Genomic DNA, 57,671 nt, shown 5'->3' with positions numbered 1-57,671 from the left:
CCTCGCAGCCAATGAGGATCGGCGCGAGTAGCGTGTTGGTGGCGCTGCCAAAGACGGCGGCGTATCCCAGCGCGGCGCAGAGCTCGACGGGCATGCCGAGAATCCCGGCGAGCACGACACCCAGGCTGGCGCCGATGGAGAACAGCGGCGTTACCTCGCCACCCTGATATCCTGCGGCAAGCGTGGCAATGGTGAGTGTGAATTTGAGCGCCCAGTCCCAAGGCATGATGGCGACCTTGCCGTCACCGTTGAGTGCCGCCGATATCAGGTTGGTGCCAAGTCCGCAGTATCGCCCTTGCCACAGCGCGAACAAAATCGCCGACAGCACAAGGCCCATAACGGCAATGCGCGTATAAGGGTTGGGGAACAGCCGCGCCGCAAGGGTCTTGGCGTGGGCAAGGCACCAGGCAAAAGCGCCACTTACCATACCAAACGCGATACCCAACAACGCCAGCCGTCCAAGACCGGGGAGGTCGAGCGCATACGAGGCGGTAATGGCGACCTCGAACTTCTCGAGTCCCAGAGCGCCGGAGGTCATGCTTGCGGCAAGTGAAGCCGTAAGCGCGGGAAACAGCGCGCGGTATTCCATGCGTCCGGCGACCAGCACCTCGACAGCAAAGACCGTAGCGGCGAGCGGCGTTCGAAAGAGTCCGGCAAAGCCAGCGGCCATGCCGATAAGCAAAAACGTGTTGCCGGGGTCTCGGAAAGGTAGACGCTGGCCAATCCAATGCGAGACGGTTGCACCGATCTGCACGGCCACGCCCTCGCGTCCCGCACTGCCGCCAAAGAGGTGCGTCCCCCACGTGCTCAGCATAATGAGCGGCACCAAACGTGGGGAGATGGCGTCCTCGCGTCCGTGGCCTACGTCGAACACCAGACTCATGCCGCGGTCGGTGCCCTTGCCCCAGGTGCGGTAGGCAAACACGATGGCAAGGCCCGCAAGAGCGAGAAAGGGGAGCAGCAACGCGACGTGCGCGTCCCGGAAGGCGCCGATTGCCAGGAGCACACGACCAAAAAGGGCACAGATGGCGCCAACGATGATGCCGATAGGGATTCCGACGGCACCCATAAGCACGAGGCCGCTATAGGTGTTGACCAGGCGTTTAATCCTGCTCGATACGTTGCTTTCTGACATTTTGCTTTCTGACACTTGCTCTCTTGATAGAAAAAGAGCTGGAGTTGCGCATCGTTGAGAGGCTTTCCAGCTTTAGCAAAACAAACTAATAAGATGCGATGGGCCGCGTCAAGATAATTACCGGACGGCCTAGGAGGCGGCTGGTTGGCTGGCTTAAAACCCAGCGCGTGAAATGACGCCCCACGCTATTCAGCGCGCTTGATAGGATGACGAACCACGGTCTTAAGTTTCTCCGGTGCGCATTTGCGTGGATCGGAGAGATAGATTTCGTGATGTAAACGGGTGTCTGAGAAGTCGGGGACATAGCCCTGCTCGGTCGTGTATTCATGCATGGCGTCTACGGTCGCCGGCTCGCTGTCATAGGGTCCGGTATGCATGCATTGAACGCAGAGACCCTCGTCAACTTTAAGCAGCTCGACGGTGGAAAAGTCCAGTTTCTTTTTGGTCGTGGCTTCCGCGACTGCCCAGTCAAAGTCATCTCGGGTGACGAAATCGGGCAGGCGGATGCACGAGATGAAGTTGAAATCGTCTTTGCGTACATAATCGATGTCGTCGCTCGGGGAGTTTTGCCACCAGAAACCCTCGAGCGGCGGTACCACAAAGTCGAAATAGCCCTCGATACTCCTTGAGCCTTTCTTCGACATCTTGACGGTATAGGCGATGCCGTAAAGCAGCGGCAGGGCGTTTTGATACTCGCCACCTTCGGTATTTGGGTCGCCCTTTCCGCGAACGGCTACGTAGCTCATAGGCGGGACAGTTACGATGCTCGGCTTGCTTGCAGGTTTGTAGAGCTCCTTGCATTCCTTCTTAAAGTCGAACGCCATGTTGGCCCCCTTTCTGCGTATTGGCCTGCTCAGATAGCGGAATCATATCATAGAAACGAACAGCTGTTCGAATGATTTGGCTGACAGATTGAGATGCGTGCGTTGTGTTTGGCGGTCGGTCTGACCCCGTCGATGATGTCTCTGCCTCCCCGGCGCCTCATCTATAGCTACCGTTTCCCCATATAAAACCTGCCAAAATTAACCTGTCCCTTTTTGGTAGGTGCGAAATGGGTAATACTAAAGAGTTATCCGACCAGATGGGAATTAATCGATGGCCTATATTGAATTCAAAGACGTCATCAAAGCATACGGCGAGGGCGATGCCCGCATTCATGCGCTCGACGGCGCGAGCTTTACGGTCGAGCGCGGCGAGCTCGCCATCATTCTGGGCGCCTCGGGTGCCGGCAAGACCACGGCGCTCAACATTCTGGGCGGTATGGATACGGCGACCTCCGGCACCGTGACGGTGGACGGGCGCGACGTGAGCTCCGCCAACGAGGCGCAGCTCGTGGAATATCGCCGCGCCGACGTCGGCTTTGTCTTCCAGTTCTACAATCTGGTCCCCAACTTGACGGCGCTCGAAAACGTCGAGCTCGCAGCTCAGATTTGCCCCGATTCGCTCGATGCCGAACAGACGCTTCGCCAGGTTGGCCTGGGCGAGCGCCTCGCCAACTTCCCCGCGCAGCTATCGGGCGGCGAGCAGCAGCGCGTGTCCATCGCCCGCGCACTGGCCAAGAACCCCAAGCTGCTTTTGTGCGACGAGCCCACGGGTGCACTCGACTACAAAACCGGCAAGCAGATTTTGCAGCTGCTGCAGGACACCTGTCGCAAGCAAGGCATCACGGTCATTATCATCACCCACAACTCCGCGCTGGCGCCCATGGCCGATCGCCTGATTCGCTTTAAGAGCGGCCGCGTGGAGAGCGAGACGGTCCAGCAAAATCCCGTGCCTATCGAGACGATCGAGTGGTAGCGCCCATGGACCAGGACCGCCAAAACAGCCAAAACCACGATACGGAGCACGCGGGTCGCGACCGGGAGTTCGCGACCTACCGCACCGCTCAAAGCTCAAACGATATGGTGCCGACGGTTTTTCGCCGTGGCATCTACCGCACAATCCGAGGCAGTCTTAAGCGCTTCTTGTCCATCGTGGTCATCACTGCGCTTGGCGTGAGCGTGATGTGCGGCCTTAAGGCGGGCTGCGAGGACCTGTGCGATTCGGTTGACGCCTATTTTGACCAGCAGAATGTCTATGACATTAACGTGCAGTCGACCTATGGCCTTACGCGCGACGATCTTGCGGCCATTCAAGAGGTTGACGGCGTCGAGACGGTCGAGGGCATCTACACCGAGACCGCCTACACCGCCGTGGGCACAACGCGCGAGCGCGTGGTCGTGCAGAGTCTTTCCAAGGAGAATATCGATCAACCGGTGCTCGTGAGCGGCGATTTGCCCGAGAGCGCCGATGAGGTCGCGGTGACATCTAAGTTCCTGAAGGCTTCGGGCAAAAAACTCGGCGATACGGTGAGTTTTGCCGCCAATGACGCGAGCTCGTCCAACCAAAGTGCCAAGGATCAGTTTGCCGCGGGCGATTACACCATTACGGCCGAGGTCCTCGATCCTACTGATGTGAGCTCCGACTCGACAGTCAACGCCTTTCGCGCTGCTTCGGCGGCGGACTATAAGTTCTATGTGAGCGAGGATGCCGCGACATCTTCTTCCTACTCCGCGGTCCACGTGATCGTCGAGGGAGCCAAGAGCCTCAACTCCTATTCAGATGCCTACGCGGCAAAGATCAATGAGGTCAAGGGCAATATCGAGAAGATCCGCGAGGAGCGTGAGAAGGCGCGCGCTCAGGAGCTGACGGTCGACACGCCGGCAAGCTTGGATACGGCCGAGCGCGAGGCGAATATGCTCTTTGGGATTGAACAGGGCAACATCAATCGCATGGCCGAGGGCAGCGAGGAGCGCGTCCAGGCTCAGGCCGAGTTGGACCAGCGCCGCGCCGCCGCTGACCAGCATTTTGCCGATGCCCGCGCCGAGCTTTCCGATCTGGGAGAATGCACTTGGTACATCCAGGACCGCGGTAACATCGCAAGCTACTCGAGCGTCGAGAGCGACAGTTCTTCGATCGAGGCCATCGCCACGGTTTTCCCATTTATCTTCTTTGTCGTCGCCGTGCTCATCAGCCTTACCACCGCCACGCGCATGGTGGAGGAGGAGCGCACGCTCATTGGCCTGTACAAGGCGCTTGGCTATTCACGCGAGCGCATCCTGTCCAAATATGTGGACTATGCGCTGTGGGCATGTCTGATCGGCGGCGTGCTCGGCAACATCATCGGATTTGTGGGCCTGCCGCTGTTCCTGTTTACGGTGTTCGACGACATGTACTCGCTGCCCCAGATGTTGCTTTCGTACGACATCGTGTCCTCGATCGTCTCGGTGGCGCTGTTTGCCGTGGGCGTGGTGGGCGCTACGATTATCGCCTGCCGCCACGAGATGGCCGAGACCCCAGCCTCACTCATGCGCCCCAAGGCCCCGCGCGCCGGCTCGCGCATCTTGCTTGAGCGCATCGGCTTTATCTGGCGCCGCATGGGCTTCTTAAACAAGGTGGCGGCGCGTAACCTGTTCCGCTACAAAAAGCGTGCCTTTATGACCATCTTCGGTATCGCCGGCTGCACGGCGCTCGTGATCTGCGGTATGGGCATCCGCGACACGTCGGTGGCGCTTTCGCCCAAACAGTACGGGCATATCACGCGCTACGACCTGCTGGCGGTCGCCAATCCCGACGATTTTTCGCAAACGTGCGCGGCATTGGATGAGCGCAGCGCGGCCAATGATTCCAACGTGACCGTGACCTCGACCCTGCCGATTATGACCGACAACGTTACCTTTACGTTTGGCGGCAAGAGCGAGACCGTGCAGCTGATCGTGGTGCCCGATGACCGCACGAGTGACTTGGACGACTACGTGCGCCTGGAGGATGAGTCCAAAGAGCCGCTGTCTTTGCGTGACGGAGACGTGTATCTGAGCAAAAGTTCACAGCTGGTGCTTGGGATTCAGCCGGGCGATACGGCACACGTCCAGGATTCGTCGCTCAATGCTGCCAAGGTCAAAGTCAGCGACATTTCGCTCAACTATCTGGGCAACACGCTTTATATGACGCAGGGCACCTATGAGCGTGTGTTCGGTCGAAGCGCGCGCCTTAACGGCATCTTTGTGCTGCTTAAGGGCTCGTCGGCCGACCAGATTGCGTTTAGCAAGAATCTTAAGAGTGACGGTTGGCTTACGATTTCGAGTACGGCCGAGCATTGGGAAAACTATGAGGCGAACTTTACGATTATCAATTCGGTCGTGGTGCTCGTGACCTTTATGGCAGCGTGCCTATCGTTTGTGGTGGTGTTTACGCTATCCAACACCAACATCTCCGAGCGCGAACGCGAGCTGGCGACCATCAAGGTGCTGGGCTTCCGTCGCGGTGAGGTGCACCATTACGTCAACAAGGAGACGTTGATCCTCACGGCGATCGGCGCTGCGCTGGGCGTGCCGCTGGGCGGCTTGCTGGCCGAGAGTTTTACGTACATTTTGCAGATGCCGTCGCTGTATTTTGATGTTGAGGTCGAGCCGCTGAGCTACGTGCTCGCCGTGGTGCTTTCCTTTGGCTTTACGTTTATCGTCAACCTCGCCACCAATCGTACCCTCAACAAGATCGACATGGTCGGCGCCCTCAAGAGCGCCGAGTAGCCTGACTTGGGATTCAGGTTCTAGCAAGCCGCCAGCGTGTTCACACCGGCGTTTTTGTATAAACCGCCCCGCCGAATGCATACTTTGGCGGGGCGGTCGCCTTTTGCCCTCGGGTACCCCAGTCGGCGCCGTGCAAATTCCGGAATATTCAGCATCCCGGAGTCCACGGGAGCGGGTATCGGCGCGCAAAACCGCGCCGAAGACTCCGATCCTGAGCCCCCGGTGCCTCGAGAACCGCTCGTTTTCTACGGAATGCGCCCCTTGGCGCCCGCCTTTCGCCCAAAATCCAGCATGCAAGCGCCCCCGAATGCTGAATATTCCCAAAAATGCACGCCGCACCCCACCCCAGGCACCCGCAGCAAGAAGACGAATAGCCTCGACCTCCCCAGTTACCGCAGGAGGCCCCAGGGCCTATCTCCCAAATCTTTCCGCAGGACGGAAGGACCCCGCCGCGCGAAGCGCGCAGCGGGGTCCCGACATGTCCGAGGACGATTTGGGAGATAGGCCCTGGGGCCTCCGATGGGGGCAGTCCTAGCCGAGGCTATTCGTCTTCTTGCTGCGGGTGCTTGGGGTGGAGGACTTGAAATGATGGAGTTCTTGGCTGTAACTTGCACTGACATTTGTCATGAAATTGCTGGTCGTGAGGGCTGCTACCGGTAGTTGCGGTAGGGTTGGGGCAGATTCAAGCTAGAAATGGTGGTCGCTACCGGCTGTTCTCGACATACTCGGGTCATTCTTCAACGGTCACCACACGAAAGGAACCACCATGGATCTTGCGATGGCACAGCGCCTCGTCGATCGCCGCAAAGCTGCTGGGCTTTCTCAGGAGGCACTTGCCGCCCAGCTGGGCGTAAGCCGCCAGGCTGTCAGTAAATGGGAGCGCAGCGAATCCTCGCCCGATACCGATAACCTTATTGCACTCGCCGCGCTGTATGGTGTGTCACTGGATGAGCTGCTATATGGGGAAGCGGTTTGTGATATCGATGACTCGGCAGACAGTGACTCTAGCGCAGACAATTTGGACGAGACCGAAGAAACCGAGACTTCTACTGAGCATACGAATTGCGGGGATAAGCCACTTGTCGATATTTCTCTCGCGCATGGTATCCACGTTATTGATCCCAACAAAGGTGAAGAGGTCCATGTTGGCTGGAATGGTATCCATGTGGCTAACGAGCGCAAGGGCGAAGAGGTCCATGTTGGGCCGGGTGGCATACATGTCGATACGCTTGAGGACGATGGGCACAGCGTGCATACCAATGCCGACGGCACCGTCACCATCGACGGCGAGACGTTTGCGAGCTGGAAGGAGGCGCACGACAAACTCGACCATCATGGCAAGCATTTCCACACCAAGTTCGGTCGCGCGTGGAACAAGTTCCCCTTTCCTGCACTTGTCGCCCTTGCATATCTGGCGTTCGGCATTATCTACGGCACGTGGGCTATGGGGCTCTTCCTCGTCTTTTTGATTCCCGTCTACTACGCGCTTGGTGACTTTATCGACCGACGTCATCTATCCAAGCTTATCGACGCCATCTACCCGGCAGCCGCCATTGCTTGGTTCCTCTATATGTGGCTCTGCTTGGGACAGCCTCATCCTGCATGGGTCATTCTCATCACCATCCCAGTTGTAAAAGCACTCATGCGCTGGTGCCGAAAGCAATGGAAACACCGCAAGCAAGCTTAAGCCGTTCTGGCCGTCAGCATCACCCAGCCAACGCCGCTCACCCCTTCAAAGTTGCGGTGAAATACGGACCGTTTGAGAACCTCGGAGCGTCCAGCAGCCCCATTTCACCGCAGCTTACGAATGGACCGGGCAATTCCGGCACAGGAATTGGCATTTAACTCACCGCGCGCACGAAAAGGGCCAATCTACTACGATGAACTCGACGGGGTCGACCATACCCGCTTATTTTGAAAATCAGCAAGCCTTCTACCTGCTGTTTTTATTTTACGATCTTCGCCACGGTCGAGTGTGTGGCAGTAAACGTAGTAGATAGACCCATTTTGTGGCACACGGCTCATCCAAGCTCAAGCTCGAATACCGAGGACCCCCTCATTCACGGCTGCGAGCGAAAAACCGAATAGAATAAATATCAAATTGCTAAGCCTGTTTGGCGAACGGAGGAAATATGGGCGAGGTAGCCGAAAAAGACTGGAGGCTGTTCAAGGAGCTGCTCCCAAAATGGCAAGAAAGCTATATGGAAATGCTCATCGGCCAGTACATCGAGATGCTAAACGGCGACAGCGAAGCGTCCAGTAGATTTTGGGCGTTAGAGGAGCGCATCAATAGGGACAAGCTGTCCTCAGGAGTGCTGGTAAACGATATTCGCCGCAGCACTATGCGTTATGAGATAGCCAACTTGCTTTCCGATAACGTGATTACGCTCGATGACCTTGAGGGTTTTACCGAAGATATTAAGAGCTACGCGCGGCGCTGCATCTGCCGGTAAGAACGCTGAGCGACATGCGCAACCACAACCGCCTTTTTGCATAAATCGCCCCGCCGATTGCATATTTCGGCGGGTCGGTTGCTTTTTGCCCACAGGTACCCCAGGGGGCGGCGTGCAAATTCCGGAGTTTTCAGCGTCCCGGAGTCCGCGGGTGCGGGAGCGGGCGCATAATACAGCGCTTAAAGTCCTGATTCTGAACTCCAACGCCTCAAGAGCCGCTCGTTTTTCTACAGGATGCGGCCCATTGCGCCTGCCTTTCGCCCAAAATCCAGTATGCAAGCGCCCCCGAATGCTGAATATTCCCAAAAATGCACGCCGCACTCTACCCCAGGCACCCGCAGCAAGAAGACGAATAGCCTCGGCCTCCCCAGTTACCGCAGGAGACCCCAGGGCTTACCTCCCAAATCTTTCCGCAGGACGGAAGGGCCCCGCCGCGCGAAGCGCACGGCGGGGTCCTGACATGTCCGAGGACGATTTGGGAGGTAAGCCCTGGGGTCTCCGATGGGGGCGGTTCCAGCCGAGGCTATTCGTCGCCGAAGCTGATGCCCAACGCTTTGGCCTCGCGCACCAGATCGCTCTGGGGGTCGACATACTTGAGCTTGCCGGCGACCTCCTCGAGCGGCATGTGGCACATCTTGCCGTCGCGTAGGGCAATCATGTAGCCAAACTCGCCGCGCAGGCAGCCGAGTGCCGCCTCGACGCCGCACTGGGTCGCAAAGATGCGGTCCTGGGCGTCGGGCTGACCGCCGCGCTGCGTGTGACCGGGGATCGCGACGCGGGTCTCGCGACCGGTCTTGGCCTCGATCTCCTTGGCGATGTCGTAGACAATCGACGGGCTCGTACGCTCGGCAAGCTTCTTCTTGTACTCCTTCTTGGACAGCGCCGCGTCCTCCTTGGAGATGGCACCCTCGGCGACGGCTACGATCGTAAAGCGGCTGCCGGTCTCCATGCGATGCTCGATGGTCTTGATGACCTGGTCCATGTCGTAGGGGATCTCGGGGATCAGGATGACGTCCGCGCCGCCCGCAACGCCGGCGTACAGCGGGATCCAGCCAACCTTGTGGCCCATGATTTCGATGACGAACACGCGCCCGTGGCTCGAAGCGGTGGTGTGGATGTCGTCGATGCACTTGGTGGCGACGTCGATGGCGCTCGTAAAGCCAAAGGTCATCTCGGTGCCCCAGGTGTCGTTATCGATGGTCTTGGGCAGGGCGATAACGTTGAGACCCTCTTCGCGCAGGCGGTTGGCGGTCTTGGTGGAGCCGTTGCCGCCCAGCATAAACAGGCAGTCGAGCTGCAGCTTGTGATAGGTGCGGACCATCGCGGGTACCTTCTCGACGCCGTCGGCCTCGGGAATGTCCAGACGCTTGAACGGTGTGCGGCTCGTGCCCAGGATGGTGCCGCCGCGGGTGAGGATGCCGCTAAAATCGGCGGGCGACATGACGCGGAACCTGCTGTAGATAAGGCCCTGGTAGCCGTCCTCAAAACCATAGATCTCGATAGGCTCTTCGCTATTGGTCATGAGCGTTTTGACGATGCCGCGCATGGTGGCGTTGAGCGCTTGGCAGTCGCCGCCACTGGTAAGAAGACCGATCCTAAGCATGATGAATCCTTCCGGGCAAGTTATAACATGCGCATAAGTTTACCCCCGCACACTGTTGATGCGGGGGTAAAAGGTGTTAGCTCAAGCGTATAGAAATGTAAGCAACGTCAGGCAAGCGTAAGGGCGACGGTGCCAGCTCCTTACAGCGCGAAGGCGTCGACGTCGCCCCAGTGGCGGCGCAGCGTGATGGCGGCAGCGGGCTCGGTGTTGTCAAAGACGACCGACCACTGCGTGTTGCTGGTGATGTCTTCCGGATTGGGCTTTTGCGCCGCAGCGCGCAGGGCCTTCCAAGCGACTGCCTCATCTTGGGCGCCGGTATGGGCGTCGAGGACATCGGCGATGGCGATGGCGCGTTCCTTGCCATGGCCCAGCTCGCCGTTCTTTTGGTTGGGCAGCACTTCGTTGCCATAGCAGGCGTAGAAGTTCGTAACCTGGCGTACGGGCGTTGCCTTGCATGCACGGTTGGGATCGCGCGGATCCCACTCCACCACCCGCGCGTCACCGGCGGCGTCGTTGATAAAGAAGTGGTAGTCGCGTCCGGCCATGGCGTGCATGTCGTAGGCGGAAAGCAGGTCTACGGCCTCCTGCGTGGTAGCCGCGCGGTCGAGCACCAGGCGGATGGCGAGCGAGGTGTTGATGACGGGGCGTTGCGTGTCCTGGTCACAGGGCTTGGAATCCAGGGTGAGTACGGCAATGGACACGCCGTATTCGTTAACACCGTCGAGCTGGGCAAACGGGCCCATGAGTGCGGCGGCGCGTCCGGCGACGGAGTCAAGCGGAGTGTTGGCGCCCAGGTTATTGAGGGCCGCAAAGCCGATGGAGGCATAGCCATTGCGCGGGTGATTGCGCACCAGCAGCGCCGAGGTGTCGTCCTTAAAGTCGTAATTGCGACCGGTGCGCACGCGGCCTTCGGCATCTACGGCGACAAAAGCGCTGCAGGCAAACTGGGGCGCCTGGACATGTGCCGGCACGCCGGGCAACACCTGCGCCACCACGGCATCGATGTAGGCCTGGTCGTCGCGCACGCCAGCGGCGATGACGCGATCAAGATCGTAGTCGTAGGCAATGTCGATTGCGTACAGGTCATAGCCATCCGCATAGTCGGTCAAGCGTTTGAGCGACGCGACGGACTTGATTTGCTTGTGATAAACGATGCCGGTGGCAGCGGCAAGGCCGACGGCGGCTCCCGCGACACCGCAGGCGATGGCAATGTTACGTGGCTTCATGACGGCTCCTCTCGTCCTGTTAGCGCAATTGTCGCAAAAGGAGCGCGGGCATGATGGCTCAACTTGGTGAGTGGCGCGGAATTAAGCGCGGAATGAAGAGTGCGGCGCTGGCGTGGCGGGGTATGCTGGAAGGGACCATCAACCCAGCGAAAGGGGAGAGCATGACGGATCAGGAAACGCCCGAGCGCGCGCACGTGACGGCCGACGATATCGAGGCCGCCAACGACCTTATCGACTTTATCGAGGCATGCCCCAGCATGTTCCATACGGCGGCGACCATTATGGCCGAGCTCGACGAGGCGGGCTTTACCTACCTGCCCGAGAACGCGGCGTGGGATATCGAGCCGGGCGGGCGTTATTACACGCAGCGCAACACCTCGAGCGTTATCGCCTTTAAGGTGGGCGAGGACCTGGCCGCGACGTGGGGCGAGGACGGCGTTGCCGGTGACTATCATTTTCAGCTCACGGCGTCGCACAGCGATTCGCCGACGTTTAAGGTCAAGGCCGTGCCTGAGCTTGACGGCGCGGGCGAGACGCTGCGCCTGAACACCGAGGCCTACGGCGGCATGATCGACTACACCTGGTTCGATCGCCCGCTGGCGCTCGCGGGCCGCGTGTTGGTGCGCGAGGGTGACCGCATTGAGAGTCGCTTGCTTGCCACCGAGCGCGAGGTCGCCATCATCCCGAGCCTCGCCATCCACATGAACCGTGGCGTCAACGAGGGCTTTGCTCCCAACCGAGCCGTTGACCTGTGCCCGCTCATCAGCGCTGGTGACCTTAAGCAGGGCGACTTTGACGCCCTGATCGCCGACGAGCTGGACGTTGAGCCCGAGCAGATTTTGGGCCGCGATCTGTTCCTGGTCAATCGTCAGGATGCGCGCATTTGGGGCTGGGCCGACGAGTTTATCTCGACGCCCAAGCTCGACGACCTGGCCTGCGCCTACACCTCGCTGCAGGCATTTTTGGGTGCCGAGAATGCGCACGACGTTTCGGTCTTTTGCTGCTTTGATAACGAGGAGGTTGGCTCCGAGACCAAGCAGGGCGCCATGTCGACGTTCTTGGCCGACGCGCTGCGCCGCATCAACGGATCGCTGGGCTTTGACGACGAGTCGTACCACCGTGCGCTTGCCGCTTCGATGCTCGTGAGCTGCGACAACGCGCATGCCGTGCACCCCAACCACGCCGAGAAGTGCGACGCCCGCAACCAGGTTGTGCTCAACGGCGGCATCGTCATCAAGGAGGCCGCCAACCAGCACTACTGCACCGATGCCTTTAGCCGCGCGGTGTTCCAGGCTATTTGCGATGACGCCGACGTGCCCACGCAGGCCTTCGCCAACAAGAGCGATATGGCCGGCGGCTCCACGCTCGGTAACCTGTCCAATATGCAGGCGAGCATGCATGCCGTGGACGTGGGCCTGCCGCAGCTGGCCATGCACTCGAGCTACGAGACCGGCGGCGTACGCGACGTGATGTACGCCATCCGCGCCCTCACCGCCTTCTACGAGCGTGACCTCCGTATCAACGGCGCCGAAAGCGTAGAGTTCTAAAACCTACCAAAAAGGGACAGGTTCATTTTGGCAGGTTTTATCTGGGCAAATGCAAAAGGTGAAACCGAACTGGATCGGTGATACGTAACCGCCGAGGTGCAGTGTGCCTCGGCGGCTTTTTGTGTACAGAGTGCGGCTAATGCTTGTAAATGCTATACATGCTTTACGTATCTACCATAGAGTTTTATGATAGTTTTGAAGTATTAAGGAAGGGTCATGACCACAACCGCCGCTCAGATCAACGTACGTCTCGATGCCGATCTTAAAAGGAGTGGGGACGCCGCTCTTTCCAGGGCCGGTATGACGCCGAGCCAAGCGGTGCGAGCGCTCTGGCAGCTTGCAGCGTCGCTGGCCGATCGCCCCGGCGCGCTCGAGGATATCCTGCTGCCCAGTCGTGCCCGGGCGGAGCAGCGCGAGCGCGAAAAGGCCGCCAAACGTAAGCTCGAGCTCATGGATCAGGGGTCGAAGCTGTTCGCTGCCGCTTGCCGTGAGTCGGGAATCGATATGGTCAGGGCTCAGCCATCGGACGACGAAGAGCTCAAACGGAATGCCTATGCGGATCGCTATGGCAAGGAGACGAGCTGGCTCTATGAGTGAGGCTCCAAAGCGCATCTTGGTTGACACCAACGTGTGGCTCGATTATTTCATTCCCTCACGACGTGGTCGTTCGGTGGCGATTGAGTTTTTACGCGATGCATGCACGGCGCAGGTGGATTTGCTGTATGCGGCGACATCGTCCAAAGACCTGTTCTATTTGATTTCAAGCGAACATAAGGCATGGTATCGGCGAGAGCATGGCTCACTGTCCCAAGATGCCGCCGTGGCGTCGACATCACTTGCATGGGATTGCCTCGACGTGTTGTCGCAACTTGCCACGCCGGTACCCTGCGACCTGAGTGACATATGGATGGCGAGCAGGCAGCGTGAGCTCCATAGCGATTACGAAGACGATTTAATCATTGCGGCAGCGATACGTGCTCAAGCAGATCTCCTGGTCACCAACGATGTCAAGCTCTGTTCGCATGCGCCCGTCGCAGCAATGAACGTCGAAAACGCAAGAAAGTACTTGGCAACGCTCAAATAGCTCTAGACCTCACTGGCCGAACAAAAGTCAGCGAGAGCCCGCCGTTTGAGCCAAGGTGCCGTGAAATGAAAAGGCGCTGACCTTCTGGTCGCGCCTTTGAAATTGAACGGCAGATTGGCCAAACGGCGGGCTCGCAGCGTCGAGTGGTCCGCCGTTCGTTAGAACGGCGGAACCCTAATGCTCGATCCAACAACGTAAAGTCTCGCCGGCCTGCAGGTGACGCAGATTCTCCGCGGCGATATCGACCACGTTGTTGAGCGTGGCGGCCAGGTGGAACCAGCCGGAGACGTGCGGCGTGATGAGCATGTTGGGCGCATCCCACAGTGGGCTTGTCTCAGGCAGCGGCTCGGGGTCGGTGACGTCGACCGCGGCGCCGGCGAGATGTCCTGACTCCAGGGCGGCAACCAAGTCGTCGGTGATCACAAGGTCGCCGCGGCCGCCGTTGGCAAAGAAGGCGCCTGGTTTCATCGCGGCGAAGAACTCGGCGTTCGCCAGACCGCGGGTCTCGGGTGTGCTCGGCATAAAGGATGCGACGATGTCGGCCTCTGCCAGGCGCTCAGGTAGGGCGTCCATGCCGTCCATGTCCTCAAACACAATGGGGTAGACGAGCGGATGGCGCTTGATGCCGCGGACGTGCGCGCCCATGCCGCGGCAGAGCGTGGCAAAGTGGCCGCCGATATCGCCCGCGCCCAGCACCAGCACGTTGGCGTTTTTGAGCGAGGTGACCGGCCCCAAATCCTCCCAGCGATGCTCGCGCTGCAAGTCGTGATAGCCGGGCAGGCGCTTGATCATGGAAAGGACCATGGCAAACATGTGCTCGCTCACGGCCTGGCCGTAGGCGCCCACCGAGCAGGAAAGCTTAGCGTCGGCTGGCACGGTGCCGGCGGCCAAGTAATCGTCATAGCCCGCGGTCTGCAGTTGCAACAGTTGGAGGTGCTCGCACGCGGTAAGCAGAGCAGGGTCTATGTTGCCCAAGATCATGTCGGCGTTGGCGACCTGCTCACGCGTGATGGCGTCGGCGCTCGTGTAGATAAAGTCCTCGCCCGGAGCGCTCGACTCAAGAATTGCGCGATGACGGTCGTTGACGGGCAACAAAACCAGGATGTTCACAGGCAGTCCTCTCCGCTCAACCTACCAAAAAAAGGACAGGTTTATTTTGGCAGGTTTTATCAGGCAAAACGCTATAAAAACGCCGGGCTGCGCGATGGTTAACATATCCATCGCGTAGCCCGGCGTATCCACGGCTACCAGCTGAGCAGCTCGTAGCCGTCCTCGGTCACCACGAGCTGAACCTCGCACTGGGCCGAATCGCTGCCGTCCTTGGTGCGCACGCACCAACCGTCACCCTTGCTAATCTTGATGTCGGGCGCTCCGGCGTTGACCATGGGCTCGATGGTAAAGACCATGCCCGGGGCCATGATGGTGTCCACATCGGGCGCCTCGGTGGTAAAGCCCACAAACGGGTCCTCGTGGAACTCCTTACCGATGCCGTGCCCGCCGTACTCGCGCACCACGCTAAAGCCGGCGTCCTCGACGGTCTTTTGCACTGCCTCGGCCATAACGGACAACGGCAGCCATGGCTTAACGGCCGCCAGACCCGCCTCCACGCTGGCACGGGTGACGTCGACCAGGCGCTGGCGCTCGGCCGAGACCTCGCCGATGCAGAACATGCGGCTCGAGTCGCTAAAGTAACCGTCCAAGATCGTGGAGCAGTCCACGTTGATGATGTCGCCCTCGTGCAGCACGTCCGTATCGCAGGGGATACCGTGGCAGACCACATCATTGATCGAGGTGCACACGCTCTTGGGGTAGCCCTCGTAGTTGAGGTCGGCCGGCGTGCCACCGTGCTCGACGGTGTAGTCGTAGATCATCTGGTCGATCTGGTTGGTGGTCATGCCCGCGGCGATGCGCTCGCCTACGTAGTCGAGCACGCCCACGTTGATGGCGGCGGAGCGCTTGATGCCCTCGATGTCGGCGGGCGTCTTGTAGAGCGTACGGGGCAGAACCTCCCAGCCCTCCTCCCACAGGCGCTCGAGGCGCTCGTCGAAGGCGCTGTGACATTTCTTATATTTCTTGCCGCTGCCGCACCAGCAAGCGTCGTTGCGGCCGGGCACGGGTCCTTTGTCATACATGGCTAACTTCCTTTCGTTCGCAGCTAGTATAGCCCACCTTCAGAGCAGCTGTGCGCTAGTAGCTCACCTGGCAGGGAATGCCGAGGGCTTGGACGCGCGCGGCAATGGCGTCGAGCACCTCAGGCGCTGCTTTGGCAAGGCCGGCGACCGGTGTCTCGCGCGCCACCGTGTAGATGGTCGCTTCTTGTGGGCGAATGCGCTCAAGCGCCGCGAGCCAGGGGGCAACGTACTCCTCGCCGGTGTTGTCGATGAGCTTGCCCTGATACTCGCCGGTCAAAAAGATCGTCTGGATAATAACGTGACCGTTAAAGCTCGCGAACGTTTCGATCTGGTGCTCGACGTTGTAGGGGCCAACAGGCTGGTCGAGCGGCTGGATAAACGCCGGGTCGACGGTATCGAGCTTAAGAATGTTGTCGTCGACCATCATGAGCGCATCGTGTACCTGGGGGCGGTCGGCGCGCGTGCCGTTGGAGAGCACGGCGATCTTGGAGTTTGGGGCAAGCTCGTCGCGCAGCGCGACGGCGCCGGCAATGGCCTGCGGAAACTCCGGTGCGGCGGTGGGCTCGCCGTTTCCTGCGAAGGTGATCACATCGGGGAGCTCGCCTTCGGCTGCCATTTCGCGCAGCTTGGCCTCGAGCGCGCCGAGTACCACGGCGGCTGTGTTGTGCGGCTCATGGCAGGGGCGCTCGGCGTTGAGGCCGTTCTCGCAGTATATGCAGTCGAACGTGCAGATTTTGCCGCTGGCCGGCATCATGTTGACGCCGAGCGAGAGACCAAGGCGACGGCTGCGAACGGGCCCAAAGATGGGGCTGGCATTCAAAAACGTAGACATAGGCATATGCTCCTCAAGACAATTGTGCCTAAGCATAGCATCGGCTCCAAAGCAAGGTGCGGGCTCTTGCTTTACAAGTTTCGTTTTTTCACGTCGCTTATTATGCCGTGCCATGAAAAGCCTCAGGTCGGGTACAGTTAATCTGTTAACAAGGCGTAAGGCAATGCGGGTCTATCCAACCGTACTGACGTGCAACTGGATGGGCATTGACGATGGGAACACAGTATGGATTTTACGGTCGAGAATGCGGGCACCACGATCGCCTGTCGCGAATATGCCGGCCCGGATGTGTCGCCTGATGCTCCTGCCTTGGTGTGCGTGCACGGCGCCTGCGTCGACGGCGTCTTTTTTGACGCCATCGCCCGCGAGCTCGCCTGTGACTACCGCGTCATTGCCTACGACCGCCGCGGTTGCGGCGAGAGCGGCGACGCTGCAGACGGACGCTACGACCTTGCCGTCCAGGCCGCCGACCTGCAGGCCGTTATCGAGCATATTGGCGCTCCGGCAAACGTGCTCGCGCACAGTGCCGGTACGCTGGTGACCCTGGAGCTTCTCCGTGCAAACCCCGCCATAATCTCGCGTGCGATTCTGCATGAACCCGCCGTGACGGATGAGGGTGCCGGCCTGGGCGCGGCCCCGGTTTTGCTCGAGATGATCGCCGCGGGAAAGGTCTCCAGGGCATTACGGGCCTTCCTGGGCGCCATCGGCGATTCGGACCCTGAGGCCCCCAAGTTAACCGAGGCGGAAGCCAAACATGCCCTGCGCAACGGCCGCAGCTTCATGGCAAACGAATACGGGATTACTATGACCTGCGTTCCCGATTGGGATAGCGTTCGCGCGTCAAAAACGGTGGCCGCCGTGCTCCTGGGCGAGCTCTCGATTGGCACGCCCCGCGAGGCTGGTACGCGAGCGGCTGCCGAATATCTCGATTGTCTTCTCGTGACGATCCCGGGCGCGCATAACGGTCTGCGCGATCGCCCGGCAGCGGCTGCCCGGGCTGTCCGTGGCATCCTGGGGCTCTAACACCCGCAATGGCTAAAGCAGGCTTCACCCGCAAACGTTTCGGCCGTGTTAACAAATGTGCTCAAAACCTCACGTCTGCGACTTCAATCGCGCCGCCTGCCAACTCATAAAAATGTAACAGCATTCACGTACTTACCTGCATCGACAAGGTGTTACCCTTGTAGCATTTGGAACCCACCGCTACCATGCGAAACTATCGAAAGGGCCCCATATGCTCAATAATCACGAGGTCAATCTAACCGACGAGGAGGCTGCCGCTGAGGTCGCCCGCGTCGCGAAGACCTACCCCGTGGTGCGTTTGCTGTCGGCCGATCAGATTAAGAGCGAGCCTAACTGCCTGCTCGCCGGCGATCGGTGTCCTTGTTTGCGCCAGTCGAGTCTTGAGGCTTTGGCAGACTCCGATGAGGTGTCGGAGCAACTGCTCAATGATGGCACTGAGTACCGCGCCCGTCTACGCCCTCTAAAGGTCGAGGGCGAGCCTCACGTCCTGCTGATGGTGCGTCCGATCGATGAGCAAGAGGCTGCAGAAGAGGACCTTGTCTACACCGACGTGCTGACGAGCGTGCGCAACCGCCGATATTACGAGGAAAAGCTCCGTAGCGCCCGCATGAAGGCCGGCGTGGCGGTGATCGACCTTGATGATTTTAGGGTCTTCAATGATACGTGTGGTCGTCATGCCGGCGACCTTGCGCTCGGTGCTGTGGCGACAGCCATACGCAGCGGAATTCGTTCGACTGACGAGCTTGTGCGCTATGGCTGCGACAAGTTTGTGGTCGTCATGCCCAATATTCCCTCCGATGACTTCACCCGTCGCCTACATCAGGTATCCGATGCCGTTCGTTCCACGATTGTTCCGGGCCATGAGTACGTGAGCTTGACGGCATGTGTTGGTGGCGTTCGCATTCATGGTGAGACGGTCGATGAGGGCGTTGGCCGTGCTGTCCAATTATTGAGCCGCGCTAAGGCAAAAGCCGGTACGGTCGTGACCGATGCCGATTCCATCGAGGCCTTCCAAAGCGAAAAGCCTTTGGTGCTTATTGTCGATGACTCCGAGATGAACCGAGCCATTCTCAACGAGATGCTCAAGGACGAGTATTGCATCCTCGAGGCCGACAACGGTCGTACAGCGCTCGACATGGTCGACCGCTATGGCGATGAGTTGTCGCTCGTGATGCTGGACATTGTCATGCCGGGCATAAGCGGCTTTGAGGTGCTAGCCGATCTGTCGCGCCGAACGGGTATCGACAATCTGCCTGTCATCATGATTTCGAGCGAAGATTCCGATGATATGGTTCTGCGCGCGTACGAGCTGGGCGCCTCGGACTATATCAACCGCCCGTTTGACTCCCGTATCGTGCGCCGCCGCGTAAGCAACACCATCCGCCTGTACGCCAAACAGCGCCGCCTGACGAGCCTGCTGTCCCAGCAGTACAACGAGCGCGTCAAGAACAGTCGCATGCTCATCGACATCATGGCCGGCGTCATGGAGCTTCGCAACGGCGAGAGCGGCAGGCACGTTACGAACATCGAGAAGCTGACCGAGCTGCTGCTTGGCTGTCTGGTCCAGCGTAGCGGCACGGTCTCCCTCGACAATGAGGAACGCTCTACGATCGCCCTGGCTTCGGCGCTGCACGATATCGGCAAGATGTCGATTGACGATGCGATTCTCAACAAGCCCGGACGCCTTACGTCCGAGGAGTTCGAGATTATGAAGACGCATACCACGATCGGCGCCGACATGCTGCTTGAGCTGGGTAGCCATCACGCCGGCAATGCGCTTATGGAATATGCGTACCAGATTGCGCGTTGGCATCACGAGCGCTGGGACGGCAAGGGTTATCCCGATGGCCTTAAGGGCGACGAAATTCCCATTGCCGCACAGGTGGTTTCGGTGGCCGACGTGTACGATGCGCTGACGAGCGTGCGCGTGTACAAGGATGCCATCCCGCACGAGGAAGCGATCAAGATGATCCTGGACGGTAAGTGCGGCACCTTTAACCCGCTGCTGCTCGATTGCCTGCTCGAGGTGCAAGACCAAATTGCCGAGACGTTGGCACGCCCCGCCGACGTCGTCGCGTTTCCCACGATTTAGTTTGACCAAAGGAGTTTTTAATCCATGATTTCCATGCGTGAGGCGTATAAGAAGATCGGCGCTAATTATGACGATGCGTGCGCTCGGCTGATGGGCGAGGAAATGCTTGCCCGCTTTGCCCTCAAGTTTTTGGATGACGAGAGCATGGATAAGCTGGAGGCCGCCATGGCGGCAGGAGACGCCAAGAGTGCGTTTATGGCAGCGCACACGCTCAAGGGCGTGAGCCAGAACCTGGGATTCGATAATCTGTACGAGCCGGCGGTCGTGGTGACCGAAGCGCTGCGCGGCGCCGATGCCGTTGACGGCGCTCGCGAGGGAATGCACGCGCTGCAGCAGCAATATGCGGCCACGATGTCGGCCCTGCGCGAGGCGGCCGAGTAAGAGCTCGCGAGCTTTGATGACTATGAGAGTGGATAATCTCCCGTTTTAGGCCCGGTGGCGGCCTCAAAGTGGGAGATTATCCACTCTCGTTCGATACGTGTCCAAAAATCCACTCTCACCCCTTCTGATTAGTGAATTGCCTATGCACACTGTCGGGGCTTTCCGCATGCAATCCATATCGTTGTTCGATAAACTGTTCGAATAACGATAGAGTCGATGAGGGTGAGTGTATGTCCAACAGCGTTCAGCGTATGGCCAAGGCGGGCGAAAATATCAGGAAGCTTGGTTTTTGCATGGCAGCCGTTTTTGCAGGGATGCTCGTCGCTTTTGCCGCGTTGGTTGTTTACGTGATCTGGTATGCGGTTACAAACGTTGCTTCTGTCGATTCTTTCGGTGTCGTGACGTTTCTCAATGGCGGGTGCGTCGTTATCCCAAGCGGACTGTGCCTGGCACTCGTCGTGGGTATTTCGCTTGTCGTTTTGTGCGGGATCAGCCGTAATATCTCTCGGGGCGTCTCGCCCTTTACCAAGACGCATGTGCGGCTTATCCGTGTTCTCGCGCTTGCCTTTGCTGTTAACGCCGCGGTTTCGCTTGTTGGTGCCTATGGATCGGTCAATCTCACCATTGGCGGACTGGAGCTTTACATCGTGCCTCATTCCTTCGTTATTGAGATTTGCCAAGGCGCTACCTTTGATGCGGGGTCGTTTATCGGCGCAGTTGTCTGTTTGTTTATCTCGGCGATCTGGAGTTATGCCTCGCTGCTCCAAGAGCAGTCTGACGAGCTTGTGTAGGAGGAAACATGAGCTATCTCATCATCGAGCTTGAGACGCAGCTGCTTAAGACCGGAAAGACCAGTGCTGATCTGATTCGGGCCACGGGGCATACTCCGGCTAATATTTCAAAGCTTAGAAACGGAAAGATAAAAGCTATTCGCCTAAAGACGCTTCTCGATATCTGTGATGAGCTTGATTGTCAACCGGGAGATATTATTCAGCGCGTGAGCGAGAAAGAGCTTGAGGAGCTAATTGTTGAGCGTGCAAAAAACGTTGTGAGGCAGATGCGGGACGGCGGAGGCAATGAGGCGTCGCTTCCGACATCAGTCTTTGCTGTCGATTTGAGCGACGAGTAGCTTAAGGCGAACAACTAAAACGAAGTATCAGCGTGAAGGGACCCGTGTCTAACACGGGTTCTTTCTTTTAGATTATCTTGACAAATATGAGTTATCGAAAAACAATAACAACTATGGAAAACGATAAAGTAAAGAAGGAACGATATGAGCGGTTTTGCTATCAAGCGGAACGGGAGGCCAATGAACACCGCAACGATAAGGCTATCAAGGGTGTCAAAGCGCTACGGGAAACGGCGCGTTTTGCATGACGTTTCCTTTGAGGTACATCAGTCTGAGCTCTGTGCCCTTGTTGGTGCAAACGGGGCGGGCAAAAGCACGCTCATTAAAATCGTATTGGGCCTCTGCGAGCCATCGTCGGGGAGCGTGGAGCTCTTTGGAGGCAAGTCAAAAAGAGAGCTTAGCCTGATGCGGACGCGTGTCGGCTATGTACCAGATTCCAGTGGAGCATACCAATCTCTCAGTGCGGCTGAGAATCTTCGGATCCGATGTGCGGAATGGGGGCTTGATGAGAAGCGTGAGATTCCTCGCGTTTTGAGCCTAGTCGGGCTGGACATCGATGAAAAAAGAGCGTAGGCAGTTTTTCTCTGGGAATGAAACGGCGGCTGGATATAGCTGCAGCTTTGTTGGGTGACACGGACTTGCTAGTTTTCGATGAGCCAGCAAATGGGTTGGACCCGCTGGGCATTGAGAGCATATGGACCCTTATCGGCCGATTGAATCGAGAGCAGGGTAAGACCATGCTCATCTCTAGTCATGATTTGGATGAGTTGGCATCGGTTGCAACAAGCTGCCTGTTTCTTCATGACGGCGAACTGCTGAAAAAGGAATCGATGGACGTCATAAGGGATGAGGCGCCATCCCTAAAAGAGTATTACAGGCGCTTGATGAAGGCGGTCTCGCTATGAAGCGGGCGATTCATCCCATAAAGGCAGATATGATGCGTTTGCACAGGATGTTTCCGGCGAAGTTTGGTCTTGCGCTTATGCTGGCGTTCGGCCTTCTCTTCGGTGTCTTTCTAAAAAGCGGAACAACGTTGCTAGCCTTTGGCAATAGCGTTTGCGGGGAGGATATTGGTTTCATCTGGAATGTAATCGATCCTACTGCGCCTGATGAGTCCCTTGTGCGCAGTGCTTTTGCCGGTACCTCCCTGTTCGTTCCACTCATCGTTTGCCTGGCGATTTTACAGGAGCGCGGCTATGAAGAGGGATGCCGAATTTCTTCAGCAAGAGGTCTTGCCCGCTTTAACGGGGCTCTGGCACATGTACTTTCGTCTGCTTTAATAATCGGCGCAACATATAGTGCGCTTTGCCTTCTTCTGTTTGCAATAGCGATAACACGTGGAGGGCAAAACTATGCGCATAGCATGCTGGCTGCATTTTTGCCCGCAATGATGATTAACGCCGTATTGGTGATATCGGTTGCGTTGGAGACGGTGACCATCTATCGGATTACAAGCAGCGCCGTATTGAGCGGGGCTGTGGTAATAATCGGATTTGTCATGAGCTTGACGCTCTACGGAACTTACCTTCAGGCACCTATACCATCCTTGCGATGGATCTTCTTCCTTCCGGGGCCGTACCTTGGAGTCGGATGTGCCCTTGGGTATAGCGATATGGGACAGCTGACGCTTCTGGGATATGGCGTGGCAGCCAGCTGTCTATCGGTATTGATTTACGCTCTCGTGAGCTTTCGCGCTGGGGGTGTGCTCAATGGCTCGTCAGATTAAAAGACTTCTCCAGTCAGAATTGAAGCATGTGAGCAAATGGGCGTACGCCTTAATCCTGGTAATTTATGCGTACATGGTGATATTGCAGCTTAGTTCTTTCCCGATGTGGTTCTGTAGCCTCCGTGAGAACAGTTTCTTGGGTTTTTTCCCAGACCCGACGCTTCGGCTATCGGCGGAGGATGTCCTTCTATTTGGCAATGCAGAGGTTTTTCGCGGTCTGCTGTTCAACGTAGCCCCGTTGGCCCATGCATTGTTCTTTCCGTTCATCGCGGCTTGCATTGTGCCGCGCTTTGTCAGTTCGGGCTTTGTCGAGGAACCGTGGGGGTTGTCGGAGGCTCGGGGAGGGAAGCGTGTGTGCGCTATCGTTGCGCGAGTGGTGCTATCTTCTTTTGCCCTTTTGGGCGCGTTTGTCCTGTCGAGTGTCGTTTTGTACTGTCTTAACTGCGCAATCGTTTCGGATGCTCAGCAGTATTTCAACCTGCATGTATTTTGCTATCGACTTGTTCTTGCTGCCGCTGCCTGCCTTGCATACGTGGTTTCTTGCGTAATCGTTGTTTCCTATTTTGGGTCCGGCTTCGGTCCGATTGGCATGCTGTTGCTTGTCAACGTCGTAGCGATCTACATACAGATCGGGGCCAATTCCATGCTTCCGCTTCCAGCCTCGATGCTCATGTGGATTTGCGGCGTGACCCCGTTGGGGAATGGTCAATGCATCTCGATTTTAATTGACTGCCTCATAAACGTAGCAAGCGTTTTTATCATTTGCTTTACTGTCGACCGATTGCGGTCGAGATTTCTCTGATTGTTTGTGAGGGATAATCATACCGAGCATATCAAATACAGGGGGGCGGGCACCGTAGCTGGTGTCCGCCCCCCGGCTTAGGAGGCTTTAACCTGAGTGGTTCGCGAGCTAGCGGGCCTGCTTTACCTTTGCCGCCGCCTCGACAAACGACTTCCACAGGTTAAAGTCGGTTTCGAGCGTCTTCCACGTGTACTCGGGATGCCATTGCACGCCTAGACAGAATGGTTGGCCTTCGACCTCGATGCACTCGGGAACACCGTCGGTTGCCTTGGCGACCAAGCGCGTGCTTTTACCCAGACGATCGACGCAGCAGTGATGTGCTGAGTTGGTCTGGATCAGTCTGTGGCCGCCAAGCGCGCGCTCCAGCAGCGAGCCCGGCATGACCTCGACAGGGTGCACGGGATCGTTGAGCACGTGGGTATGGCGCCACTGTGTGCGGCCCTCGCGAGCGCCCAGGCTCGGCACGTCCATGCACAGAGTGCCGCCAGTGGCGACATTGAGCAACTGCGTGCCGCGGCAGGTGGTAAAGAGCGGCTTTTTGGCGCGGAGCACCTCGCCGACCAGCTTAAACTCAAAGCTATCGCGGATCTCACAGCAGAGGGTGGGGTCGTAGGGTCGATCATCGCCCCAACGTTTGGGATTGACATCGGGGCCGCCGGGAATGGCGATGCCGTCGGCGATATCGACGTAATGACGGATGACCTCAATGTCCTCGGTGATGGACATCTGCAGCGGCAGGCCGCCGGCGGCAAGGATGGCATCGACAAAGACACTTGCGATTTCCTCGTTGGGGGAGAGCGTCTCGCTTAAAAACGGCTTTGCCTCTTCCCAACGCGGCGCGACGAGGATGAGTGGGCGGTCGGTGGGGGCGACGTCGACATGTGGGGTATAGGACGATGAAGTGCGAGTTCCGATCATAGGTGTTGCTTTCGAATCTAAAGGTGACAGGGCGCATGAGAGACGTAGGACAACACTTTCAATGGATTTGTCCCACGGGGTGGCTGGCTAGTGGCCCTTAATGGAGTTGAGGAAGTCCTGGGCGCGCTTGGTCTGGGGGTGGTCGAAGAACCCGTCGGGCGTGCCGGTTTCCACGATCTGGCCATCGGCCATAAACACGACACGGTCGGCCACGCGGCGGGCAAAGTTCATCTCGTGCGTAATGACGATCATCGTCATGCCCTGCTGCGCCAAGCGCACCATGACCTCGAGCACCTCATTGATCATCTCGGGGTCAAGGGCACTCGTGGGCTCATCGAAGAGCATGGCCTTGGGCTGCATGGCAAGAGAACGGGCGATGGCCACGCGCTGCTGCTGGCCGCCCGAAAGCTGTGCGGGTACCTTGTCGGCCTGCTCGGCCACGCCCACGCGGCTCAGCAGGTCCATGGCGCGCTCACGAGCCTCCTCCTTGGACACGCCCAGCACATCGACCGGTCCCAGCATGACGTTCTGCAGTACCGTCATATGTGCAAACAGGTTGAACTGTTGGAACACCATGCCCAGCTCAGCACGCATGCGGGCAAGGTCTTTGCCTTCCTGCGGCAGGGGCTCGCCCTCGATGAGGATCTCGCCCGAGTCGATGGTTTCCAGGCGATTGATGGTGCGGCACATGGTCGACTTGCCCGAGCCCGAGGGGCCGATCACCACGACGACTTCGCCGCGGTCGACCGAGAGATTGATGTCGTTGAGGACGTGCAGGTCGCCGTAGTGCTTATCGACGTGCCTGAGCTCGATCAGCGGCTGATTGCCGGTGGAAGAGGTGCTCTGTGCCATGGTGCTCGGCTCCTTATGACTCGAAATGGTAAAGCGTTAGCGGATGATGGTCGCGCCGGTCTTGTGCGAAACGTAGACAGCGGCCTTGTTGATCGCGACGTTGATGAGGATGTAGATGACCGCGATCACCAGATAGACCGATACGAGCGCGTCGTAGTTGGTGATGAGCACGCGGGCATTTTGCATGAGGTCGGGGTAGCTCACCACATAGGCGACGGTGGTGTCTTTGACTACGACCACGAGCTGCGAAATCAACGACGGAATGATAAACCGAATCGCCTGGGGCAATACGATTTTAAAGGTGATTTTGGCCTTGGAGAGACCGAGCGCCTGGGCTGCCTCGACCTGACCGCGCGGCACGGCGTTGACGCCGGCGCGGAAGATCTCGGCAAGTACGCCGGCTGCAGCGAGCGCGACGGGAAGCGTGAGCATCCAAAACGACGGCAGTGAAATCTTGTACTGAGGCAGCACCAAAAAGAAGAAGTAGATGAACAGCAGGCTCGGCACGCCACGGAAGAAATCGGTGAGCACGCGGCAGGCCAGCTGCAGCGGCTTGATGTCGCTGGTACGGCCGAGCATGAGGGCTAAGCCCAGCACCAGTGCGATGGCGCCGGCGGTGAGCGCGACCTTTACCGTGCCCTCAAAACCGGCAAGCAGGAACTTCCAGGTGGTGAGGTGCGTAAAGAAGTACCAGTAATGGACCGAAAGCTGGCCGGTCACATAAAAGCGCTGCAGTACCAGAGCGATGAGCGCGGCCACGGCAACAAGCGAGATGGCGGTGCCGACGCGAATCTTGGCGCGCATCTTGGGGCCGGGAGCCTCGTAGAGCGCATCGCGCATGGTGAGCGCGGAGGTGGAGTGCTTGCTCATCGGAGGATCCTCACCTTCTTATCGATATAGTTGCCAATGTGGCTCACCACAAAGGCCGTGCCCAGGTAGCCGAGCGCCGAGATAAAGAACGCGGCGACGCCGCCGAGCGAGCGCGTGTTGATGTAGCTCACCACGCCGGTGAGCTCCTGCGGTTTAAGCGGCACCTGACTGCCGAGTGCGGTGGTGAGCATGACGGCGATAAAGAGGTTGGTCATGGGCAGCACGCTCGAGCGCAGCGCCTGCGGAATCACGATCTTGGCGAGGATACGGCTGAAGCTCATGCCGAGCGAACGTGCGGCTTCCACCTGGCCGACGCCGACGGTGTTGATGCCGCTCATAAAGTTCTCGGAGCCAAAGGCCGAGCCCAAAAGGACCGTGGCGACGATAACGCAGGTGCGGTAGGGCAGGACGACCTTGAGCGGCGGCAGCGCATAGACGACGATGATGAGCAGTGCGATGCCGGGGATGTTACGGAAGACCTGGACATACAGGTCGCCAAAGACGCGCAGCGGCTTGAGCGGCGACACGCGCATCACGGTGGCGGCGACGGCCAGCACCATGGCGATGGCAAACGACTCAAGCGTCATGCCCCAGGTTGCTAGCAACGCGTCGATATAGTTCTGGCCATAGAGCGACCAGAGCTCGGAGAGACTCATGCGGACCTCCCGCCGATAAGGAAAGGGGCTCCCGTGTGTACGGAAGCCCCGACAACTCAGTGAGGAAACAGTTTACCGCAATAAAGCGCATCATGCGTTTCCGTATGGTTTCGTTGCGGTCGTTACCAGGCTCGCTGCCTAGGCGCCGATCTCGGGCAGCTCGGGAATATTGGTGTCGCCCGTACGGTCGCCAATGCAGATCTGCCACAGCTTGGTCCAGGTGCCGTCATCCTCGATCTTCTTGAGGAAGTCGTTGACAAAGGCGACGCCGTCGGAATCGAGCGGCAGACCGATGCCATAGGGCTCCTTGCTGCCGAAGGGCTTGCCGGCGATCTTGTACTTACCGGGCTCGCGGACCAGGGCGCTCTGCTGCATGTTGTTATCGATGACGTAGGCGTCAACGCGGCCCTGCTGGAGTGCCTGGCGGGCCTCCTCGTCGGTCTTGAACTCCTGCTGGCTGGCCTTGGGAGCGAACTCCTCCAGGATGGCGGGGCCGTTGGAGCCGGACTGGACGGCGACGTTCTTGTCGGCCAGGTCGTCGACGCTCTTGATGTCGTCGTTATCGGCGAGCACCAGGATGGCCTGCTGGGTGTAGTAGTAGGGGCCGGCGAAGGAGACGAGCTTCTTGCGCTCGTCGGTGATGGTGTAGGTGGCAAAGACGGCGTCGACCTGGCCGTTCTGCAGGACGGACTCGCGCGTGTCCGAGGTCACCTGGGTGATCTCGACCTTGTTCTCGCCCAGAATGTAGTTGGACAGAAGCTGCGCGATGCCGGCATCGAAGCCGCGGGTCTGACCGTCTTTCTCGTTGAGGAGGGAGAAGAGCGTGGAGGTCTGAACGCCACCGATCTTAAAGACGCCGGCGTCCTTGACGGCCGTCGCCCAGGTGCTGGCGGCGATGGCGTCGTCATCGGCCTTGGGGCCGTTGTCGACGAGCTTGTCGAATGCCTTGGCGTCGAGCGTGGTGGAAGCCTCGGTATCTTCGGAGCTCTTGGAGGAGCCGGCGGCGGAACCCTTGTCAGCCTCGGCGCTGGTGTCGGAGCAGCCGGCAAGACCAAGGCCGGCGACGGTTGCGAAGGTGGCGGCGACAAAGCCGCGGCGGTCGAGAACGACCTGCTGGGAGAGGTTCTTGCTCATGGTAGAACACCTTTCTCAATAAAATCCCTAGCGGTTGAGTAGAGTTATACCCTATTGCGCTCAGACGGGTCAACACGAAATAACTCAGAAACATACTTACCTTATGGGTTATTGTACCTACCAAAAAGGGACAGGTTTATTTTGGCAGGTTTTATCTGGGCAAACGCCGATTATTACAGCTGAGATAGCGCTTTGTCGACGGCATGATTGCTCGCAGCGGTCGCTATAATGGCGGCAGCGCGACACATATATAAGTAAGGAGATCGCGTATGAACGGTTATTCGTTTTTCGCACCGACCAAGGTGTTGTTTGGCGCGGGCAAGCTGAGCGAGCTGGGCGCGCAGAAGCTACCCGGCACCAAAGCGCTCATCGTTACCACCGGCGGTAACTCGGTCAAGCGCTTTGGATATCTGGGACGTTTGGAGGCCGAGCTCGATCGCGCCGGCGTGGCGCATGAGCTGTTCGATCGCATTGAGCCCAACCCTCTGCGCGAGACCGTTAACGCGGGTGGCTGGATGGCGCGTACCCATGGCTGTGATTTTGTGTTGGCGCTCGGCGGCGGTTCGGTCATGGACGGCAGCAAGGGGATCTGCGCGGTGGCGGCCAACCCGCATACGGACGCCGAGGGCAACGAGTGTCCCGGTGACATCTGGGACTTTGTCAATGGCGGCACCGCGCTTGGCCTGCCCATCCCCAACGATCCGTTACCGCTTGTTTGCGTAACCACCACGGCGGGTACCGGCTCCGAGGTCGATGCGGGCGGTGTCCTGTCCTGCGAGGACAATGACGAGAAGCTCCGTCTGGGCGATCCGCGCCTGTTTCCGGTGCTTTCGATCGTTGATCCCGAGCTCATGGCGAGCGTCCCGGCGCGTCTGACTGCCTATCAGGGATTCGACGCCCTGTTCCATTGCGTTGAGTGCTACATCTCAAATACCAACACGCCCATGGGTGATATGGTTTGCCGCGAAGGCATCCGCCGTGCCGCCGCGGCGCTGCCTACGTGCGTCAATAATGGCGATGACCTGGAGGCGCGCTCGAGCCTTGCGTTTGCCAACACGCTCGGCGGTTATGCCATGGATGCCTCGGGCACCACGGGCTCGCATGGTCTTGAACATGGCATGAGTGCGCATCATCACGACCTGCCGCACGGCGCCGGCCTCATTATGATCGCCCGTGCCTATCACACGTGGATGATCGATCACGGTGCCGCGCCCGAGCGCTATATCGACATGGCGCGTCTGATGGGTAATGCCGCCGCGGATGATCCGCACGATTTTGTGATTGAGCTCACGCGCCTGATGGAGGCCTGCCATGTGGCCGACCTTGCCATGAGCGAATGGGGGATTACGGCCGAAGAGCTGTCGGCCATCGCGCACAACGCTCTGACGACCAACGGCGTCCTGTTCAGCCACGACCCCGTAACGCTGACCGACCCCGACGTCGTCGAAATCCTCAAGCGAAGCTACCGCTAATTGCCTTGCTACTTTGTCTCAATCTGTAACATCTGCAGCCATTTTTGCCGAGTAACTGTTACAGATTGAGATTTTCTCTTCAGGGGAATTCGAATGTCTCGATCTGTAACATCTGGACGGACAAAAGGTCTCTATCTGTTACAGATTGAGAGAAAGGTCAGGGGCAAAGACGGTTTGTCTAGATCTGTAACAGTTAGACGGGAATTCGGGCCATAGATGTTACAGATTGAGATAATCGCGCCGCGAAAATAAAAACCTCCGCAGGGGTGCTTCCCTTGCGGAGGTTTTTTACTCGTTCAGTAGCCTTACGGCTTCGGCGGCCATGTTCTCGACCGTCATGCCGTTCTGTGCGAGCAGCTCGTTGGGGTCGTAGCGGTCGGGGAAGCCCTTGGCGATGCCGAAGGTGCGCGTGCGCAACGGCGTGCATGCCAGATGGCACGCGACGCGCTCGCCCCAGCCGCCGTCCAAGATGCCGTCTTCGATGGTCACGACAACACGATGCTCGACAGCAAGGTTATCGAGGAACTCGCGGTCAAGCTCGGTTGCAAAGCGAGGGTTGACGAGCGTGGCCTCGATGCCGTACTCGGCAGCCAAGCGATTTGCCACGCGCTCGCCCAGCTCAAAGAAGTCGCCAAGTGCGAGCACGGCCACGTCGCGGCCCTGGCGCACCACGTTGTAGCGAACGGCGCTGTAGTCGGTGTCTTCGGCAGGCGCCAGGTCGGGGCGGCTTACCAGGCCAATGCCCGGTACACGGATTGCTACAGGATGCTCGCGGTGGTCGAGCGACCAGCTCAGCATGGACAGATATTCCTCCATGCAGGCCGGTGCCAAGTAGTGCATGTTGGGAAGACCGCCCAGCATGGAAATATCAAAGAACGAAAGGTGCGTCTCGGACGTAGTGCCAAAGATTGATGCGCCAAACACTAGGATCGTCGCCGGGGCATCGTTGAGGCACAGGTCGTGCCACAGCTCGTCGTAGGCGCGCTGCAAAAACGTGCCGTACACACCAAAGACTGGCTTGGCGCCCGAGCGCGCAAGCGCGGTGGCAAAGGTCACGGCGTGCTCCTCGGCAATGCCCACGTCAACAAACTGCTTGCCTGCCGCGGCGCGAAGCTCAGGTGTAAAGCCCATGATATAGGGCGTGGCAGCCGTGATAGCGACAACCTGCGAATCGTGCTCGATGGCGGCGCTGAGCGCCTCGCCCGTAATGTCGGCATAGGTGCGCGGCGCAGGCTCGCTCGGATGGCCCGGGCAGAGCTTGCGCCCAGTCGCCATGTCAAACGGACCCACGTGGTGCCAGCGCTCGGGGTCGCTCTGGGCCGGCTCAAAGCCCTTGCCCTTGGCGGTGGAGACGTGCAGCACGATGGGATGATCGATATTGCGCAGTTCCTGCAGCGCGTCGACCAGGGCCAACACATCGTTACCGGCGTCCAGATAGCGGTAGTCGAGTCCCATCGCGCGGAAAACGTTGCGCTCACAGGTGCCGTTGCTGTCGCGCAGCTCGGCCAGATTGCGATACAGGCCGCCATGGTTCTCGGCGATGGACTGGTCGTTATCGTTGACGATGATGATCAGGTTGCTATCAAGCTCGGCGGCGTTGTTAAAGCCCTCAAACGCCAAGCCGCCCGAAAGCGAGCCGTCGCCAATGATGGTGATGACGTTGTACGCATCGCCCGCCAGGTCACGAGCGTGCGCCAAGCCGCAGCCCAAGCTCACCGATGTGGAGGTGTGGCCCATGGCGAACAGGTCGTGCTCGGACTCGTCGGGATTGGCAAAGCCAGAAGCCTCACCATAACGCTCCGGATCGATATAGGTGTACGCGCGCCCGGTCAGCGCCTTGTGGGCGTAGGTCTGGTGCGATACGTCAAAGACAATTTTGTCGGTGGGGGAGTTAAACACGCGATGGAGCGCGACCGTAAGCTCAACGACGCCCAAGTTGGGGGCAACGTGTCCGCCGACAGCGGCGGAGCTTTCGAGGATGGCGTGGCGGATCTCGCCGCAGAGCAGCGGAAGCTCGGCGCGATCGAGAGCCTTGACGTCCTCGGGCGTTGTCGTTTGCGTAAGCAGCATCGTTGTGGGTTACTCCATGCGAATCGTGCGCCGGCACTCCCTCGGCCGGCACAATTGCACAAGACAGTCTCGCACATTTTGGCGTTTGATATGTGACGGCGGCGCGGTAATTCGCCAACTGGTGGGGCAAAACGTTTTGTCCGATGCCATACTGGTAGATTCGATGATGATTTTATTCATTGCGTGCAGGCCGCGGCTTGCCGCCGAGCGCCGCCGGAAGGAGGCCGCATGTCCGATACCGTTCGTGCCGAGAAAATCGCGCGCGAGGTCGACGATGCCGCCCGTCAGCTTGCCCAGGCGGGCCGCTTGGACCTGATGCATGAGTTTATCCAACATGGCGATGTGACGGTTTATGCACATGTGACCTCGGTGGCGCGGGCAAGTCTGTCCTTTGCTGAGCGCCTGGGCCGCGTCGGTATCTCCGTCGACCGCTTATCGCTGCTGCGCGGGGCCCTACTGCACGATTACTTTCTCTACGACTGGCACGATCCCGACCCAAGCCATCGGCTGCATGGCTTTCGCCACCCGTTTTTTGCCTTGGCGCGTGCGGAGGAAGATTTTGAGCTGACGCCGCGCGAGCGGAATATTATCGTACGGCATATGTTTCCGCTGGTACCGGTGCCGCCGACGTGTCGTGAGGCATGGATTGTGTGCCTGGCGGATAAATGGTGCGCGCTGCGCGAGACGATTGCCGGCCGTCTGCCGCGCAAAGGCGGCGCGAACGATTTGAACGAGGGCTCGAGTGACGGCTCGAGCAAAGAATCGAACGAAAAGAGGAGTGGGTAGACGGTGGGAACCGCGATCGACATGGCATTTGACGGCGCGACGCTTGCCGCCTGTCCGCTCTCGGCGCTGGTGCTCTCGTTTGCCTTTTACGGGTTTTGCGGCTGGGCGTGGGAGTCGACAGTCTGCGCCATGCTCAATCACGGACGATTTGCCAACAGTGGCTTTTTGCTGGGGCCGTGTTGCCCTATCTATGGTGTGGGCGGCATAGCCTGCTGGCTTTTGCTGCGCGGGATTCCGGATGCCTCGAGCCAGTTTGTTGCCGCGGCACTCGTATGCAGCGTGATTGAGTACTGCGTAGGCGTGTTGTTGGAAAAAACAACAGGCGCGCGCTTTTGGGATTACTCGCACCTGCCGTTTAATTTGCATGGACGCATCTGTTTGTACTGGGCCTGCACGTTTGGCTTGGGTGCGTTGTGCATTTGCCGTTTAGTGGAGCCGGCATTGCTGGGGCTGCTTGACCATCTGCCGGTGCTAATCGTGCGCTTGGCCGCCTTCGTCGTCGCGGTCGCGATGATGGTCGACGCGGTGTGCTCGTTGGCCAGCTGGCGCCGCCTGTCCGATCAGCTTGAGCGTGTGCGCGCCGACCTTGCCGACCGCATCAATGAGTCGCTTGCCGACGCCTCCGACTCTATGCTCGAACGCATTCCCGATTCGACGATTGACTCGGTGGCGCAGACGCATATCCGCGGTCGCGCCGTTAACGCTTGGCTGGCCGAGCTGGGCGACGCGGCGCTCGATGCCCTGCGCGAGAAGGCTTCGATGCCGACGTTTATCTCGGATGGTGCTCGCGGCCTGGCGCTCGCTGCCCGCCGCGTGGCCGATGCCGCGCCGAGCGTGCCCCGTCCGTCGCTCACCCGTCTCCGTACCGGCAAGCGCATGAGCCGTCCGGTGCCGAGTGTGTCGCTCAGCCGTCGTGACCTGCGCTTCTTTAACGCCTTCCCGCGTCTGCGCATCAATCGCTACGAGGGCGTCATCCGTGCCACCGACCTTCGCGACCGCGCCCACGAGCTGTTTCGGCGCTAGCCGGGACGAGCGCCCTCGCGGCTCCCTTGCTCGCGTATTTCCCGTTCGTTTCGCACCCGTTGCCGCGCCGTTTACATGATCGCGGCACCGTTTCCATTCGACAACGCAGCGTTTGACTTATCTCCAACGCCGCCCGCACCGGCGCCGTTGGAGATGGCAAGATTTGGGTCGAGCCGGTCGAGGAGGTTATCCGCATCCGTACCGGCGAACAAGGCCCCACCGCGGTGTAGAATCGACCGCCTGCCATTCGCAACGTTAAAATACCGCAATGAGGCACAAGACTTGCGTTGTGGATGGACAGATTATGGGTCGTAATAAATATCCCGAGGAGACGGTCGCGAAGATTCTCGACGCGGCGCTGGAGCTATTCTGCGCACAGGGTTATGAGGGAACGAGCATTCAAGATATCGTCGACCGCCTCGATGGCATGACCAAGGGCGCTGTCTATCATCACTTTAAGAGCAAAGAGGAGATTTTCAACGCCGCATTTGATCGGGCAATGGCTCCGATTGTTGAGCGCCGTCGCTCAACGCTTGGTATCGGTAATATGACCGGAGCTCAAAAGCTCAAGCGACTGTACGCGCCCGAGTCCGTCGTTCCGCAAATTGAGCTATGGGCTCGCATGCATCCTGCGGCAGATCCGGTAAAAAGCTCGCGGCTGCTGGCGATGCAGTACCAGGGTTCGTTTGACGAGTCGGCCGATGGCTATCTCCTGCCAGTGATCGAGGAAGGCATCGCCGACGGCTCCATTGCGTGCGAATGCCCGCGCGAAGCTGCGGAGGCCGTATCGTTGTTGGCGAATCTTTGGCTGCTGCCGCTGTTCCGTCCGCTTGAGACCAAGGATCGAATGCTCGCTCGCGCGCAATGTTTGGCGCAGATGGCGGCCGCGGTAGGGCTCGATTTGGGTAATGAAGTGCTCCAGACAACGGCTCAGATTTGGGACGTATGGAACCGTGCCGGGTGGTAAAATAGATACCGATAGTATGTAATAGATTTGAACGGGCAGCTCCGGCTGCCCTTTTCAAGTCGATAAATACATACTATTGGTATGTTTAGGGGGCGGACTTATGGCTGGAATGCGGAGGAGTAGCGTCTCGTTGGAATCAAAAACAGTGCGGTCAATTAGACTCACGGAACTTCTGGTTGCGCAGCTTTGTGCGTATTCGATGCTGTCGGCGCTGTGCTTTGCGTATCCGCTTTACTTGTTCGATTGCAGAGGATCGTCAACGTTATATGGCGCCGTCGCGGCGATAGCGTTCGTGCCGGGCGTGCTTGCGACTCCGGCTGGCGGAATCTTGGCGGATCGCGGGAGACATCGCGGGGTTCTTGTGGTGCTCGGCATTGTTCTGATGGTTTCATCACTGTTGTTTATCCCCATGAAACATTCGCTGCCTCTTACCGTTGTCGTGGTAGCAACGCTTTGCGTCCAATATGGCATCCAATCGCTGCTGAAACCGATGCTTCAAATTGAGACGGTGCGCATGACGGGCCAAGAAAAGGTTGAGCGTGCCACTGCGTTGGTCTCGCAGATAACCATGGTGAGCAATATCTTGGGGCCTGTAGTCGGGACGGCGGTCTATGGGTGCTTTGGCATCGATGCTCTATGCGAAACCGCGGCGGCGACGTTTGCGATTTCAGCTTTCTTGTTTGGGGTCGCACTCAAGCAAAATGCCTCATCTGGAATGACAGGGGACAGTACGACTTGCTCGACATGTCGAAACGATTTTCGGGAGTCGATTCGGTACCTGTTTCAAAACGCATCATTGCTCGTTGTATTTTTACTTGCGGCTGTTTTAAACCTTGCGTTAGTTGGGTTAACGATTGGTGCCCCCGTTATTGTTGCAAAGCATCTCGAAATGCAGTCATCCTTCGTTGGGATTATTGAGGTGGCTATGGGCTTAGGTGGTCTTACTGGCAGTGGCTTGGTCGGTATGAGGCCGCATCGTTTCTCTTTCAAGGGCATATGTCGATATGTTGCGATGATCTGTTTTGGAGTCGTGCCGATTATTGTCACGCTACTGAGCGGTCCTGATGAATTAGCGTTTGCTGCGCTTGCGGCCGGCTCGGCATGGGTTATGGCGTGGGCAAGCATTACATCGGTCGAAATCGTTTCATTCGTTCAGCGGTCAGCGCCAAAGGAACTCTGCGGGAAAGTGCTGGCACTCGTTTATATGGTGCTTTCCTGTGCAACGCCTATTGGCCAATTGGTTTACGGGCTCGCATACGATCGATGGACTCCGGCGATTGTATTCGCAGGCATGTTGGCGGTGCTGACGTTGACGACGGTGCTGTTTTATCGGCTGAAAAGTCGCTTGTGGCGATTGTCTTAAGGCGCTGGGGCACCGTGAATGAGCGGAAGCATTGTCTCGCTGCGCCGGGATGTCACTGTTTGGTCATGCCCCTCCTTCGTCTACAATATCGTGCAGACGAAGGAGGGGCATGCCCATGATCAAGATGTTTGCGAGTGACTTAGACGGAACGCTGCTGAACGCCCTGCACGAGGCAGATGGGACCATTCGCCGTGCCATTCGCGAGCTGATCGAGGCTGGCCTGCATGTGGTTCCCGCGACCGGACGCTCGACGTTGCCGATCGGCGAGCATGGCTTTACGGGGCTAGCGCTCGATGCCTGCTGCTCCAACGGGTCCATCGTGCGCGACAGCCATGGCGAGGTGCTCAAGACCTGGACCATCGACCCGCAGATTACCGAGGAGCTGCTCAAGGAGTTCCCGGATATCTGTTTTGACTGTTCCACGCCCGATGGCATGTTCTCGAGCGGTTCGTTCGAGATGCACCAGGCGGGTTTTAAGAAGGACAGCCCTATCAAGCGCATCGTGATGCGCGGTATGCGTGCACGTGGCGGGTACCACGAGGAACAGTATTTCGACCAGTCGATCGGTGACATCCTGCGCCACGATGTGTGTAAGATCAACTGCCGCGTGATCTTGCCCGAGCTGGAGCGCGACCTTAAGGCATATTTGGCCGAGCGATCGGACCGCGTGGTCAACGCGCCGTTCGATCCGGTGATGTTCGAGATCACGGACGTGGCGTGCAACAAGGGCGAGAGTGTGGCCTGGCTGGCGGGCTACTACGGTATTGCCGAGGATGAGGTCGCGGTCTACGGCGACGGCGGCAACGACATCGCCATGCTCAAGCGCTTCCGTCACAGCTATGCCACCAAGAATGGCAGTGACGCGGCAAAGGCCGCCGCGAGCGCGACCATCGGCAGCTGCATGGTCCATGCCGTCCCCAAACACATGCTCGCCACCATGCATAAGCAGAACTCTCGCACCATCATCGAATAATGCGACAAAGGGACCGTCCCTTTGTCGCATGGGAGATGCCGGCTTTTGGCGTATGGGACTGTTCCGCTTTCGCCACCAACAAATTTCGAGTTATTCGGCCTGTCGGAGGTCGTTAAATGGCTAAAGATGCCCTCTCAGGAACATTCATACCTCTAATGGTGTTTGATTTGGTGACGTAAGTGAGCAAATGGGCATGTATGCACTCAAATAAGAACAAAAACTCTCAGATAATCCCGGCGGTGCATTTATACAGATTCCGCAGCGTGGCCGAATAACTCGAAAAATGTAGGTAGCAGTTCGGCGATAAGCTCGGGTATGGCAAAGGAACTGTTCCTTCGCCATACTCGAGCTCCGATCTTCTGAAATGCGAACAAACATTCGCATATCTAACTGCGCTTTGATAGAATCGGTATCGTTGACGGCAGTTCCATGTGCCGGGCAGCGCCCTCCATCTGATGGGAGGTGATGCCCATGACCGATTTGATTGATTTCGTGAGGCTTTTGACCGCTTTGGTCTCGCTTCTCACGATGCTTATCGGGCTTTCCGAGGCACTCAAGCAGCGTTCGAAGCAACGTAAAAGGGATCGCCGCCGCTAAGGCGTTGACCCCTTAATCCAAGCAACGGCGCTGCCCAGCTTAGCAGAACTTGGGCTGCCGTCGACACTATTCTACCCACGAACGACATTTTGGACAATCGGTAATGCCGCTTCAAAAGACAGGCGGGTTGTGGCAAAGGGACAGTCCCTTTGCCACATCCCAAATATTGCCTTTACGTGTTGATGCACACGGTGTGCAATAATACTCGCACTGTGCAATAGCGCACAGGCTGAGTAACAAGGAGGACGCTTGTCCCAGCTCGAGAAATGCGATCGCCGGTCCCTTCGCTCGCAGCGTGCCCTTCGCCAGGCACTTGCCAGCGAGCTTGCCGAAAGCGGCGACCTTTCGCGCATTAATGTCGCGTCGCTCACCGAGCGCGCTGGCCTTACGCGCCGCACGTTCTATTCGCACTACCACGATATCCCCGACTTTATCAATCAAATCGAGGACGGCTTGCTGGCCGAGATCCGTGAGCGCATTGAGCTCATTACCGCAGCTCAACTGCCCGATCTCTATCACAACATCGATGAGCTCGAGCCGGCGCCCGGTTCGGTTGAGCTGCTGCGTTATCTTGCGGCCAACCGCGACTTAATCGGTGCGCTGCTGGGTCCGGGCGGCGACCAGGCCTTCATTAAAAGGATCATCGACACCGCGCGTGAGGCTGTGGTGCCGCGTGCGCAGACGGGCATTTTGGGCCTGGCGCTGGGCACGTTCTTTGACTACTACGTCACCTACGTCGTGAGTGCCGAGGTCGGCCTGATTCAGCGCTGGTTTGAGCGTGGGCTCACCGAATCGCCCGAGGCCATGGCGCGCATTATGACGGTGCTCGCTTTTGTGCGCCCCGGCGACCTGTATGGCCAACCCATCGATATCAACGTGCCGGAATACGGCATGAAGCTATTGAACTTGCAGCTCGAGGACGCGGCCGACACCGCTGCAACCGTCGAGTCCAACAACTAAGAGGAGAGACAATGAGTAAACTCGTCGAGGGCATCAAGGACCGCATGGTTGCTGCCGCACGCGAGGCCGCGCCCACCGTGATGGACGCTGCGCAGAAGGCCGCGACCGCGGCTGTCGAGAAAGATGCCGAGGCAGTTGCCGATGCCAAGAACGCGGCAGGGGAGACGTCCGTCGCCGCCGAGCCCGCTACCGCTACTGAGCCCGTAGCCGCCGCCCACGCCCCCGAAGGCGCGATTTTCAACCCCGAGGCCGCCCGCGGCAACCTACACCTGGGCATCGATGTGGGCTCCACCACCGTCAAGCTCGCCGTGCTCAACGACGACAACCAGATCGTCTACGCCAAGTACCAGCGCCACCACACCGACGTCCGTGCTTGCGCCCGCGACCTGTTCGAGGGCGCTGCGACCGTGCTGCCGACGGCCCAGATGACCTGCGCCATCACCGGTTCGGGTGGCCTGCTGCTGTCCCAGTGGCTCGACCTGGAGTTTGTCCAGGAGGTCATTGCCAGCAAACGCGCCGTCGAGACCCTTATCCCGGCCACCGATGTCGCCATCGAGCTGGGCGGTGAGGACGCCAAGATCATCTACTTTGACAACGGTATCGAGCAGCGTATGAACGGCACCTGCGCCGGCGGCACGGGCGCGTTCATCGACCAGATGGCAACCCTGCTGCACACCGACGCGAGCGGCCTTAACGAGCTCGCGGCCAACGCCACCACCATCTATCCCATCGCCAGCCGCTGCGGCGTCTTTGCCAAGACTGACGTGCAGCCGCTGCTTAACGAAGGCGCCCGCCCCGAGGACGTGGCGGCCTCCATCTTCCAAGCCGTCGTGACCCAGACCATCTCGGGCCTGGCGTGTGGCCGTCCCATTCGCGGCAACGTCGCCTTCCTGGGCGGCCCGCTGCAGTACCTCTCCGAGCTGCGCCACCGCTTCTACCTCACGCTCAATCTGGACGAGGAGCACCGTATCGTGCCCCAAAACGCTCACCTGTTTGTGGCGAGCGGCGCCGCCATGGCGCACGAGTCCAACAAGCTCAGCACGTTCCCGCAGCTCATCGAGGCCATCGACAGCTTGGGTGACACGCAGGGTGCCGAGGTCGAGCGCCTGGATCCGCTCTTTGCCACCGACGAGGACTTTGCCGAGTTCAAGACCCGCCACGACGCCGAGGTCGTCCCCAAGGGCAAGCTCGACGGCTACACCGGTCGCGTGTTCATCGGCATCGACGCTGGCTCCACCACCATGAAGGCCGCGCTCGTGGGCGAGGACGGTCAGCTGCTGCACACCTGGTACGGCAACAACAACGGCGACATCCTGGGTACGGCCAAGGTCATCATGGCCGATTTCTACAACCACATTCCCGCGGGCTGCACCATCGGCCACGTGACCACCACGGGCTATGGCGAGGCGCTGCTCATCGAGGCCCTCAAGGCCGACTCCGGCGAGATCGAGACCGTTGCGCACCTGCGCGGCGCCAAGGCATTCCTGCCCGGCGTCGAGTTCATCCTGGACATCGGCGGGCAGGATATGAAGTGCCTGCGCGTCAAGGACGGCGTCATCGAGCACATCATGCTCAACGAGGCCTGCTCGTCGGGTTGCGGTAGCTTTATCGAGAGCTTCGCCGTCTCTATGAACATGGACGTGCGCGCGTTCGCCGATGCCGCCATCCATGCCAAGGCCCCCGTCGACCTGGGCAGCCGCTGCACGGTCTTTATGAACTCGCGCGTCAAACAGGCGCAAAAGGAAGGCGCCACGGTGGGCGACATCGCGGCCGGCCTGTCCTATTCCGTCATCAAGAATGCCCTGTTCAAGGTCATTAAGCTGCGCGACCCCAAGGAGATCGGCAACCAGGTGATCGTCCAGGGCGGCACCTTTATGTCCGATGCCACGCTGCGCGCGTTTGAGCAGCTCACCGGCGTTCATGCCGTGCGTCCCGATATCGCTGGCTGCATGGGCGCCTATGGCGCTGCCTTGCTCGCCCGCGATCGCGCTGGCGCCGATGGCACTTCGACCATTCTTTCTGCCGAGGACATCGCGCACCTCACCGTGACGCAAAAGCATGTCCGCTGCGGCCGTTGCTCCAACAACTGCCAGCTCACCGTCAACGACTTTGGCGGCGGCAGGCGCTTCATTACCGGCAACCGCTGCGAGAAGGGCGCCGGCCACAAAAAGCAGAAGACCGAGGCCCCCAATCTCTTCAAAAAGAAAAACGAGCTGCTCTTTAACCGCGAGGTCCTGAGTCCCGACGAGGCTCCGCGCGGTACCGTCGGCATCCCCCGCGCGCTCAACATGTACGAGAACTACCCCTTCTGGCACGCGTTCTTTACGCGCCTGGGCTTTAGCGTGCAGCTGTCCGACCAGTCGAGCAAAAAGACCTACCAGGCGGGCATCGAGTCCATGCCGTCCGAGAGCGTGTGCTACCCGGCAAAGATGAGCCACGGCCATGTGATGAACCTTATCGACCGTGACGTCGACTTTATCTGGATGCCGTGCGTGCGCTGGGAGCGCAAGGAGGATCCGACCGCCGGCAACTGCTATAACTGCCCCATCGTCATGAGCTACCCCACGGCGCTGGCGCTCAACATCGACGAGATCCGCGAGCAGAACATCGAGTTCCTGTACCCGTTTGTGCCCTATCACGATAAGACCGAGCTCAAGCGCCGTCTGTACCAGGTGCTCGCCGTCGACCGTGTGGTCGATGCTGAGGCCGGTCGCGGTCGCGTGCGTGGACCCAAGATCACGCGCTCCGAGGTCGATGCCGCCGTCAACGCTGCCTTTGAGGCCGATGCGCGTTTCCACGAGGACATCCAGACCATGGGCGAGGAGGCTCTTAAGTGGGTCGAGGACCACGGCGGTCACGGCATCGTGCTCGCCGGTCGTCCCTACCATAACGACCCCGAGATCAACCATGCCCTGCCCGAGCTTATCTCGAGCTTTGGCTTTGCGGTCTTTACCGAGGATTCGCTCGCGCATCTGGTAAAGCCCGAGCGCCCGATCCGCGTCGTCGACCAGTGGATGTACCACAGCCGCCTGTACGCCGTCGCCCGTTTTGTGACGATGCGCAACGACCTGGACCTGATCCAGCTGAACTCCTTCGGCTGCGGCTTGGACGCCCTGACCACCGACCAGGTGCAGGAAATCCTGGAGGCCAGCGGCAAGATCTACACCGTGCTCAAGATCGACGAGGTATCCAACCTGGGTGCCGCGCGCATCCGCATCCGCTCGCTCATGGCCGCGCTTAAGGACCAGGAGGCCGAGCGCTTGGCCGAGGCCACAGCCGCGGGCGAGGCCTACGAGCAGGGCGATGCCGCGCCGGTGACGCCCTCCACGGATGCCCCCGCGTTCGCGAGTCGCAAGTACACGTTTGAGGCTCAGCGCGAGAGTGCTTCGACCGCGTGGCCCAAGGTGCCCTTTACCGAGCAGATGCGCGAGGAGGGCTACACCATCCTGTGCCCGCAGATGGCGCCGATCCACTTTGACCTGGTCAAAGAGGTGTTCCGTGGTGCCGGCTACAACTTGGAGCTGCTGCCCTCGACCGACCACGACGCCGTCGAGGCCGGCCTGCGCTATGTGAACAATGACATTTGCTATCCGTCCATTTTGGTGACCGGCCAGATTATGGAGGCCATCGAGAGCGGTCGGTACGACCTGTCCAAGACGGCCGTGGTTATCAGCCAGACCGGCGGCGGCTGCCGTGCCACCAACTACATCGCACTCATCCGCAAGGCCCTGCGTGAGAGTGGCCACCCCGAGATCCCGGTGATCTCGCTTTCGGCCGTGGCGCTCGGCGAGGACAACCCCGGCTTTAAGATTACGCCGGCGCTGCTTAAGCAGGCAGTCTACGCGGTGCTCTTTGGCGACGTGATGATGCAGATGCTCTACCGCTGCCGTCCGTACGAGGCCACGCCCGGTGCGGCGAACGCACTCTACGAGGAGTACATGGCGCGCGCTCGCAAGCTGGCGCCTAAGTTCAACCGCCACAACTACACCAAGCTGTGCCGCGAAGCCATCCGCGCGTTCGACACCATGCCGCTCGTGGGCGAGGGTACTAAGCCGCGCGTGGGCGTGGTCGGTGAGATTCTGGTCAAGTTCCACCCCACGGCCAACAACCACGTGGTCGATGTCATCGAGCGCGAGGGCTGCGAGGCCGTGGTGCCGGGCCTGCTCGACTTCTTCCTGTACTCCATGAGCAATGCCGAGCTGCAGAAGGACGAGCTGGGAAGCTCTGCCACTACGCGCGCGGGCATGCAAGCGCTCATCAAGCTCGTGGACTGGATGCGCACGCCGGTGGAGGAGATGCTCGAGAAGTCCCGTCGCTTCGAGGCGCCCGAGCGCATCGGCACCATGGCCGACAAGGCCCGCACGGTGCTTTCGGTGTGCAACAACATGGGCGAGGGCTGGTTGCTCACGGCCGAGATGCTCGACCTGATTGACCATGGTGCACCCAACATCATCTGCACGCAGCCCTTCGCGTGCCTGCCCAACCACGTGGTGGGTAAGGCTGTGATCAAGGAACTGCGCCGTCAGCACCCCGAGAGCAACATTGTCGCGGTGGACTACGACCCCGGTGCATCCGAGGTCAACCAGCTCAACCGCATTAAGCTCATGATCAGCGTGGCCAAGGAAAACCTGCGCGCCGGCAAGGGCTTTAAGCTCGAGAAGGTGGCGCCGCTCGCGATGGACGAGGTCAGCGGCCAGATGCGTGCCCACGATGGCTGCGTGAGCTGCGGCTCGGTCGACGAGAGCGCCGTGGCGTCGGTCGCTGAGCGCCTGGGACGCGGCATTAAGAAGTAGCTTGCCTGCTATGGACCAGATATGAGACAAACGGGTGGTAGCTGTACCGGCTACCACCCGTTTTTGCTGGACAGGGACCCCGAGATAATGAACAGCTGTAGCCGTTCGCGGCAAAATACCGTCCGTTTATAGAACCCACCCCCAGCGCGCGTCATCCTTACGGTTGAATAAATACACATCTATGGAATTACGCAAGAGAGGACCGTTCCTATGAGCTACAAGACCGTTTGTGTTGCCGGTGGCGGCGTGTTGGGAAGCCAGATTGCCTTTCAGGCTGCCTACTGCGGCTTTGATGTAACGATTTGGCTGCGCAGCGAGGGCAGCATCGGCCGCACCCAGCCCAAGATCGATCATGTGCGCGAGGAGTACATCGCTGCTATCGAGGGCATGGCGGACGGCACGGGCGAGTGGTGCGCCGGTATCGCCGATAGCGATCAGCCTTTCGACAAGGAGACGGCGCTTGCCGCCGTTGAGCGTGCTTACACCACGCTCAAGCTGGAGCTCGATCTTGCCAAGGCCGTGGCCAATGCCGATCTGGTCATCGAGTCTATGGCCGAGGACACCCAGGCAAAGATCGACTTCTACAAGAAGCTCGCCCCGGTCCTTCCGCAAAAGACCGTCATCGTCACCAACTCTTCCACGCTGCTGCCGAGCACCTTTGCCAAGTACACCGGCCGTCCCGAGAAGTACCTGTCGCTGCACTTTGCTAATTCCATCTGGAAGAACAACATGACCGAGGTCATGGCCCAGAGCCAAACCGAAAAGCGCTATTTCGATGAGCTCGTCGACTTTGCCAACGACATCCGTATGCTGGCGCTGCCCGTCAACAAGGAAAAGAACGGCTACCTGCTCAACTCCATGTTGGTGCCATGGTTGCTTTCGGGCCTTGATCTGTATGTCTCGGGTGTGAGTGACCCCAAGAGCATCGACCTCGCATGGACGCGTGGCACTGGCGCCCCCAAGGGCCCGTTCCGCGTGTTCGATACGGTGGGCATCCAGACAGCCTACAACATCGTCATGCAGTATCAGAAGGTGCCGGGCCTGGTGAGCCCGCTGCTCAAGAAGATGATGATGCCCTACAATTTTAAGGCTATGGCATCCGTCCTCAAGAAAATGCTCGACGAAGGCAAGCTGGGCGAAAGCTCGGGCGAGGGCTTCTTCAAGTACTAAACGATTCTTTGGGGGCGGACCGCGCCCCCAAAGCCGTGTTTCTGCGCCGCTGCAAGCTTAAACTACCGCTAAGAGGCGTTTGTTAAGCTGCGGACCATATTGGACAGGGCTGGGCAAACGCCATGGTATATGAGAGAAACGACGGTGGCATTCAAAGACGGTAGCGTTTTGCAACATCCCGCGCCGGCATCACTTCACGTCAAACTCCACGCGATCGAGCTCTGGCACGTTGAGATCGATGAGCTTGCGGGCAACGCGGCGGTCGTGTGCCCCGAGCGCCTCACTTGTTGTCACGTGAGCGACAACCTCGCGCTCGACCATGCCCTCTTCCTCGCCTTCGGTAGCCGAGGTCTCGACGGCGACGGTGTAATCCTTAAAGCCTGGCAGTACCGCGGCAAGCTCGCGCGTAGTTTCGGTGACGCCATAGCCGTCCTGCACGCCGGCCTGCGCCGAGCCAATAGACCCCGCCGTCATAACGATGCAGGGGATGGCAAAGATCACCGTGCCCACGATGATGCGGCGGCGCACCTTGCGCGATAGCTCGTCGACCTCGGCGTTTTCCTCGGCGGTCACAATACCGTCGCCGTTCAGGTCGCGCTTGAGCGGCACGCGCAAAAGAAGCAGCACGGCTTCGGCGGCCAGTGCGATAAAGACCACGTTGATGCCAAACTCATAAAGCGCCGAGAGAAACAGTGACCCGCTTGCAATGGCGATGCCATAGCCCGCCGCACACAGGGGCGGCATGAGCGCGGTCGCCACGGCCACGCCGGCGATGAGCGTGGCGGGTTCCTGGTCGCGCGAGTTGCCCAGGCCACCCGCAAAGCCGCCCGCGAGCGCGACGACAAGGTCCCACACAGTCGGTGTCGAATTGTCGATGATGGCGGCCGTGGTGGTGCCAAGGGGCGAGAGCTTAAAGTACAACGTGGACGTGACCAGGCAAAAGGCCATCTGTAGAGCCAAGCCTGCGACGGCCTCGAGGGTAATCTCGCGGTCGAGCGTGGCGATGCCGTATGCCATGGCAAGCACCGATCCCATAAGCGGGCAGATGAGCATGGCGCCCACGATGGCGATGTCCGAATCGATATCGAGGCCGATGCTCGCGATCAACATGGCGATGATGAGGATGCATAGGTGGGAGCCAGTCAGACGCGCCCCGTTTACAAAACGCTTGCGGATCACGTGATAGGGCGCGCGTCCCTCGCGAATGTTGAACGCACGCTTGAGGAAGCGGGTGACGTTTTCCATGGCTTCGCTATGAGCAGGGCGGATGCCGTGACGCCGATGATGACGCTCGCGCAGGCGCTTGAGCTGTTGGTTATCGAGTTCCATGTTCACCTCGTTCTGGCACGGGCCGTGTATCCCGCCCGTCGTCCTTACTCTACACCGCGCTGAGCGAGGTGTCAGACAAGGTTTGTTGACCTGGAAGTAAGGCCAATCGGCATGACTAAAAACGCCGTGAGGATCATAAGAGTCAAATAGACAAAAAAGCGCGGGGCCGGTTTGATTCCGACCCCACGCTCTGCACGGGTACGTTGTTGTTGGGTTTAGCCCAGCAGGCTCAATCCCACCGAGATGAACGCTAGGATAACGCCAACGATGGACTCGCCGCCCAGCAGGCCGCTGGCAACGACCAGGCCCTGCTCCTGGAAGGCGGCATCCTTGGCGGCCTTCTCCTCGTCCGAAAGGCCGGCGGTGGCGTCGCGGTGTGCGGCCCACTTGTCGTAGGCGAGCTTGACGCAGGAGCCCAAGAAGGCCGTGAGCGACATGTAGAACGGCAGGTACACGCCCAGGCCGATCATCATGGCCGGAATGCCGAGCCAGTACATGACGATGCCGGCGATAAAGCCGCCCGCAAACCACGGCACGCTCGGGATGCCCGAGACCATGGTGGCGACCACGCTTGCCTGCGCGGCCACAAAGCTCTTGTCAGGGCCAAAGGCGTCCGGACCATAGGCGGTGACGAGCGCGACCATGACAGCGGCGGCGACCAGGGCGCCCACGATGCCGCCAATGGCCTGGCCGACCCACTGTGCGCGCGGGTTGGTACCCAGTACGGCTCCGGCCTTAAAGTCGTTCATGACGTCGCCCGCAAGGCCGCACGCCACGGCCACGATGCCAGCGATAAAGAACAGCTTGACCTGTGCGAGCTGCGCGAAGGCTGCCACGATGAGCATGACGATGAGGCCAAAGATCTCCATGGGATCGATACCCGTCTGGCCGCAGCTCTGAGCGCTCATGATGGTGGTGACAAAGGTGAACAGCGTGACGATGACGGCCGGAACGGGACCAAGGTCGAGCGCGATGGCGACGATCACGGCGATGGCTGCGGTGCCCAGGCCGATGATGCCGGCGTCGAGCTTAAGGGAGCCCGAGATGAGCGATTGCTCGTCGGTGTCGGTGGAGCTGTCGGCGGCGAGGCCACGGACGATACCGGTGACCTGCGGCAGGATGTCTTTAAGGACGACGGCGACGCCGAAGCCCATCATAAGACCCATACCGAGGGACTTGACGATGCCCTGCGCGGTCGCAATATCGAACAGGCCGGCAGCGGCGCCGCCAACGATGATGCCAAAGTTGCCCAGCAGCGCGCCGGCAAACCAGAAGGCGACGGGGGCAAAGCCCACCAAAAAGCCGATGGACAGCAGCATGGGCGAGTTGTAGATGGCAAAGGTCACGCCGGGGATATTGAGCGTGCAAAGCATGCTGGGCACCACGCCCAGAGCGTCGCGAAGCACGCTGTAGATGCCTGCGATGGCCATGGAGCCAAAGAGCTGCTTACCGGTCTTGCCGCCAGCCTCGGTGGCACGCAGAGTCTGAGCAGCGGCGTTGCCGGTGGGGAACTCCAGCGCGGCGTCCACGATAAAGTGACGGTGGATGAGCGCTGTCGCCAGAAGACCCAAGATGGTGCCGGCGAGCGCCACGATAAACATGTCGAGCCAGCTGATCTGGTCGGCATAGCCCAGCATCCAGGCGCCCGGGATGGTAAACGCCAGACCGCCGGCGACCATGGCGCCCGCAGACATGATGGTGTGGGTGACGTTGGCCTCGTTGAGGCTGGCGTTGCCCATGAGCTTCAGAAAGAACAGTGAAATGACGGCAGCGAAAATGATCGGCCAGGGGAGGGCACCCATCTTGAGGGCCGTGTAGGCCGAGCTCGCCGTGATGATCACGCAGCCAAGGACGCCGATGACGACGCCGCGCAGCGTGAGTTGACCGCGCATAGAGGTGCGGTTCGAGGGATTGCTCATATAGAACTCCTTTGCGTATATCCGCTTCCCCCGCAAGCGCCGCTACGGATACGGCGCGGGAAGTCGGGTTACCAAGGGCCGCCGCGTGAGCTCGCGTACGACCGCGCATCAGTATAGCCGCAACCTAGCCATTTTGGGATGACTGGTTTAGGTAGGCGATATACTGCTGGGCAGACGAAAGGAGCGCCGACGATGCTTAATGGGTGCGCATATATATTGACGGTCGACGTGGGCAACACGTTCATTCGCTTTGGCCTGTTTGCAGAGGATTCGGCCGCGGCGCAGGAATGTCCGCTTGCGACGTGCGAGATCACCACGCCGGCCCGTATTACGGCCGACGAGGCGCGCATGAGGCTCACGCAGGTCATGGGCGCGCTGTCAGCCGATGCGGGCATGCCGGGCGTGCTCGTTCCCGCAGCCGCAGTGCTGAGCTGCGTGGTGCCGGCGCTCGAGCGCCCGTGGAAGGCGGCGCTTTCCCGTACCTGCACGGGGCGCGTGCTCACGGTGGGGCCGGGACTTAAGACCGGCATGTCCGTGCGCTACGACGATCCGGCCGAGATCGGCCCCGACCGCATCGCCGATGCCGTGGCGGCCCGCGCCGTCTACGGCTCGCCGTGCATCGTGATCGACCTGGGTACCACGACCAATATCGAGGTTATCGACGCGCACGGCACCTTTGTCGGCGGCGTTATCGCGCCGGGGCTGGCGCTCGGTGCCCGTTCGCTTTCGGCGGCAGCAGCGCGCCTACCCCAGGTTGAGCCCTCGGCGCCGACACACGTCATCGGCCGCAACACGCGTGAGGCCATGCGCTCGGGCGTGGTTTTGGGCGAGGTGGCCCGCATCGACGGCATGCTCGACATGGTGCTCGCCGAGATGCGCGCGACCAAGACCGCGGGGGAGGGCGATGTGCCCATTGTCATTACCGGCGACGATGCCGAGGCACTTGCGGCCCTGGTCGGTCATAGCCTGACAGTCGATGACGCGCTGACGCTGCGGGGTCTCGCCGAGCTCTACCACATCAACCAAAAGCCTCGCCGCGCATAAAGCCGAGGACGTCGGGGGAGAGGAAACAGCCCACCTTTCACCTGCTACAATGGGTCAAACTATTGCGATTTCGGAGGTGTCTGCCATGTCGGACGATCTTCATCAAACCGCGTCGGGCAAGCGCCGCGACGTTATTAGCTGGGATGAGTTCTTTATGAGTGTGGCCATCGCCGCGCAGCGCCGCAGCAAGGACCCCAACACGCAGGTGGGCGCGTGCATTGCCAGCACCAACCACCGCATTCTTTCGGTGGGCTACAACGGTACGCCCTCGGCGCTCAACGACGACTTTTTCCCGTGGGGCACAAGCGACGACCCGTTGCAGGATAAGCATAACTACGTGGTGCATGCCGAGGCAAACGCCGTGCTCAACTACCGCGGCTCGCTCAAAGACCTTGAGGGCTCCACGGTCTACGTCACGCTGTTTCCGTGCCACGACTGTGCCAAGATCCTGGCGCAGGTAGGTGTAGGCGAGGTTGTCTACCTGGACAACAAGTATGCCGACACCGATGACGGCCGTATCAGCCGTCGCATCCTCGACTCCTGTGGCATCAGCTACCGCCAGGTTATCGTCGATGTCCAGATTGGTACCGGGGGACAGGCTCGGCAGTAGCGCGTGGCAACGCCAGCTGGCAACAAAAGGCAGCTAAAAGAGCCCCGTCCCAAATTGACTGCTCGTGAAAGTCGCGTCTGAGCGCATGGACGGCTCGTGAGCGGGTACATGGCTGTAGTAACATAGCTTCTGTCCGCGGGCGCGCCCGCGTTATTGTGAGAAAGGAGCCCCTGTGGCTGTTAACGAAGAGCTGCTTAAGAAGGTTCTTGAAGAGATTCGCCCCAACCTGCAGGCCGACGGCGGCGATATGGAGTATGTGGGCGTCGACGACGAGGGTGTTGTCAAGCTGGAACTGCAGGGCGCCTGCGCCGGCTGCCCTATGAGCGCACTGACCCTGTCCATGGGTATCGAGCGTATCCTGAAGGAGCATGTGCCCGGCGTTACCCGCGTTGAGCAGGTCAATGCCTCCGGCGAGACCGAGGACTTGTACGACGAGTACGCGCCGTTCTAAGATGCGAAAGCTGCGGACGGCGTACTCCGCATAGACGTTACGCCCAAATATGCGGCTGCGAGCGCAAGGCCCGCGGCCGCATTTGTATGTAGGGAGCAGGGGGACCGATATGCTCAACGACCTCTACCATATGCTTGATCCCGTCGCGATTTCGGCGGGGCCCATCACCATCTACTGGTACGGCTTGGCCTACGTGGTCGGCGCTCTGCTCACGGCGGTCGTCATGTATCGCACGCAGCGTCGCTGGGGCTTCGACATTACGGTTGACGACCTGACGAGCGTCGTGGTCGGTGTGGTCTTTGGCCTTATCATTGGCGCCCGTCTGTTCTACGTCATCTTTTACGGTGACGGCTACTACTGGGCGCATCCGCTCGAGATCTTTGCCACCAACGAGGGCGGCATGAGTTTTCATGGCGGCCTGGTGGGCGGCATCATCGGCGGCGTGCTCGTGTGCCGCATGTATAAGCTCGACGCCTGGACTTTGGCAGACCTCGCGGTCATCGGTGCTCCGCTGGCCCTGTGCTTGGGGCGCTGCGCCAACTTTGTCAACGGCGAGCTGTGGGGCAAGCCGACCGATCTGCCCTGGGGCGTGATCTTCGGCGGCGCCGCGGGCGATATGCCGCGCCATCCCTCCCAGCTCTACGAGGCATTTCTCGAGGGCATTGTGCTCTTTTGCATCTTGCAGGTGCTCAGCCGCAAAAAACCGCTGCTGCCCCAGGGTACGTTTATGGGCGTCTTTGTGATGGGCTATGGCATTGTCCGTTTCCTCATTGAGTTTGTGCGCGTGCCCGATGCCCAGCTGGGCTATCTGCTGGGCGGCGTCATCACCATGGGTCAGCTACTGAGCCTGCCACTCGTGATTGCAGGCCTGGCGCTCATCATCTTTGCCCTCCGCCGCAACCGTCCCCAGCGCATCTACCTCGACGCCTAGCCACCACATGCCACTACAAAGGGGACAGGCACCTTTGTGGTGGTTTTGCCGGGCAACGATGACAGAACCGTAACGTTTCCCCAGATAAAACCTGTCAAAATAAACCTGTCCCTTTTTGTCAGGTTTCTAGAAAGGCTATTCGGACTGTGAAGGATTCCGACCTCTCCGCAACGGCTGCGCGCGACGCCGCCCGCATCGTTTGGTTTAAGCGCTATCCCGCCAAGCAGACGCTCATCGCATTTTTGCTCGCCCTGCTGGCGACCACGGCGTTTTCCATCGATCCCGCCCCGGTGTCGAGCAATGCGGTCCTGGCGATCGACCCCAAGGCGACGGGCACGCTCTACGTGTGCTACGAGGTACTTCTCTCGTTTGCCGGCCATACCGACGCAGTGATGCTGCTCGCGCTTGCCTGCTTGCTCACGCTGCCGTTTCGCTATGTGTTCTTTGGCCGCGGTGACGCTTGGCGCCCGTCGGTCGTGCTGCCATCGCTGTTCTTTGCCGTTTGCATGGTGTTCGGCCGTAGCTACGACCTTACCGATTCGGCAGAGATTGTGCTGGGCGACAAGGCGCGCGTTATCTGCGCCTGGATTGGCGGCGCGGGCTGGATGCTCTTGGCGATTGTGGCCTTCTATCTGGCTTTTGAGTTTTTGGATTGGTTGAGCTCCCGCCGCATTCCGTTTTCGGAGACCCACTTTGGCCGCGTGTGGCGTGTTACCCACGCCGTGCTCTCGGTCCATCCTTTTGTCGGGCCGTTTCTTGTGCTCATGATTGTCTGGGCGCCCACGCTTATCGCCTCGCTGCCCGGCCTCTTTATGGGAGATACGGGCGCGCAGATCCGCCAATGGTTCAACTACCCCAACGGCACGAGCGATTACCTACGCCTGCTTAACCCCAACGTACTGCTCAACGGTCATCATCCGGTGGTGCACACGGCCATCATCGGCTCGTGTGTGCAACTGGGGCTTTCGCTATTCAATAGCGCCAATGCGGGACTTGCCATCTACACCTGTGCCCAATTTGTCATCACGGCCGCCTGTATGGCCTATTCCATATCGTCGCTGCGCAAGCTGGGTGTGAGCCTGCCGGTCCGCGGCGTCATTTTGCTGTTCTTTGCGTTTATGCCGATGTTCTCCAACTACGCGGCGCTGTTGACCAAAGACGTACTTTTCGCCGATGCGTTTTTGGTGCTGCTCGTTCCGACCGTCAAGCTCGTGGCATGTGGCCTGCCCCGTCGCGATGCCAATGCCGAGCGCGTGGGTGAACAGGTGCCTGTGCTCTTTGCGCGCCACGACTGGCTGTTGCTCGTGCTGGGTGCCATGGGCTCCACGTTTTTGCGCAATGGCGGCCTGGTCTTTCCGTTGGCGGCCTGCGTGATTGCGGCGGCGTTTTGCGCCTGGGACGCGCATGTGGCCCGTCGCGTGGCCAAACAGTCTGGCGTCACGCCCTCGTACGCCACGCCACGCTTCCGCTGGGTCGGCGTGCTCGCAGTGCTTGCGCTCTGCCTTGTCTCCAACATGTATTTCACCAAGGTATTTATGCCGGCGCACGATATCACGCCGGGCTCCAAGCGCGAGATCCTCTCGATTCCGTTTCAACAGACGGCACGCTTCGTCCAAAAGCATGACGGCCTTAATTCGGGTGTTAACCCCAAGGTCAAAGACGATGGCACGATCGAGGAAGCTCCCTGCGACGGCTTGGTGAACGATGAGGAGCGCGCTGTGATCGATCGCGTGCTTAAGTACGAGAACCTGGGCCGTCGCTACAACCCCGACAAGTCGGATGCCGTCAAAAACTGCTTCAATGAGTACGCCTCGCAGGAGGACATCAAGGCCTATTTTGAGGCGTGGGCCCAGATGTTCAAAAAGGACCCCGGGTGCTATATCTCGGCGCTCGTCAATAACTACTACGGGTACTTCTATCCGAGTGCTCGTGATGCATGGGTCTACAGCACGGCGCGCAGTGCCGAGATCATGGCGAAGCCCGATAACCTCAAGTACTTTGACTTCCATCCGGTCGATAGCAAAGCCGTGCGCTGGTGCGACCATCTGATCAACCTGTACCGTGTGGCGGTGCAGCGCATTCCGTTTATCTCGCTCACCATGAGCTCGGCCACCTACGTGTGGATCATGATCGTCGTGGTGGTCTACCTGTTGCGCCGCCATTCGTGGCGCGCGCTGACCATCTGGATACCGCTACTGGGCGTGCTCGCCGTGTGCCTGATCGGTCCATGTAACGGATCGACCTACATGCGCTACCTGTACCCAGTCATTGCATGCATGCCTTTTGCCATCGGCGCCACGATCACCCGCAGCGACCTCCTGTGGACCTAACCAAAGATTGGTGCATTGGGGGTCAGGTTTCTTTGCACCAAGGGCTTGTATCATCATGGTGGCTTCATTTTTTTGTTTATCTCACAGGCTAGTAGGTATATCATTTATAGCGTTTGTTTATATTGCCCGAGCATCCACGCTGGGCTTTAGGTCGAAACCGATAGGAGACACGTATGTCCGGACACTCTAAGTGGGCCACAACCAAGCATCGTAAGGGCGCGCAGGACGCCAAGCGTTCCGCCCTCTTCTCCAAGCTCAGCCGCAACATCACCGTTGCTGCCCGTCTCGGCGGTGACCCGCTGCCCGAGAACAACGCCAGCCTCGCCGCTGCCGTTGCCAAGGCCAAGGCTCAGTCCATGCCTAAGGACAAGATCAAGTCCGCTATCGACAAAGCTTTTGGTTCGGGTGCTGACGCCGCCGTCTACGAGAACATCGTGTACGAGGGCTACGGTCCCGCCGGTGTTGCCGTCTACGTCGACTGCCTGACCGACAATCGCAACCGTACCGCCGCTGATGTCCGTTCCGCCTTCTCCCACGCTGGTGGCAACCTGGGCACCTCCGGCTCCGTCGCCTTCCAGTTTGAGCGCAAGGGCCAGATCGTCGTCGCCAAGGAGATCCTGGACGAGAACGCCAAGAAGGAGACCATGATCGCCAACGGTGCTGCCGGCGACGAGGATGAGTTCATGATGGCCATCGCCGAGGCCGGTGGCGAGGACTACGAGGATGCCGGCGAGGAGTGGATCGTCTGGACTACTGCCAACGAGGTTATGGCTGTCTCCAAGGCGCTCGAGGAGCAGGGCGTCCAGGTCAAGGGCTCCGAGACCACCATGGTCCCGACCACCCCGACCGAGGTTTCCGGCGCCGACGCCAAGAAGGTCCAGCGCCTCATCGACCGTCTTGAGGAGCTCGACGACGTCCAGGACGTCTACAGCACCATGGACATGACCGACGAGGTCATCGCTGCCCTCGAGGAGGAGTAGCGCCCGCACGGATTGAGCCGTGCATATCTGGGCATAATGAAGCGAGCATGCAAGCCTCGTGGAATAGATGAGCCGGATCCGCGTGCATGAGGCACCGGACCCGGCTCTTTTATAATGATGCGAATCGTTTTGCATTCTGTGGATCAAGATTTGAAGGGAGCGCCGCATGCGCGTGCTCAAACGAGCCCTCGCGATCGTGTATCTTGCCGCCGCCGTCGTGGCGCTGGGTACGTTGGTCTGCCAGTTTTGGGGACCATATACCTATCGCTTTATGCTGCTGATGCGCGATCCGCTGCCTCGCATCGTTGTTACGGCGTGCGGCGGTGTCGTGGCGCTCGGCGTGCTCGTGGGTTTCTTCCGCCTGATGTTTGCTCGTCGTGAGCCGTCCTGCGTGCATCCGGCGGGGGAGCGTAATATCGAGGTCACGCTCGCGGCCCTCTCCTCGTGCGCTCGAACTGCGGCAGAGCGCGACGACCGTGTAATGATTGAGCATGTTGAGGCACGCGTGCAGGGCTCCGACGAATCGCGCGTCCGTTTTAAGGTCGACGCCATCGCGCTCGACGACCGGGATGTGGCATCCCTTGCAGCCGCGATGCAGCAACGTATCGAGGAGGCCTGCGACACCATGCTCGGCACGCCGGGCACGACCGCACGCGTTCGTTTTTTGCCGTCCAAGACTACCGTCCAGACCGTGGAGGTTTCCGGTGAGTGATACCAATCAAGACAAGACCGTCCGCACCCCGCGCCTGACGATTGACCAGACCGCCACGCCGGCGAGCGAACCTGTTGATTCCAAAGCGGAGGCAACCGAGTTGCAAGATGCGGCAGCCGCGGATTTTGACGAGGCTATGGGTCTCATCAAGGGTACGGGCGCTGCCATCTGGAGCTATGCTGTGCGTCATCCCAACACCACGCTCGGTGCCGTCGCTGGCTTTATCCTCGCCGTTTTGGTGCTCACGCTCGGCCTGTGGGATACGCTCGTCATTGCATTCTTCGTGCTGATCGGCGCTGTGATCGGCCAAATTCGCGACGGCGAGAACGGGATCGTCAACTTCTTCGGCCGTCTGTTTAGCGGCCGCTAATATGTATTCGACTGTCGCATCCGCGGCAGGCATAAGGAGGAACCATGGCTTTTAATACGAAGGTCGATGTAGCCGATACCGAGCTCGAGGAGAACGAGGCGGTCGTCGCCGAAGCTGAGGATGTGACGCTCGAGGACGAGGCTCTCGTCGAGGCCGAGTCCGATACGGATGAGGATGACGAGGAAGCGGACGAGTCCGAGGACTCGCTCACCTATTCCAACGGCGTGATCGAGAAGATCGTTGCCATGGCCACCCGCGAGGTTCCGCACGTTCTGGGCATGAAGGGTAACCTCATGCACTTTGTGCAGGAGCAGTTTGGTGCCGAGAATCTGACCAAGGGCGTGACGGTCGAGGTCACCGACGATAATCGCGTGGTCGTCAACATCTCCGTCATCATCGAGTACGGCGCCTATGCGCCCGCGATCTTCGACGATGTTAAGGCACGTGTCACCGAGCGCCTTGCCGCGATGACCGGCCTTGAGGTGGCGGGCGTCAACCTGCGCATCGAGGATGTCATCACCCCCGAGGAGTATGAGCACCGCACCAGCCAGCACGAATAACCTTCCAAAAAGGGACAGGTTTGTTTTGGCAGGTTTTATCTGCGAAAACATTAAACGGCCGACCGCGCAAGCAAAAGCGTGGCCGGCCGTTTTTGTACGCTCCCGATATAGTCATACCGCTCGTCTAACTAAGGGTTGCAATCCCCACGTTCCGCGTTACTCTAATGGGCGCATTGTTTCCAAATTGTTAACGAGGGGTTGCCGTAATGGCCGACGAGCACGAAACAGAAAGCAAGGCATGGGCGATTGAGGCCGCTGCAGCAGAGGCGGCGTCGCGTGCTGCCGAGGAGGTGCATCGTCCTCCCGTAGTGCCGATGGAGCGCGTGGTCGATCGCGATGTTATCGAGCGGGGCGAGCGCGCTGGTCGCAAGCGCAGCCAGGAGCCGGGCTTTCCGCGCTTTTTTGCCGAGCTCAATTTGGGCCTGATCCTCACGGCCTTTGCCATCGTCGCGTTTAAAACCCCTAATCACTTTGCTTTTGGCGGCACCTCGGGCGTGTCGGTCATTCTGTCCACGCTGTTCCCGACCCTGCCTGTCGGCGTTTTTATGTGGATTATCAATGCGGTCCTGGTCGTTTTGGGCTTTATCTTTTTGGAGCGCAAGGCAATCCTGTGGAGCGTCTTTGCCTCGTTTGCGCTGTCCGCCTATGTCTCGCTGTTTGAGCTCTTTATTCCGACCGATGTCTCGATGACGGGCGATATGTGGCTCGACCTGTGCTTTGCCGTGATTCTGCCGGCGCTCGGCAGCGCTATCGTCTTTGATATTGGTGCCTCGACGGGCGGCACGGACATTCTCGCCATGATCCTCAAACGTCGCACGACGCTCGAGATTGGCCGCGCCCTGCTGTTGGTCGATATCGGCATCGTGACCATCGCGGCCTTCTTGTACGGCCCGCGCGTCGGTCTGTATTGCGTGCTTGGCCTGTTTGCCAAGACGCTCGTGGTCGACAAGGCCATCGAGAGCATTCACCTGCGCAAAGTCTGCACGGTCATTTGCTCCGAGCCCCTTAAGGTCGAGGAGTTTATCGTCAAACATCTCAACCGCACGGCGACTATCAGCCGCGGCTACGGCGCCTTCTCGGGCAAGTGCGTGACGGTGATCATGAGCGTGCTGAGTCGTCGCGAGGCCGTGCAGCTGCGTCGCTACGCTCGCGAGATCGATCCGGGTGCCTTTATCACGATCGTCGACAGCTCCGAGATCGTCGGCAAGGGTTTCCGCGGAACGAACTAACGCGGTCGAGCTTATCAAACAATCGAATAGCGCCCTGCGCATTGCAAATGCGTCATGTTGGAGTATTTGTCCCCACATTGGGTGATAATGATGCCAAAGACATCGTTTGCGATCCAGATGATTCGCTCAAGATACGAAGGGATGATCTCGATGTTCTGTTCGCAGTGTGGTGCCCCCATGGGCGACAACGATAAGTTCTGTGGTGCGTGTGGTGCCCCCAATGCCGGTGCCGCAGCCCCTGCCCCTCAGGGTCAGCCCCAGCAGTTTGTTCCGCAACCGCCCGTGGCGAATGCGTCCAAGGGCTGTGTGGCTCAGGCGTTTGAGGACATGACCAAGACGCCGGGCGTGCTGCAGCGCGTGTGCCAGATCGCCTTTTTGCCGGCGCTGATTTGTGTTGTGTCGGTGCTCGTGCTGTTCATTCCCGTTATCGGCGGTATCGCGGCTGCCATCGGCTTTTTGGCAGCTTGCATTGCGAGCGTGTGTGGTTCCGGCTTTGGTATTGAGTGGGGTCGCGATCTGTCGCTCAAGGTTGATGACGGTATGGATCGTCCACTCATGCGTTCCACGTCGTTTGGCCTCGGAGTCTTTTCGAGCGTTATCTCGGTCGTGCTCGAGGTTATCGCTGCCATTCCCGTTATCGGTGTAGTGCTTTCGCTGGTGGAGAGCGTGGTAATTGGCGCCGCGGGCTCGTATTCGTATTACGGCTCTTATGCACTCGAGGCAGCGCTGTTCGGCTCGCTTGGCCTGCTTGTCCTGGCTATGATTGCCACGGCGGTCTTGGGGGTCTTCTTTAAGATGTTCGCCGACATTGCCGTGATGCACTTTGCGGTGACCGGTCGTGTCGAGAGCGCGTTTTCGCTCGATAAGGT

Annotated in this window: 52 protein-coding genes (2 of these 52 only partly in view); 37 read left to right on the top strand and 15 right to left on the bottom strand. The window is 59.5% G+C overall.

Features of this window, described 5'->3' with window-relative positions:
* Positions 1–1,135, bottom strand: the 5' portion of a protein-coding gene (locus tag ACEG18_RS06505) for a chloride channel protein (RefSeq protein ID WP_372541840.1). It extends 101 nt beyond the left edge of the window; 1,135 of the gene's 1,236 nt are visible here — the first part of the coding sequence; it begins with the start codon at positions 1,133–1,135; the stop codon falls past the left edge of the window.
* Positions 1,136–1,320: 185 nt separating this feature from the next.
* Entirely contained in the window at positions 1,321–1,959 is a 639-nt protein-coding gene (locus ACEG18_RS06500; RefSeq protein ID WP_372541839.1) for a GyrI-like domain-containing protein, read from the bottom strand.
* A gap of 271 nt (positions 1,960–2,230) precedes the next feature.
* On the opposite strand from ACEG18_RS06500, the gene ACEG18_RS06495 reads away from it, so the two are divergent.
* From ACEG18_RS06495 to ACEG18_RS06480, 4 genes are all read left to right on the top strand, one after another.
* Entirely contained in the window at positions 2,231–2,932 is a 702-nt protein-coding gene (locus ACEG18_RS06495) for an ABC transporter ATP-binding protein (RefSeq protein ID WP_117635686.1), read from the top strand.
* Between the two features lie 5 nt (positions 2,933–2,937).
* Positions 2,938–5,703 carry an FtsX-like permease family protein gene (locus ACEG18_RS06490; protein ID WP_372541837.1) on the top strand — a complete coding sequence of 922 codons (2,766 nt, stop codon included), beginning with the start codon at positions 2,938–2,940 and terminating at the stop codon, positions 5,701–5,703.
* A 766-nt stretch (positions 5,704–6,469) separates the two neighbouring features.
* The gene (locus ACEG18_RS06485) at positions 6,470–7,390 is read left to right on the top strand and encodes a helix-turn-helix domain-containing protein (RefSeq protein WP_372541835.1); all 921 of its coding nucleotides are present in this window, start codon (positions 6,470–6,472) and stop codon (positions 7,388–7,390) included.
* A gap of 445 nt (positions 7,391–7,835) precedes the next feature.
* A complete protein-coding gene (locus ACEG18_RS06480; protein ID WP_372541833.1) occupies positions 7,836–8,156 on the top strand; it encodes a hypothetical protein in 321 nt (106 codons plus the stop codon).
* A 523-nt stretch (positions 8,157–8,679) separates the two neighbouring features.
* Here the strand turns inward: ACEG18_RS06480 and ACEG18_RS06475 are convergent.
* Positions 8,680–9,759: a 6-phosphofructokinase gene (locus ACEG18_RS06475; RefSeq protein WP_372541831.1), complete on the bottom strand. Its 1,080-nt coding sequence runs from the start codon at positions 9,757–9,759 to the stop codon at positions 8,680–8,682.
* 140 nt (positions 9,760–9,899) lie between these two features.
* Positions 9,900–10,985 carry a carcinine hydrolase/isopenicillin-N N-acyltransferase family protein gene (locus ACEG18_RS06470; RefSeq protein ID WP_099432157.1) on the bottom strand — a complete coding sequence of 362 codons (1,086 nt, stop codon included), beginning with the start codon at positions 10,983–10,985 and terminating at the stop codon, positions 9,900–9,902.
* Positions 10,986–11,146: 161 nt separating this feature from the next.
* Here ACEG18_RS06470 and ACEG18_RS06465 point away from each other — a divergent pair, with 161 nt between their 5' ends.
* The 3 genes from ACEG18_RS06465 (at position 11,147) to ACEG18_RS06455 (ending at position 13,616) form a co-directional block, all read left to right on the top strand.
* Positions 11,147–12,532 carry a M18 family aminopeptidase gene (locus ACEG18_RS06465; protein ID WP_372541829.1) on the top strand — a complete coding sequence of 462 codons (1,386 nt, stop codon included), beginning with the start codon at positions 11,147–11,149 and terminating at the stop codon, positions 12,530–12,532.
* A 216-nt stretch (positions 12,533–12,748) separates the two neighbouring features.
* Positions 12,749–13,129 (top strand): hypothetical protein, encoded by a 381-nt coding sequence (locus ACEG18_RS06460; RefSeq protein WP_372541827.1) that lies wholly within the window; start codon positions 12,749–12,751, stop codon positions 13,127–13,129.
* A complete protein-coding gene (locus tag ACEG18_RS06455) occupies positions 13,122–13,616 on the top strand; it encodes a PIN domain-containing protein (RefSeq protein ID WP_372541825.1) in 495 nt (164 codons plus the stop codon). Before ACEG18_RS06460 ends, ACEG18_RS06455 begins: the two co-directional genes overlap by 8 nt.
* 174 nt (positions 13,617–13,790) lie before the next feature.
* Here ACEG18_RS06455 and ACEG18_RS06450 read toward each other — a convergent pair whose 3' ends face one another.
* The 3 genes from ACEG18_RS06450 to ACEG18_RS06440 form a co-directional block, all read right to left on the bottom strand.
* Positions 13,791–14,726 carry a D-2-hydroxyacid dehydrogenase gene (locus tag ACEG18_RS06450; RefSeq protein WP_372541823.1) on the bottom strand — a complete coding sequence of 312 codons (936 nt, stop codon included), beginning with the start codon at positions 14,724–14,726 and terminating at the stop codon, positions 13,791–13,793.
* 134 nt (positions 14,727–14,860) lie between these two features.
* The gene (gene map / locus ACEG18_RS06445; RefSeq protein ID WP_372541822.1) at positions 14,861–15,748 is read right to left on the bottom strand and encodes a type I methionyl aminopeptidase; all 888 of its coding nucleotides are present in this window, start codon (positions 15,746–15,748) and stop codon (positions 14,861–14,863) included.
* A 55-nt stretch (positions 15,749–15,803) separates the two neighbouring features.
* Positions 15,804–16,580: a radical SAM protein gene (locus tag ACEG18_RS06440; RefSeq protein ID WP_372541821.1), complete on the bottom strand. Its 777-nt coding sequence runs from the start codon at positions 16,578–16,580 to the stop codon at positions 15,804–15,806.
* Positions 16,581–16,805: 225 nt separating this feature from the next.
* On the opposite strand from ACEG18_RS06440, the gene ACEG18_RS06435 reads away from it, so the two are divergent.
* From ACEG18_RS06435 to ACEG18_RS06395, 9 genes are all read left to right on the top strand, one after another.
* Positions 16,806–17,603: an alpha/beta fold hydrolase gene (locus ACEG18_RS06435; RefSeq protein WP_372541820.1), complete on the top strand. Its 798-nt coding sequence runs from the start codon at positions 16,806–16,808 to the stop codon at positions 17,601–17,603.
* A gap of 211 nt (positions 17,604–17,814) precedes the next feature.
* Positions 17,815–19,695 carry a diguanylate cyclase gene (locus ACEG18_RS06430; RefSeq protein WP_372541819.1) on the top strand — a complete coding sequence of 627 codons (1,881 nt, stop codon included), beginning with the start codon at positions 17,815–17,817 and terminating at the stop codon, positions 19,693–19,695.
* Between the two features lie 24 nt (positions 19,696–19,719).
* Entirely contained in the window at positions 19,720–20,076 is a 357-nt protein-coding gene (locus tag ACEG18_RS06425) for an Hpt domain-containing protein (RefSeq protein ID WP_372541818.1), read from the top strand.
* 230 nt (positions 20,077–20,306) lie between these two features.
* Positions 20,307–20,867, top strand: coding sequence for a hypothetical protein (locus ACEG18_RS06420; protein ID WP_099432150.1), 561 nt, complete (start codon positions 20,307–20,309; stop codon positions 20,865–20,867).
* 8 nt (positions 20,868–20,875) lie between these two features.
* Positions 20,876–21,205: a helix-turn-helix domain-containing protein gene (locus ACEG18_RS06415; RefSeq protein WP_089572320.1), complete on the top strand. Its 330-nt coding sequence runs from the start codon at positions 20,876–20,878 to the stop codon at positions 21,203–21,205.
* 144 nt (positions 21,206–21,349) lie between these two features.
* Positions 21,350–21,778, top strand: coding sequence for an ATP-binding cassette domain-containing protein (locus tag ACEG18_RS06410; RefSeq protein WP_372541817.1), 429 nt, complete (start codon positions 21,350–21,352; stop codon positions 21,776–21,778).
* 11 nt (positions 21,779–21,789) lie between these two features.
* Positions 21,790–22,110, top strand: coding sequence for an AAA family ATPase (locus ACEG18_RS06405; protein WP_372541843.1), 321 nt, complete (start codon positions 21,790–21,792; stop codon positions 22,108–22,110).
* On the top strand, positions 22,107–22,931 hold the full coding sequence (locus tag ACEG18_RS06400; protein WP_372541815.1) for a hypothetical protein: 825 nt from the start codon (positions 22,107–22,109) through the stop codon (positions 22,929–22,931). Before ACEG18_RS06405 ends, ACEG18_RS06400 begins: the two co-directional genes overlap by 4 nt.
* The gene (locus tag ACEG18_RS06395; RefSeq protein ID WP_372541814.1) at positions 22,915–23,733 is read left to right on the top strand and encodes a hypothetical protein; all 819 of its coding nucleotides are present in this window, start codon (positions 22,915–22,917) and stop codon (positions 23,731–23,733) included. The genes ACEG18_RS06400 and ACEG18_RS06395 overlap by 17 nt, the downstream gene beginning before the upstream one ends.
* Positions 23,734–23,841: 108 nt before the next feature.
* Here ACEG18_RS06395 and ACEG18_RS06390 read toward each other — a convergent pair whose 3' ends face one another.
* The 5 genes from ACEG18_RS06390 to ACEG18_RS06370 form a co-directional block, all read right to left on the bottom strand.
* Positions 23,842–24,651: a gamma-glutamyl-gamma-aminobutyrate hydrolase family protein gene (locus ACEG18_RS06390; RefSeq protein ID WP_372541813.1), complete on the bottom strand. Its 810-nt coding sequence runs from the start codon at positions 24,649–24,651 to the stop codon at positions 23,842–23,844.
* An 87-nt stretch (positions 24,652–24,738) separates the two neighbouring features.
* On the bottom strand, positions 24,739–25,503 hold the full coding sequence (locus ACEG18_RS06385) for an amino acid ABC transporter ATP-binding protein (protein WP_117629932.1): 765 nt from the start codon (positions 25,501–25,503) through the stop codon (positions 24,739–24,741).
* A 36-nt stretch (positions 25,504–25,539) separates the two neighbouring features.
* A complete protein-coding gene (locus ACEG18_RS06380) occupies positions 25,540–26,373 on the bottom strand; it encodes an amino acid ABC transporter permease (RefSeq protein ID WP_372541811.1) in 834 nt (277 codons plus the stop codon).
* On the bottom strand, positions 26,370–27,029 hold the full coding sequence (locus ACEG18_RS06375) for an amino acid ABC transporter permease (RefSeq protein ID WP_372541810.1): 660 nt from the start codon (positions 27,027–27,029) through the stop codon (positions 26,370–26,372). The genes ACEG18_RS06380 and ACEG18_RS06375 overlap by 4 nt, the downstream gene beginning before the upstream one ends.
* Before the next feature lie 138 nt (positions 27,030–27,167).
* Positions 27,168–28,163, bottom strand: a complete 996-nt coding sequence (locus ACEG18_RS06370; protein ID WP_372541809.1) for a glutamate ABC transporter substrate-binding protein — start codon at positions 28,161–28,163, stop codon at positions 27,168–27,170.
* 269 nt (positions 28,164–28,432) lie between these two features.
* On the opposite strand from ACEG18_RS06370, the gene ACEG18_RS06365 reads away from it, so the two are divergent.
* On the top strand, positions 28,433–29,635 hold the full coding sequence (locus ACEG18_RS06365) for an iron-containing alcohol dehydrogenase (RefSeq protein WP_372541807.1): 1,203 nt from the start codon (positions 28,433–28,435) through the stop codon (positions 29,633–29,635).
* A 288-nt stretch (positions 29,636–29,923) separates the two neighbouring features.
* Here the strand turns inward: ACEG18_RS06365 and ACEG18_RS06360 are convergent, their stop codons facing one another.
* Entirely contained in the window at positions 29,924–31,705 is a 1,782-nt protein-coding gene (locus ACEG18_RS06360; protein ID WP_372541806.1) for a 1-deoxy-D-xylulose-5-phosphate synthase, read from the bottom strand.
* A gap of 228 nt (positions 31,706–31,933) precedes the next feature.
* On the opposite strand from ACEG18_RS06360, the gene ACEG18_RS06355 reads away from it, so the two are divergent.
* The 9 genes from ACEG18_RS06355 to ACEG18_RS06310 all read left to right on the top strand — a co-directional run bounded on the left by ACEG18_RS06355 (position 31,934) and on the right by ACEG18_RS06310 (position 44,337).
* A complete protein-coding gene (locus ACEG18_RS06355) occupies positions 31,934–32,491 on the top strand; it encodes an HD domain-containing protein (RefSeq protein WP_117563835.1) in 558 nt (185 codons plus the stop codon).
* A 3-nt stretch (positions 32,492–32,494) separates the two neighbouring features.
* Positions 32,495–33,514 carry a putative ABC transporter permease gene (locus tag ACEG18_RS06350; protein ID WP_372541804.1) on the top strand — a complete coding sequence of 340 codons (1,020 nt, stop codon included), beginning with the start codon at positions 32,495–32,497 and terminating at the stop codon, positions 33,512–33,514.
* 304 nt (positions 33,515–33,818) lie between these two features.
* A complete protein-coding gene (locus ACEG18_RS06340; protein ID WP_372541803.1) occupies positions 33,819–34,481 on the top strand; it encodes a TetR/AcrR family transcriptional regulator in 663 nt (220 codons plus the stop codon).
* Positions 34,482–34,611: 130 nt separating this feature from the next.
* Positions 34,612–35,844, top strand: a complete 1,233-nt coding sequence (locus ACEG18_RS06335; RefSeq protein WP_372541802.1) for an MFS transporter — start codon at positions 34,612–34,614, stop codon at positions 35,842–35,844.
* A 115-nt stretch (positions 35,845–35,959) separates the two neighbouring features.
* On the top strand, positions 35,960–36,817 hold the full coding sequence (locus ACEG18_RS06330) for an HAD-IIB family hydrolase (RefSeq protein WP_372541800.1): 858 nt from the start codon (positions 35,960–35,962) through the stop codon (positions 36,815–36,817).
* A gap of 471 nt (positions 36,818–37,288) precedes the next feature.
* Positions 37,289–37,414, top strand: coding sequence for a hypothetical protein (locus ACEG18_RS06325; protein ID WP_372541798.1), 126 nt, complete (start codon positions 37,289–37,291; stop codon positions 37,412–37,414).
* Positions 37,415–37,663: 249 nt separating this feature from the next.
* Positions 37,664–38,374: a TetR/AcrR family transcriptional regulator gene (locus ACEG18_RS06320; RefSeq protein ID WP_372541796.1), complete on the top strand. Its 711-nt coding sequence runs from the start codon at positions 37,664–37,666 to the stop codon at positions 38,372–38,374.
* An 11-nt stretch (positions 38,375–38,385) separates the two neighbouring features.
* Entirely contained in the window at positions 38,386–43,167 is a 4,782-nt protein-coding gene (locus tag ACEG18_RS06315) for an acyl-CoA dehydratase activase-related protein (protein ID WP_372541795.1), read from the top strand.
* A 210-nt stretch (positions 43,168–43,377) separates the two neighbouring features.
* Positions 43,378–44,337, top strand: a complete 960-nt coding sequence (locus ACEG18_RS06310) for a 3-hydroxyacyl-CoA dehydrogenase (protein ID WP_372541793.1) — start codon at positions 43,378–43,380, stop codon at positions 44,335–44,337.
* Between the two features lie 189 nt (positions 44,338–44,526).
* Here ACEG18_RS06310 and ACEG18_RS06305 read toward each other — a convergent pair whose 3' ends face one another.
* Both ACEG18_RS06305 and ACEG18_RS06300 read right to left on the bottom strand, forming a co-directional pair.
* Complete coding sequence (locus ACEG18_RS06305) at positions 44,527–45,666, bottom strand: DUF389 domain-containing protein (protein ID WP_372541791.1); 1,140 nt, start codon at positions 45,664–45,666, stop codon at positions 44,527–44,529.
* Between the two features lie 215 nt (positions 45,667–45,881).
* Positions 45,882–47,585 (bottom strand): OPT/YSL family transporter, encoded by a 1,704-nt coding sequence (locus ACEG18_RS06300; protein ID WP_372541790.1) that lies wholly within the window; start codon positions 47,583–47,585, stop codon positions 45,882–45,884.
* Positions 47,586–47,777: 192 nt separating this feature from the next.
* On the opposite strand from ACEG18_RS06300, the gene ACEG18_RS06295 reads away from it, so the two are divergent.
* The 11 genes from ACEG18_RS06295 to ACEG18_RS06245 form a co-directional block, all read left to right on the top strand.
* Positions 47,778–48,629 (top strand): type III pantothenate kinase, encoded by an 852-nt coding sequence (locus ACEG18_RS06295; protein WP_372541788.1) that lies wholly within the window; start codon positions 47,778–47,780, stop codon positions 48,627–48,629.
* Between the two features lie 85 nt (positions 48,630–48,714).
* Positions 48,715–49,239, top strand: a complete 525-nt coding sequence (locus tag ACEG18_RS06290; RefSeq protein WP_117584124.1) for a deoxycytidylate deaminase — start codon at positions 48,715–48,717, stop codon at positions 49,237–49,239.
* Between the two features lie 172 nt (positions 49,240–49,411).
* Entirely contained in the window at positions 49,412–49,690 is a 279-nt protein-coding gene (locus ACEG18_RS06285) for a NifU family protein (RefSeq protein ID WP_372541787.1), read from the top strand.
* A 109-nt stretch (positions 49,691–49,799) separates the two neighbouring features.
* Positions 49,800–50,621, top strand: coding sequence for a prolipoprotein diacylglyceryl transferase (lgt, locus tag ACEG18_RS06280; RefSeq protein WP_372541786.1), 822 nt, complete (start codon positions 49,800–49,802; stop codon positions 50,619–50,621).
* A 146-nt stretch (positions 50,622–50,767) separates the two neighbouring features.
* Positions 50,768–52,951: a DUF6020 family protein gene (locus tag ACEG18_RS06275; RefSeq protein ID WP_372541784.1), complete on the top strand. Its 2,184-nt coding sequence runs from the start codon at positions 50,768–50,770 to the stop codon at positions 52,949–52,951.
* A gap of 173 nt (positions 52,952–53,124) precedes the next feature.
* A complete protein-coding gene (locus tag ACEG18_RS06270) occupies positions 53,125–53,931 on the top strand; it encodes a YebC/PmpR family DNA-binding transcriptional regulator (protein WP_006234926.1) in 807 nt (268 codons plus the stop codon).
* Between the two features lie 166 nt (positions 53,932–54,097).
* Positions 54,098–54,643: an Asp23/Gls24 family envelope stress response protein gene (locus tag ACEG18_RS06265; RefSeq protein WP_372541782.1), complete on the top strand. Its 546-nt coding sequence runs from the start codon at positions 54,098–54,100 to the stop codon at positions 54,641–54,643.
* Entirely contained in the window at positions 54,636–55,013 is a 378-nt protein-coding gene (locus ACEG18_RS06260; RefSeq protein WP_372541780.1) for a DUF2273 domain-containing protein, read from the top strand. Before ACEG18_RS06265 ends, ACEG18_RS06260 begins: the two co-directional genes overlap by 8 nt.
* A gap of 44 nt (positions 55,014–55,057) precedes the next feature.
* Positions 55,058–55,573 carry an Asp23/Gls24 family envelope stress response protein gene (locus ACEG18_RS06255; protein ID WP_055251999.1) on the top strand — a complete coding sequence of 172 codons (516 nt, stop codon included), beginning with the start codon at positions 55,058–55,060 and terminating at the stop codon, positions 55,571–55,573.
* A gap of 206 nt (positions 55,574–55,779) precedes the next feature.
* Positions 55,780–56,802, top strand: coding sequence for a YitT family protein (locus ACEG18_RS06250; RefSeq protein ID WP_082435553.1), 1,023 nt, complete (start codon positions 55,780–55,782; stop codon positions 56,800–56,802).
* A gap of 54 nt (positions 56,803–56,856) precedes the next feature.
* Positions 56,857–57,671, top strand: the 5' portion of a protein-coding gene (locus ACEG18_RS06245) for a DUF4013 domain-containing protein (RefSeq protein WP_372541778.1). The gene runs 598 nt beyond the window's last position; the window shows 815 of its 1,413 coding nt (coding positions 1–815); its start codon is at positions 56,857–56,859; its stop codon lies beyond the right edge, outside the window.

The sequence above is a fragment of the Collinsella aerofaciens genome (assembly GCF_041537385.1).
In the GTDB taxonomy this organism is placed as follows: domain Bacteria; phylum Actinomycetota; class Coriobacteriia; order Coriobacteriales; family Coriobacteriaceae; genus Collinsella; species Collinsella aerofaciens_BV.
This window is presented reverse-complemented; position numbering and strand designations above follow the sequence as displayed.

Bases quoted from the DNA above. Each gene is read 5' to 3' on its own strand.
- ACEG18_RS06500 (WP_372541839.1), bottom strand. From the start codon at position 1,959: ATGGCGTTCGACTTTAAGAAGGAATGCAAGGAGCTCTACAAACCTGCA.
- ACEG18_RS06495 (WP_117635686.1), top strand. From the start codon at position 2,231: ATGGCCTATATTGAATTCAAAGACGTCATCAAAGCATACGGCGAGGGC.
- ACEG18_RS06490 (WP_372541837.1), top strand. From the start codon at position 2,938: ATGGACCAGGACCGCCAAAACAGCCAAAACCACGATACGGAGCACGCG.
- ACEG18_RS06485 (WP_372541835.1), top strand. From the start codon at position 6,470: ATGGATCTTGCGATGGCACAGCGCCTCGTCGATCGCCGCAAAGCTGCT.
- ACEG18_RS06480 (WP_372541833.1), top strand. From the start codon at position 7,836: ATGGGCGAGGTAGCCGAAAAAGACTGGAGGCTGTTCAAGGAGCTGCTC.
- ACEG18_RS06475 (WP_372541831.1), bottom strand. From the start codon at position 9,759: ATGCTTAGGATCGGTCTTCTTACCAGTGGCGGCGACTGCCAAGCGCTC.
- ACEG18_RS06470 (WP_099432157.1), bottom strand. From the start codon at position 10,985: ATGAAGCCACGTAACATTGCCATCGCCTGCGGTGTCGCGGGAGCCGCC.
- ACEG18_RS06465 (WP_372541829.1), top strand. From the start codon at position 11,147: ATGACGGATCAGGAAACGCCCGAGCGCGCGCACGTGACGGCCGACGAT.
- ACEG18_RS06460 (WP_372541827.1), top strand. From the start codon at position 12,749: ATGACCACAACCGCCGCTCAGATCAACGTACGTCTCGATGCCGATCTT.
- ACEG18_RS06455 (WP_372541825.1), top strand. From the start codon at position 13,122: ATGAGTGAGGCTCCAAAGCGCATCTTGGTTGACACCAACGTGTGGCTC.
- map (WP_372541822.1), bottom strand. From the start codon at position 15,748: ATGTATGACAAAGGACCCGTGCCCGGCCGCAACGACGCTTGCTGGTGC.
- ACEG18_RS06440 (WP_372541821.1), bottom strand. From the start codon at position 16,580: ATGTCTACGTTTTTGAATGCCAGCCCCATCTTTGGGCCCGTTCGCAGC.
- ACEG18_RS06435 (WP_372541820.1), top strand. From the start codon at position 16,806: ATGGATTTTACGGTCGAGAATGCGGGCACCACGATCGCCTGTCGCGAA.
- ACEG18_RS06430 (WP_372541819.1), top strand. From the start codon at position 17,815: ATGCTCAATAATCACGAGGTCAATCTAACCGACGAGGAGGCTGCCGCT.
- ACEG18_RS06425 (WP_372541818.1), top strand. From the start codon at position 19,720: ATGATTTCCATGCGTGAGGCGTATAAGAAGATCGGCGCTAATTATGAC.
- ACEG18_RS06420 (WP_099432150.1), top strand. From the start codon at position 20,307: ATGTCCAACAGCGTTCAGCGTATGGCCAAGGCGGGCGAAAATATCAGG.
- ACEG18_RS06415 (WP_089572320.1), top strand. From the start codon at position 20,876: ATGAGCTATCTCATCATCGAGCTTGAGACGCAGCTGCTTAAGACCGGA.
- ACEG18_RS06410 (WP_372541817.1), top strand. From the start codon at position 21,350: ATGAGCGGTTTTGCTATCAAGCGGAACGGGAGGCCAATGAACACCGCA.
- ACEG18_RS06400 (WP_372541815.1), top strand. From the start codon at position 22,107: ATGAAGCGGGCGATTCATCCCATAAAGGCAGATATGATGCGTTTGCAC.
- ACEG18_RS06395 (WP_372541814.1), top strand. From the start codon at position 22,915: ATGGCTCGTCAGATTAAAAGACTTCTCCAGTCAGAATTGAAGCATGTG.
- ACEG18_RS06390 (WP_372541813.1), bottom strand. From the start codon at position 24,651: ATGATCGGAACTCGCACTTCATCGTCCTATACCCCACATGTCGACGTC.
- ACEG18_RS06385 (WP_117629932.1), bottom strand. From the start codon at position 25,503: ATGGCACAGAGCACCTCTTCCACCGGCAATCAGCCGCTGATCGAGCTC.
- ACEG18_RS06380 (WP_372541811.1), bottom strand. From the start codon at position 26,373: ATGAGCAAGCACTCCACCTCCGCGCTCACCATGCGCGATGCGCTCTAC.
- ACEG18_RS06375 (WP_372541810.1), bottom strand. From the start codon at position 27,029: ATGAGTCTCTCCGAGCTCTGGTCGCTCTATGGCCAGAACTATATCGAC.
- ACEG18_RS06370 (WP_372541809.1), bottom strand. From the start codon at position 28,163: ATGAGCAAGAACCTCTCCCAGCAGGTCGTTCTCGACCGCCGCGGCTTT.
- ACEG18_RS06365 (WP_372541807.1), top strand. From the start codon at position 28,433: ATGAACGGTTATTCGTTTTTCGCACCGACCAAGGTGTTGTTTGGCGCG.
- ACEG18_RS06360 (WP_372541806.1), bottom strand. From the start codon at position 31,705: ATGCTGCTTACGCAAACGACAACGCCCGAGGACGTCAAGGCTCTCGAT.
- ACEG18_RS06355 (WP_117563835.1), top strand. From the start codon at position 31,934: ATGTCCGATACCGTTCGTGCCGAGAAAATCGCGCGCGAGGTCGACGAT.
- ACEG18_RS06340 (WP_372541803.1), top strand. From the start codon at position 33,819: ATGGGTCGTAATAAATATCCCGAGGAGACGGTCGCGAAGATTCTCGAC.
- ACEG18_RS06330 (WP_372541800.1), top strand. From the start codon at position 35,960: ATGATCAAGATGTTTGCGAGTGACTTAGACGGAACGCTGCTGAACGCC.
- ACEG18_RS06325 (WP_372541798.1), top strand. From the start codon at position 37,289: ATGACCGATTTGATTGATTTCGTGAGGCTTTTGACCGCTTTGGTCTCG.
- ACEG18_RS06315 (WP_372541795.1), top strand. From the start codon at position 38,386: ATGAGTAAACTCGTCGAGGGCATCAAGGACCGCATGGTTGCTGCCGCA.
- ACEG18_RS06310 (WP_372541793.1), top strand. From the start codon at position 43,378: ATGAGCTACAAGACCGTTTGTGTTGCCGGTGGCGGCGTGTTGGGAAGC.
- ACEG18_RS06305 (WP_372541791.1), bottom strand. From the start codon at position 45,666: ATGGAACTCGATAACCAACAGCTCAAGCGCCTGCGCGAGCGTCATCAT.
- ACEG18_RS06300 (WP_372541790.1), bottom strand. From the start codon at position 47,585: ATGAGCAATCCCTCGAACCGCACCTCTATGCGCGGTCAACTCACGCTG.
- ACEG18_RS06295 (WP_372541788.1), top strand. From the start codon at position 47,778: ATGCTTAATGGGTGCGCATATATATTGACGGTCGACGTGGGCAACACG.
- ACEG18_RS06290 (WP_117584124.1), top strand. From the start codon at position 48,715: ATGTCGGACGATCTTCATCAAACCGCGTCGGGCAAGCGCCGCGACGTT.
- lgt (WP_372541786.1), top strand. From the start codon at position 49,800: ATGCTCAACGACCTCTACCATATGCTTGATCCCGTCGCGATTTCGGCG.
- ACEG18_RS06270 (WP_006234926.1), top strand. From the start codon at position 53,125: ATGTCCGGACACTCTAAGTGGGCCACAACCAAGCATCGTAAGGGCGCG.
- ACEG18_RS06265 (WP_372541782.1), top strand. From the start codon at position 54,098: ATGCGCGTGCTCAAACGAGCCCTCGCGATCGTGTATCTTGCCGCCGCC.
- ACEG18_RS06255 (WP_055251999.1), top strand. From the start codon at position 55,058: ATGGCTTTTAATACGAAGGTCGATGTAGCCGATACCGAGCTCGAGGAG.
- ACEG18_RS06250 (WP_082435553.1), top strand. From the start codon at position 55,780: ATGGCCGACGAGCACGAAACAGAAAGCAAGGCATGGGCGATTGAGGCC.